This is a genomic window from Tritonibacter scottomollicae, assembly GCF_003003215.1.
GTDB lineage: Bacteria > Pseudomonadota > Alphaproteobacteria > Rhodobacterales > Rhodobacteraceae > Epibacterium > Epibacterium scottomollicae.
The window spans coordinates 1-55754 of record NZ_PVUF01000018.1; the positions used below are offsets into that span (position 1 = coordinate 1).

General features: G+C 60.8%; 53 protein-coding genes, 1 tRNA gene and 2 pseudogenes (1 of these 56 running past the window's edge). 23 read left to right on the forward strand and 33 right to left on the reverse strand.

The genetic code is table 11. The features are described from left to right. The 3 genes and pseudogenes from CLV89_RS19070 to CLV89_RS19080 all read right to left on the reverse strand — a co-directional run. Positions 1-143, reverse strand: a pseudogene (locus CLV89_RS19070) (IS5/IS1182 family transposase); the annotation flags it as partial. Between the two features lie 112 nt (positions 144-255). Further along, positions 256-798 (reverse strand): hypothetical protein, encoded by a 543-nt coding sequence (locus CLV89_RS19075; protein WP_133166755.1) that lies wholly within the window; start codon positions 796-798, stop codon positions 256-258. Further along, positions 764-1006, reverse strand: coding sequence for a hypothetical protein (locus CLV89_RS19080; RefSeq protein ID WP_106165252.1), 243 nt, complete (start codon positions 1004-1006; stop codon positions 764-766). The genes CLV89_RS19075 and CLV89_RS19080 overlap by 35 nt, the downstream gene beginning before the upstream one ends. Before the next feature lies 1 nt (position 1007). Between CLV89_RS19080 and CLV89_RS19085 the strand changes: the two are divergent. Continuing rightward, positions 1008-1163: pseudogene (locus CLV89_RS19085) on the forward strand (integrase core domain-containing protein); the annotation flags it as partial. A 94-nt stretch (positions 1164-1257) separates the two neighbouring features. Here the strand turns inward: CLV89_RS19085 and CLV89_RS22445 are convergent. Both CLV89_RS22445 and CLV89_RS22450 read right to left on the reverse strand, forming a co-directional pair. Beyond that, positions 1258-2307: a hypothetical protein gene (locus CLV89_RS22445; protein ID WP_133166756.1), complete on the reverse strand. Its 1050-nt coding sequence runs from the start codon at positions 2305-2307 to the stop codon at positions 1258-1260. Beyond that, a complete protein-coding gene (locus tag CLV89_RS22450; RefSeq protein WP_133166757.1) occupies positions 2288-2764 on the reverse strand; it encodes a hypothetical protein in 477 nt (158 codons plus the stop codon). The genes CLV89_RS22445 and CLV89_RS22450 overlap by 20 nt, the downstream gene beginning before the upstream one ends. 1236 nt (positions 2765-4000) lie before the next feature. Here CLV89_RS22450 and CLV89_RS19095 point away from each other — a divergent pair. Genes CLV89_RS19095 through CLV89_RS22975 form a run of 3 tightly spaced genes read left to right on the forward strand, consistent with a single transcriptional unit; the run spans position 4001 to position 5229 of the window. Continuing rightward, positions 4001-4207 carry a hypothetical protein gene (locus tag CLV89_RS19095; protein ID WP_106165308.1) on the forward strand — a complete coding sequence of 69 codons (207 nt, stop codon included), beginning with the start codon at positions 4001-4003 and terminating at the stop codon, positions 4205-4207. After that, positions 4204-4854: a site-specific integrase gene (locus CLV89_RS22970; RefSeq protein WP_243395084.1), complete on the forward strand. Its 651-nt coding sequence runs from the start codon at positions 4204-4206 to the stop codon at positions 4852-4854. The genes CLV89_RS19095 and CLV89_RS22970 overlap by 4 nt, the downstream gene beginning before the upstream one ends. A gap of 42 nt (positions 4855-4896) precedes the next feature. Beyond that, a complete protein-coding gene (locus CLV89_RS22975; protein WP_243395085.1) occupies positions 4897-5229 on the forward strand; it encodes a tyrosine-type recombinase/integrase in 333 nt (110 codons plus the stop codon). Positions 5230-5302: 73 nt separating this feature from the next. Here CLV89_RS22975 and CLV89_RS19105 read toward each other — a convergent pair. Beyond that, positions 5303-5386: transfer RNA gene (locus CLV89_RS19105), tRNA-Leu, on the reverse strand. 290 nt (positions 5387-5676) lie between these two features. Beyond that, entirely contained in the window at positions 5677-7290 is a 1614-nt protein-coding gene (locus tag CLV89_RS19110; RefSeq protein ID WP_106165254.1) for an NAD(P)H-hydrate dehydratase, read from the reverse strand. A 169-nt stretch (positions 7291-7459) separates the two neighbouring features. Here CLV89_RS19110 and CLV89_RS19115 point away from each other — a divergent pair, with 169 nt between their 5' ends. Continuing rightward, positions 7460-7798: a P-II family nitrogen regulator gene (locus CLV89_RS19115; protein WP_106165255.1), complete on the forward strand. Its 339-nt coding sequence runs from the start codon at positions 7460-7462 to the stop codon at positions 7796-7798. A 68-nt stretch (positions 7799-7866) separates the two neighbouring features. After that, on the forward strand, positions 7867-9273 hold the full coding sequence (glnA, locus tag CLV89_RS19120) for a type I glutamate--ammonia ligase (protein WP_106165256.1): 1407 nt from the start codon (positions 7867-7869) through the stop codon (positions 9271-9273). A gap of 116 nt (positions 9274-9389) precedes the next feature. On the opposite strand, the gene CLV89_RS22455 is transcribed toward glnA, so the two are convergent. Beyond that, complete coding sequence (locus CLV89_RS22455) at positions 9390-9836, reverse strand: hypothetical protein (protein ID WP_133166758.1); 447 nt, start codon at positions 9834-9836, stop codon at positions 9390-9392. Between the two features lie 166 nt (positions 9837-10002). Between CLV89_RS22455 and CLV89_RS19125 the strand changes: the two genes are divergently transcribed. The 3 genes from CLV89_RS19125 (at position 10003) to CLV89_RS19135 (ending at position 13431) form a co-directional block, all read left to right on the forward strand. Continuing rightward, complete coding sequence (locus CLV89_RS19125) at positions 10003-11265, forward strand: Hsp70 family protein (protein WP_106165257.1); 1263 nt, start codon at positions 10003-10005, stop codon at positions 11263-11265. Between the two features lie 86 nt (positions 11266-11351). Continuing rightward, the gene (locus tag CLV89_RS19130; RefSeq protein ID WP_106165258.1) at positions 11352-12164 is read left to right on the forward strand and encodes a lytic murein transglycosylase; all 813 of its coding nucleotides are present in this window, start codon (positions 11352-11354) and stop codon (positions 12162-12164) included. Between the two features lie 274 nt (positions 12165-12438). Continuing rightward, entirely contained in the window at positions 12439-13431 is a 993-nt protein-coding gene (locus tag CLV89_RS19135; protein ID WP_106165259.1) for a hypothetical protein, read from the forward strand. 49 nt (positions 13432-13480) lie between these two features. Here CLV89_RS19135 and CLV89_RS19140 read toward each other — a convergent pair whose 3' ends face one another. After that, on the reverse strand, positions 13481-14251 hold the full coding sequence (locus tag CLV89_RS19140) for a heme-dependent oxidative N-demethylase family protein (RefSeq protein ID WP_106165260.1): 771 nt from the start codon (positions 14249-14251) through the stop codon (positions 13481-13483). 180 nt (positions 14252-14431) lie between these two features. Here CLV89_RS19140 and dddP point away from each other — a divergent pair, with 180 nt between their 5' ends. Beyond that, complete coding sequence (dddP, locus tag CLV89_RS19145) at positions 14432-15775, forward strand: dimethylsulfonioproprionate lyase DddP (RefSeq protein ID WP_106165261.1); 1344 nt, start codon at positions 14432-14434, stop codon at positions 15773-15775. A gap of 54 nt (positions 15776-15829) precedes the next feature. On the opposite strand, the gene CLV89_RS19150 is transcribed toward dddP, so the two are convergent. Continuing rightward, positions 15830-16738 carry an endonuclease/exonuclease/phosphatase family protein gene (locus CLV89_RS19150; RefSeq protein ID WP_243395086.1) on the reverse strand — a complete coding sequence of 303 codons (909 nt, stop codon included), beginning with the start codon at positions 16736-16738 and terminating at the stop codon, positions 15830-15832. Further along, complete coding sequence (locus CLV89_RS19155) at positions 16735-17295, reverse strand: NUDIX hydrolase (protein WP_106165263.1); 561 nt, start codon at positions 17293-17295, stop codon at positions 16735-16737. Before CLV89_RS19155 ends, CLV89_RS19150 begins: the two co-directional genes overlap by 4 nt. A 114-nt stretch (positions 17296-17409) precedes the next feature. Here CLV89_RS19155 and CLV89_RS19160 point away from each other — a divergent pair, with 114 nt between their 5' ends. The 5 genes from CLV89_RS19160 to CLV89_RS19180 all read left to right on the forward strand — a co-directional run bounded on the left by CLV89_RS19160 (position 17410) and on the right by CLV89_RS19180 (position 23031). Then, the gene (locus CLV89_RS19160; protein WP_106165264.1) at positions 17410-18672 is read left to right on the forward strand and encodes a bifunctional alpha/beta hydrolase/OsmC family protein; all 1263 of its coding nucleotides are present in this window, start codon (positions 17410-17412) and stop codon (positions 18670-18672) included. A gap of 108 nt (positions 18673-18780) precedes the next feature. After that, positions 18781-20085, forward strand: coding sequence for an adenylosuccinate lyase (gene purB / locus CLV89_RS19165; RefSeq protein WP_106165309.1), 1305 nt, complete (start codon positions 18781-18783; stop codon positions 20083-20085). Between the two features lie 139 nt (positions 20086-20224). Then, positions 20225-20770: a tetratricopeptide repeat protein gene (locus tag CLV89_RS19170; RefSeq protein WP_106165265.1), complete on the forward strand. Its 546-nt coding sequence runs from the start codon at positions 20225-20227 to the stop codon at positions 20768-20770. 78 nt (positions 20771-20848) lie between these two features. Beyond that, positions 20849-21955 carry a flagellar motor switch protein FliG gene (locus tag CLV89_RS19175; protein WP_106165266.1) on the forward strand — a complete coding sequence of 369 codons (1107 nt, stop codon included), beginning with the start codon at positions 20849-20851 and terminating at the stop codon, positions 21953-21955. 152 nt (positions 21956-22107) lie between these two features. Beyond that, on the forward strand, positions 22108-23031 hold the full coding sequence (locus CLV89_RS19180; RefSeq protein ID WP_106165267.1) for a lysophospholipid acyltransferase family protein: 924 nt from the start codon (positions 22108-22110) through the stop codon (positions 23029-23031). Between the two features lie 5 nt (positions 23032-23036). Here CLV89_RS19180 and CLV89_RS19185 read toward each other — a convergent pair whose 3' ends face one another. After that, entirely contained in the window at positions 23037-23744 is a 708-nt protein-coding gene (locus tag CLV89_RS19185) for a DUF1223 domain-containing protein (protein WP_106165268.1), read from the reverse strand. Positions 23745-23962: 218 nt separating this feature from the next. Between CLV89_RS19185 and acnA the strand changes: the two genes are divergently transcribed. From acnA to CLV89_RS19200, 3 genes are all read left to right on the forward strand, one after another. Next, positions 23963-26710: an aconitate hydratase AcnA gene (gene acnA / locus CLV89_RS19190; protein WP_106165269.1), complete on the forward strand. Its 2748-nt coding sequence runs from the start codon at positions 23963-23965 to the stop codon at positions 26708-26710. A gap of 138 nt (positions 26711-26848) precedes the next feature. Next, a complete protein-coding gene (locus CLV89_RS19195) occupies positions 26849-27199 on the forward strand; it encodes a hypothetical protein (RefSeq protein WP_106165270.1) in 351 nt (116 codons plus the stop codon). A 118-nt stretch (positions 27200-27317) separates the two neighbouring features. Further along, a complete protein-coding gene (locus tag CLV89_RS19200; RefSeq protein ID WP_106165310.1) occupies positions 27318-28022 on the forward strand; it encodes an SDR family NAD(P)-dependent oxidoreductase in 705 nt (234 codons plus the stop codon). Between the two features lie 6 nt (positions 28023-28028). Here CLV89_RS19200 and CLV89_RS19205 read toward each other — a convergent pair whose 3' ends face one another. Then, entirely contained in the window at positions 28029-28646 is a 618-nt protein-coding gene (locus CLV89_RS19205; protein WP_106165271.1) for an NAD(P)-dependent oxidoreductase, read from the reverse strand. Between the two features lie 105 nt (positions 28647-28751). Between CLV89_RS19205 and CLV89_RS19210 the strand changes: the two genes are divergently transcribed. Then, positions 28752-29123, forward strand: coding sequence for a winged helix-turn-helix transcriptional regulator (locus CLV89_RS19210; RefSeq protein WP_106165272.1), 372 nt, complete (start codon positions 28752-28754; stop codon positions 29121-29123). Positions 29124-29138: 15 nt separating this feature from the next. On the opposite strand, the gene CLV89_RS19215 is transcribed toward CLV89_RS19210, so the two are convergent. The 9 genes from CLV89_RS19215 to yajC form a co-directional block, all read right to left on the reverse strand. Next, positions 29139-29675, reverse strand: coding sequence for a DsbE family thiol:disulfide interchange protein (locus CLV89_RS19215; RefSeq protein WP_106165273.1), 537 nt, complete (start codon positions 29673-29675; stop codon positions 29139-29141). Then, the gene (gene ccmD / locus CLV89_RS19220; protein ID WP_106165274.1) at positions 29668-29823 is read right to left on the reverse strand and encodes a heme exporter protein CcmD; all 156 of its coding nucleotides are present in this window, start codon (positions 29821-29823) and stop codon (positions 29668-29670) included. Before ccmD ends, CLV89_RS19215 begins: the two co-directional genes overlap by 8 nt. Beyond that, positions 29816-30550 carry a heme ABC transporter permease gene (locus tag CLV89_RS19225; RefSeq protein WP_106165275.1) on the reverse strand — a complete coding sequence of 245 codons (735 nt, stop codon included), beginning with the start codon at positions 30548-30550 and terminating at the stop codon, positions 29816-29818. The genes ccmD and CLV89_RS19225 overlap by 8 nt, the downstream gene beginning before the upstream one ends. Positions 30551-30595: 45 nt before the next feature. Then, positions 30596-31252 (reverse strand): heme exporter protein CcmB, encoded by a 657-nt coding sequence (ccmB, locus tag CLV89_RS19230; protein ID WP_106165276.1) that lies wholly within the window; start codon positions 31250-31252, stop codon positions 30596-30598. Continuing rightward, entirely contained in the window at positions 31249-31860 is a 612-nt protein-coding gene (gene ccmA / locus CLV89_RS19235) for a heme ABC exporter ATP-binding protein CcmA (RefSeq protein WP_106165277.1), read from the reverse strand. Before ccmA ends, ccmB begins: the two co-directional genes overlap by 4 nt. 87 nt (positions 31861-31947) lie before the next feature. Next, positions 31948-32301: an Mth938-like domain-containing protein gene (locus CLV89_RS19240; protein WP_106165278.1), complete on the reverse strand. Its 354-nt coding sequence runs from the start codon at positions 32299-32301 to the stop codon at positions 31948-31950. Between the two features lie 237 nt (positions 32302-32538). Next, positions 32539-33507, reverse strand: a complete 969-nt coding sequence (secF, locus tag CLV89_RS19245; RefSeq protein ID WP_106165279.1) for a protein translocase subunit SecF — start codon at positions 33505-33507, stop codon at positions 32539-32541. A 4-nt stretch (positions 33508-33511) separates the two neighbouring features. Continuing rightward, entirely contained in the window at positions 33512-35176 is a 1665-nt protein-coding gene (gene secD / locus CLV89_RS19250) for a protein translocase subunit SecD (RefSeq protein ID WP_106165280.1), read from the reverse strand. A gap of 34 nt (positions 35177-35210) precedes the next feature. After that, entirely contained in the window at positions 35211-35495 is a 285-nt protein-coding gene (yajC, locus tag CLV89_RS19255; RefSeq protein ID WP_106165281.1) for a preprotein translocase subunit YajC, read from the reverse strand. 258 nt (positions 35496-35753) lie between these two features. Here yajC and serS point away from each other — a divergent pair, with 258 nt between their 5' ends. Continuing rightward, positions 35754-37046 (forward strand): serine--tRNA ligase, encoded by a 1293-nt coding sequence (gene serS, locus CLV89_RS19260; protein ID WP_106165282.1) that lies wholly within the window; start codon positions 35754-35756, stop codon positions 37044-37046. Between the two features lie 112 nt (positions 37047-37158). On the opposite strand, the gene CLV89_RS19265 is transcribed toward serS, so the two are convergent. The 6 genes from CLV89_RS19265 to CLV89_RS19290 form a co-directional block, all read right to left on the reverse strand. After that, positions 37159-37839 carry a helix-hairpin-helix domain-containing protein gene (locus tag CLV89_RS19265; protein ID WP_106165283.1) on the reverse strand — a complete coding sequence of 227 codons (681 nt, stop codon included), beginning with the start codon at positions 37837-37839 and terminating at the stop codon, positions 37159-37161. 99 nt (positions 37840-37938) lie between these two features. Next, a complete protein-coding gene (locus CLV89_RS19270) occupies positions 37939-38892 on the reverse strand; it encodes a fatty acid desaturase (protein WP_106165311.1) in 954 nt (317 codons plus the stop codon). 188 nt (positions 38893-39080) lie between these two features. After that, positions 39081-39731, reverse strand: a complete 651-nt coding sequence (locus CLV89_RS19275; RefSeq protein WP_106165284.1) for a MarC family protein — start codon at positions 39729-39731, stop codon at positions 39081-39083. A 42-nt stretch (positions 39732-39773) separates the two neighbouring features. After that, a complete protein-coding gene (der, locus tag CLV89_RS19280; RefSeq protein WP_106165312.1) occupies positions 39774-41252 on the reverse strand; it encodes a ribosome biogenesis GTPase Der in 1479 nt (492 codons plus the stop codon). 224 nt (positions 41253-41476) lie between these two features. Continuing rightward, positions 41477-42799, reverse strand: coding sequence for a PQQ-like beta-propeller repeat protein (locus CLV89_RS19285; RefSeq protein WP_106165285.1), 1323 nt, complete (start codon positions 42797-42799; stop codon positions 41477-41479). Positions 42800-42868: 69 nt separating this feature from the next. Further along, positions 42869-43537 carry a hypothetical protein gene (locus tag CLV89_RS19290; RefSeq protein ID WP_106165286.1) on the reverse strand — a complete coding sequence of 223 codons (669 nt, stop codon included), beginning with the start codon at positions 43535-43537 and terminating at the stop codon, positions 42869-42871. A gap of 359 nt (positions 43538-43896) precedes the next feature. On the opposite strand from CLV89_RS19290, the gene CLV89_RS19295 reads away from it, so the two are divergent. Continuing rightward, on the forward strand, positions 43897-45147 hold the full coding sequence (locus CLV89_RS19295) for an efflux RND transporter periplasmic adaptor subunit (RefSeq protein ID WP_106165287.1): 1251 nt from the start codon (positions 43897-43899) through the stop codon (positions 45145-45147). Next, positions 45144-48974, forward strand: coding sequence for an efflux RND transporter permease subunit (locus CLV89_RS19300; RefSeq protein WP_106165288.1), 3831 nt, complete (start codon positions 45144-45146; stop codon positions 48972-48974). Before CLV89_RS19295 ends, CLV89_RS19300 begins: the two co-directional genes overlap by 4 nt. A gap of 177 nt (positions 48975-49151) precedes the next feature. Here the strand turns inward: CLV89_RS19300 and CLV89_RS19305 are convergent, their stop codons facing one another. The 4 genes from CLV89_RS19305 to CLV89_RS19320 form a co-directional block, all read right to left on the reverse strand. Beyond that, complete coding sequence (locus CLV89_RS19305; protein ID WP_106165289.1) at positions 49152-49394, reverse strand: hypothetical protein; 243 nt, start codon at positions 49392-49394, stop codon at positions 49152-49154. Between the two features lie 570 nt (positions 49395-49964). After that, positions 49965-50213 carry an EF-hand domain-containing protein gene (locus CLV89_RS19310; RefSeq protein ID WP_106165290.1) on the reverse strand — a complete coding sequence of 83 codons (249 nt, stop codon included), beginning with the start codon at positions 50211-50213 and terminating at the stop codon, positions 49965-49967. 454 nt (positions 50214-50667) lie between these two features. Beyond that, a complete protein-coding gene (locus CLV89_RS19315; protein WP_106165291.1) occupies positions 50668-52476 on the reverse strand; it encodes an ABCB family ABC transporter ATP-binding protein/permease in 1809 nt (602 codons plus the stop codon). Between the two features lie 102 nt (positions 52477-52578). Further along, positions 52579-54534, reverse strand: coding sequence for a LysM peptidoglycan-binding domain-containing protein (locus CLV89_RS19320; RefSeq protein ID WP_106165292.1), 1956 nt, complete (start codon positions 54532-54534; stop codon positions 52579-52581). A gap of 151 nt (positions 54535-54685) precedes the next feature. On the opposite strand from CLV89_RS19320, the gene CLV89_RS19325 reads away from it, so the two are divergent. Further along, entirely contained in the window at positions 54686-55225 is a 540-nt protein-coding gene (locus CLV89_RS19325) for an LOG family protein (RefSeq protein ID WP_106165293.1), read from the forward strand. A 158-nt stretch (positions 55226-55383) separates the two neighbouring features. On the opposite strand, the gene CLV89_RS19330 is transcribed toward CLV89_RS19325, so the two are convergent. Then, on the reverse strand, positions 55384-55754 hold the 3' portion of the coding sequence (locus tag CLV89_RS19330; protein ID WP_106165294.1) for a host attachment family protein. The gene runs 85 nt beyond the window's last position; the window shows 371 of its 456 coding nt (coding positions 86-456); its start codon lies off the right edge, out of view; the stop codon is at positions 55384-55386.

Consider the following 55754-nt stretch of genomic DNA (forward strand, 5'->3'; position numbering starts at 1 on the left):
GGCCGTCTCCGCTTGCCGGACTTCTCCGCGTGCCAAACCATATCGGGGTCGAACCAAACCGAAAGGGAGCCACGTTGCCTGAGCGACGCGTTGTAAGTTGACCAGTTCGTCGTGCGGTAGCGGGTGGGTGTGGGCTTCGGCATGCGCCCGAAACAACCGTCAGGATTCGCTAAGTGAATCCTTCCCTTTGATTTGCGCAACAACGCCGTGAGCAACCCCAAATTTTGAGCAGGGGGTCGTCTTCAGATGATAAGATCATTTGGGAGCCGTTCGAAAGCGCCAGTAGACCAGCGCGCTCAGCGCACCCCAGACAAAAAACATCGTAAACCACACGCGGCGCGGATCTTTTAGAAGCGACTCCGTGCAACTGCGGCGCGCCATTTGAGCTCGATCGGGTAACGCGCCGACCCAAGCCAGCGGACCCAAATTGTGAGATACCGTGATCTCGCTTTGAGACGCTTCGATGCGGATCGGCAGAGCGCGGGCCAGCTCGGACAAGGTCGCGCGCAAGTCAGGGCCGTCGTTGCGGGCCTCCATGAGCTTGCGCGGAAGTTCACAGGCGTTCTCTCCTGCCGCAAAAGTGGCCTCTATCAAGGCACGTGTGTCTTGTGGTGGCAGGTCGGTGCAGGTGCCACTGCAATTCGCCACGGTGTAGGGCAGCACGTCTACCCCACGTCCTTCGTCCGATAGGCGCAGAATGTGTACGGCTTCCCCGATCAAAATCCAACCCAGCGCAAAAATGAGGCCTAAACGATTGGCCCAGCTAGTCAACAACGGAGTAATCATCAAATTCGTCATTTATCGGATCCTCAAACGCTTCCCATTCCTGAGCAGTAATTTCCCCTCTATGAATCCGATTGCCCTCCACTTCGAATTCAATGCGCGACATATATCCGGCATAGAGCCTGTTCGCGGCCACTGTTGCGGCCACCGACGCGCCATAAACGGCCCAGCCTACAGGACCTGCCGCACGACTGACGACCGCCGCAGCGCGTGCAACGTTCATCGCCGGCGAGATCTTCTACAGCCTGCGCGAAGCCCAAATACTGATCGAAAAATGGAGGAAACACTACAACACGAAACGACCACACAGCGCCTTGGGCTACCGCCCACCGGCCCCCGAAACCATCGTCCAGATGGACCAAAGGCCGATCATGCACTAACAATCAATTGGACCACTCAGGTGGGGCTGATCAGGCCTATCTGGCCACCGGTTTCATGTGCATTCACCTTTTACAATGGTCAACCAGAAGAGATTCATCCAAAATCCTGCACAAAACAAGGGGCCAACGGTTGGTCGCCTATCTGACAGAACCAGTAATTGAACCGGCCCGCAGGGGTACCTTCGCTTGTTTCATATCCCAAAGGAGCAGACATAAACTGCACGAGGCGACCATCAGGAGAAAACTCGATCTGGGCCGTGGTTGCTGCAATAGCGGGCATCATCGGTAAGAGCTGTCGATTGACATCTCCAGCCAGCGGTTGACGATCATCAATAATTTGCGCCATCTCGGACGCTGACTCGTAACCGAGAACTAAGGCGTTATGAGCCAAAAGTGGTTCTGCTGACAGTGCAAAATTGGCCGGGTTTCCAGATGCCAGTGCTTGATGAACCTGTGTGTAGGCCCGCCATAAGTCTTCACGCAGAGTCGGTGTATCAGATAGTACCCTTGCATTGGTCCAAGGTGGAGTTGACATCTCAATATCAAAGATATCAAACGCCAAGGTGAGTCGCATAGCTTTTCCGCGTGACTGGGCATCTAAATAGGTGATCGTGACTGGCTCGAGTTCGAAGCCTCTACCTGATCGAAGCCCTCCGTCCTCTTGTATTATTGGGCCTTCGCCAAAAACGCTTTCTTCGGTCTGCACAAGTGTCGCTGTTTCCGGATCGTATCGGCCAGAGAACAAAGTAATTTCCTCTTTAATGCGCGTGGATGCCAGAAAATTGCTCGACCGCGACAGTACCACTTGTAGGCGAACGTTTCCATGCGGCGTAAAGCTTTGCTTATTCATGTCGAAGGGTTCGTAGTCGATCTGGATGAGGTTGCGGCCTGGCTGAAGTTCGCGCGTGATATCGGTGGTCAACGTCAGCGGCCTGAACCGACCATGTGTCAATAACGGAGCGCCATTCACGCGCGGGATGGCAAACATGTTTTCGGCATTAATGGATATTGAATAGAAAAGTTGAGGACGGACGTCATCCTGCATGGCAGCGTCCTGCGCCTGGCCAGTCGAGGCCTGAGTAAATATTAAAGCTAGAACCGCTGTAAACGATTTAAGCCAGAATCTAGGCTTCTTGCCAATCATTTGGTCCTCCTTCTGCAACAAAGAATGATTCATCAAACCTACCCGACAATAGAACCGTTCGATTATCGACGGCTGCAGTTGTGATAGTCTGAGCAACAGATGTTGCCGACCCGGTTTCAAAAGAATCTGTGCCGCGATCGGTTTCAACGGCACCAGCCCTAACTGCATAATTGCCCTGCACGCGCAATCCCTCGAACCAGTAAAGCGTCTCGGTGTTTTGGCTGCCCACGTTTTCGGTGATCCGTCCACCGAAGTGCCACCCTGTACCGATGCTACCACTGGCCTCAACCGAGCCGTCGAATAACCACGTGTCGACCCCGACTTTTGCTTCGATCCGGAGACGGCCTGTGATTTTGGCATAGGCCTGAAAGACGGTCGACAAGCGATCAAAAGCTTTCTCCCAGTCTGCACCGCTACCAATTGCAATCGTAGCGGCGTTTTCGACACCAAATTGCACCCCACCTTCACCCGCATATCTCCATTGGCGCGTCCCGGAATAAGCTCTACCTGCCGCGCGGCTCCCGGAAGCTCTCTGCGGAAGGCTGGTCCCTCACCTATGCCGGACCGATCAAAACGGAGTGGGATGCAATCGCCCGGTCCAAGGGCTTCGACCTGCTCCAGCGGATCCGGGATAAGTTTCACATTGTCTTGCGATGCCACACCTGCGGCGCGTTGACTGCGCAGAAGCTCTTTACCCTGCGCACCGCCCAAACTGCTTGCGCGGGGTGCAGGCATCACATCATTCTGGCAATGGCGCATAGGGCAGGCTTGGAATTTCAGGGCTACGACCCAGAATACCACAAGCTTGGCATCTATCTCGCGCCATGTAGTCACACCGTGCGCCGACAGTTCGGACAGATCGAACGGATCGCAGCCGGTCACTGCAAGTTGCGCTGCGAGACCTGTCATTCCGGATAGGAAGCCGAGGAAGCAGCGGATCGGGGATGTCAACTGCTGGGAATCGATCCGAAAGGCAACCCGAAATACCGGATCTATCGGCACGGCTTTGGTCACACGCAGAGGGTCGCCCGCGCGAACATGCAGAGCGGCCGCTTTCAATGCACGGCATGCGGGGAAGGATGGGCCACCGCGCCCAGCCACCTCTATGCCATTCGTCTGGAGCTTCCGAACGGGCTGAAGGTCGTGAAGCTCGGCTTCTCGCGCGACCCGCAGTCGCGACTGCATCACCAGCCCCTGCTTCGACCCGGAATCCAGGCAGAGCTTCTGCGGACCATTCCGCAGCCGAACGGCGACGCCGCGCTGTGTCAGGAGAAGGCCCTCCATCGTGCGCTCAAGAAGTCTCATCCGGACGCGATCATTCCACATGAGCACTTTGAGGACTGGCGCAGTGGTTTGGCGGCACTCCGGCCGAGATCGTGCTTCCTAGGCAGGTGGACATGACAGGGGCTGCTGGGGAGGCCCTGGGTGCTCGTAGACCTCCGGCGCAGCGAGGATCCGTGTAACTATGTAAAATTCTCTTTTAGAAAATCTTTGCCAAACTTGAGCGCCTGAAGGCAGCGGGGGCAAAATCGTCATCTCGCCCCCGTGGAGAAGGAATTCTCCATAATTTCAACGCGTAATCCACATACTTCCAAGCAGTTTCCAGACATGAACTGTCCCGTCAGGCACTAACCCTCAACTATACTTGAAAGACGCCATCACGCAGGACAACCGCCGGAAAGGGAGCGAACACATGTCCAGACGCACGCCCCTCCTGGCTGTCAAGGAAGCAACCGCGGCGCGGATGCTGGATATGCACACGAACGAGTTCAGGAACCTCGTCCAGATCGGCGCGCTGCCGCAGCCAATCGACCTCGCCGGGCAGGTCATGCGGTTGCGGGTGTCTGACTTGGAAGCCATCCTGAGCGGCGCCGTTCCCGACGAAGGTTTCGAGATATGAAGAAGCTAGAGCTTCCCTATCTGGACACCATCTCCGTGAAGGGGCGCACCTACCACTACTTTCGGAAAGGCAAGACAAGGGTCCGGCTCAAGGCGCCGCCCGGCAGCGAAGCCTTCCTTCGGGAGTACTGGCATCTCCGTCGCGGGCAACCTTCTGCCGGCTCCCGGACAACTTGGGACCAGCTGATCGCAAGCTACTATCAAAGCTCAAAGTACAAGCGCCTTAGCAAAGGAACCGCAGCCAACTACAGACGGCACTGCGAAGCGATCCGTGAGAAGAACGGTGCGAGAGACGTCCGCTCTTTCCGTCGCAAGCATGCCATCAAAGCGCGCGATGCACTGCAGGATACCTGGTCAAAGGCCAACGAACGCGTGGCGGTCCTCTCGATCCTCATGCGTCACGCCGTTGACCTCGAGTGGATCGACCGCAACCCGGTCGTGAACGTCGAGAAACTGACGGGCGGCGAATATGAGCCATGGCCCGAGGACAAGCTGAAAGCGTTTGAGGCAGCGTGCGCGGCCTCCAGCGTGGAGCGCATTGTATATGAGCTGGCCATCGGCACGGGCCAGCGGCTTGGAGACTGCATCTCGATGAAATGGGACGACTTTGATGGCAAGTATATGAAAGTCGTTCAGGAGAAGACCTAAGCCAAGATTCAGGTGTACTGCCCCACTCGCCTGCAGCGCTTCTTGGAAACTGTTCCCCGGAGCGGAGCCTATATTCTTGCGAAGAACCGCACGCAGCATATGGGAAAACGTCAGGCGCAGAAGAAGGTTGAGGCCATCCGCGACGCCATCGGCGTCCTGTCCGAGACAAACCGTCTCGTGCCGCATGGGTGGCGGTACACCGCCGCGACACAGATGGCCGAAGCGGGCGTCGATATGCGCGACATCCAGGCCGTGACCGGCCCCAAGACGCTCTCGATTGTTCAGAAAAACACCGCCCAGGCGAACCAGAAAACAGCATCTAGACGAGCGCAAACCGCACGGGAACAGAGCGAAAACGAAACAGGAAAGTGCTAACAAAGTGCCAAACCTGACCGCTCGACCAGGGCCCAGCATCTCCAGTTCGGAAAATCTTCTTTCAAAATCAAAATGGTGCGGGTGAAGGGACTCGAACCCCCACGCCATAGGCGCCAGAACCTAAATCTGGTGCGTCTACCAATTCCGCCACACCCGCACTGCAGCAAGACCAGCCTGCCGCGAGGTCGTTCGATATCAGAGCTTTTTCGGGGATGCGAGAGAAATTCGCCTCGCGACCATCAAAAATCATCCCGGCGTCGAGTGAAAGGCGAGTGCGCACAAAGGCATGACACGGTTGGGCGCAATTCCCATCGCAAAGCATGAGGTTCTCTTGATCGAACCCGGAACCTCGAAACATGACCGTTGCAGGCATTCTGCCATCCCCTGCCCCGACAAGCTGCCAGTGCTCTCGGCCCATCGGTTCAATGAGGAACTGTAGCCACGGCTCTAACTACTGCGACGCGCCAGGACCTTGGGCAGCTCCTCTGGCAGATCCTCCGCAATGAGACCTGCACCAAATGCCAGCGCGCATTCCACATGCAACCAGGCAGCTGTAGCGGCTGCGTCATGAGGACCCAATCCGCGGGCCAGCAACCCGGTGATGAAACCTGCCAGCACATCGCCGGATCCGGCGGTTGCGAGCCACGGCGCCGATCGCGCATAGGCGGCAGCATGAACCGAGCACAGGCCTGTCGGATCAGCGATCACCGTGTCTGCTCCCTTGAACAACACGCTACATCCCGCACGTCTGGCCGCCTCGCGCGTGGCATCAACCTTTGAGAAAGCGGGGCCCTGTGATGCCGGGGCCGCCAAGCGATCCGCAATGTCGGGGAACAACCGGGTAAACTCTCCAGCGTGAGGTGTCAGCACGCATTGCGTGTGCAGCAGGTCGAACAACTGCTGCGGATCATCGGCAAATGCCGAGAGCGCATCGGCATCCAGAATCGTGGCACGCTTCGCCGCCAAGGCAACAGGAACCAGGTCCCGTGCCCGCTGCTGCCCCAATCCGGGGCCAAGGCACAGCGTATTGATCCGCTCATCCTGAAGGATTTCGGCGAGCACATCCGCTCCCGCGACCCGTTGCAGCATGACAGCCGTGATCTGGCAGGCGACCTCCATCTGCGCCGCAGGTGGCACCCCAAGCGTGACCAGCCCCGCCCCGACACGCAGCGCGCCACGCGCTGCCAGCCGTGCTGCCCCAGTGCGCCCTGCGCCACCAGATAAGACCAGTGCATGACCGTAAGTGAATTTATGTGCCCCCTGCCCCTTCGCCAACGAGGCCACCTCGGGGGCCGCCATCAACACCGGAGGCGACATCGACCCAAGATCATCGTGCGAATCCAAACCAATAGACTTGACCGACAGCCTGCCGCATCGCGCAGGCCCGTCCGCCAGAGCATGGCCACGCTTTGGCGCGTGGAATGTCACCGTAAGATCCGCCCAGATCCCCCGACCTTCCTCGCCAAGCCCCTTTCCGCTGTCGCTGCACACCCCCGAAGGCAGATCAATCGCTACCGTCTTATGGGTCTCCCCAAGCGCTGGATCCGCTGTCAGTGCAACCAGCGGCAACTCCACCGGCCGGGTCAGCCCAATGCCGAACAGGGCATCTATCAACAGATCCGCCCGCTGCGAGACCCGCTTCTCTTCAATCGTTGAGGACGCCAAAGGAGAAACAGCCCCCATCGCACTCCAGCGCAAGTAGTTGGTGTGCGCATCTGTCGGCAATTTCGCAGCATCCCCATAAAGGAACACTTCCACCGCCCAGCCGCGCTCTTTTAGCAATCGCGCCACAACAAAACCATCGCCACCATTGTTGCCCGGACCACAAAGAACCACTGCCCGCTTCATCTTTTCAGAAATACCTCGGGGGGCGGCCGCAGGCCGGGGGGCAGAGCCCCCATCTGGCAGCATCCCAGCGCCCAGCTGGGGCCATTCCTCAAAGATCGCCTCGACCACGGCTGCGCCTGCGCGCTCCATCAACTCCAGACCAGTGACCTCGCCGCCGTCGATGGCTGCTTTTTCGATCGCTCGCATCTGTGTCGCCGTCAGTAATTCAGTCATCACAAGCCCTCAGGTTTCACAACTGCACATTTTTTAATCTCTAAGATTAAATTTTCATCGCAACGTCTGATTTCTGCACATTCCTGCAGCAGTTGCGCCCGCTTACACATTGTGGCGCTCAGTTGAAAATGATCTGACCATCTTCGACAAGGTTGCGAGGAGCCCAGACATGAAAAAGATCGAAGCCATCATCAAGCCGTTCAAGCTGGACGAGGTGAAGGAAGCGCTGCAAGACGTCGGCGTGCAAGGTCTCTCTGTCATCGAGGTCAAGGGCTTTGGTCGCCAGAAGGGTCACACCGAACTCTACCGCGGTGCGGAATATGTCGTGGACTTTCTGCCCAAGGTGAAGATCGAAGTGGTGCTGGACGACGATCAGGTCGACGCCGCGATTGAGGCCATCGTTGCCGCAGCAAAGACCGACAAGATCGGCGACGGCAAGATTTTCGTCAGCCCGATCGAGCAGGCCATCCGCATCCGGACCGGCGAAGCCGGGTCCGACGCCCTGTAACGGCACGCGACGCCGACACTACTGAACACCCGAAATACATAAGTTTTCTGACGGAGGAAGTACTTCAAATGAGCAAGGAAGCAGTTCTCAAGCTGATCAAGGATGAAGAGGCGGAATACGTCGACATCCGTTTCACCGACCCGCGCGGCAAGCTGCAGCACGTCACCCTGATGTCGGACCAGATCGACGAAGACTTCCTCGAAGAAGGCTTCATGTTCGACGGCTCCTCCATCGCGGGCTGGAAATCCATCGAAGCCTCCGACATGAAGCTGATCCCGGCGACCGAGTCTGCCTATGTGGATCCCTTCTACGCGGAAAAGACCATCTGCATTCACTGCTCCGTGGTCGAGCCTGACACCGGCGAAGCCTATGATCGCGACCCGCGCGGCACCGCCGAAAAAGCCGAAGCCTATCTGAAGTCCTCCGGCATCGGTGATGTGGCCTATATGGGCCCGGAAGCGGAATTCTTCCTGTTTGATGATGTGCGGTTCTCCAACACCATCAACAAGGTGTCCTACGAGGTTGACGCGACCGATGCCTCCTGGAACTCCGATGCGGAATTCGAGACCGGCAACATGGGCCACCGTCCCGGCGTCAAGGGCGGCTACTTCCCGGTGAACCCGATCGACGAAGCGCAGGACCTGCGTTCCGAGATGCTCTCCACCATGAAGCGTCTGGGCATGAAGGTCGACAAGCACCACCACGAGGTTGCGTCCTGCCAGCACGAGCTGGGTCTGATCTTCGACAGCCTGACCAAACAGGCCGACGAGCTGCAGAAATACAAATACGTGATCCACAATGTGGCCCACGCCTACGGCAAATCCGCAACATTCATGCCCAAGCCGATCGCCGGCGACAACGGCACCGGCATGCATGTGAACATGTCGATCTGGAAAGACGGCAAGCCGCTCTTTGCAGGTGACAAATACGCGGATCTGTCGAGCGAGGCCCTGTGGTTCATCGGCGGCATCCTGAAGCACGCCAAGACCCTCAATGCCTTCACCAACCCGTCCACCAACTCCTACAAGCGTCTGATCCCGGGCTTCGAGGCCCCCGTTCTGCGCGCCTACTCTGCCCGCAACCGCTCCGGCTGCGTGCGGATCCCGTGGACCGAATCCCCGAAGGCAAAGCGCGTCGAGGCTCGTTTCCCCGATCCGGCAGCAAATCCCTACCTGGCGTTTGCAGCGCTCCTGATGGCCGGCCTTGACGGCATCAAGAACAAGATCGATCCGGGCGAAGCCATGGACAAGAACCTCTACGACCTGCCCGCAGAGGAACTGGCCGGCATCCCGACCGTCTGTGGCTCCCTGCGCGAAGCGCTGGAATCGCTGGCATCGGATCACGACTTCCTGCTGCAGGGCGACGTGTTCACCAAAGACCAGATTGAAGGCTACATCGCCCTCAAGATGGAAGAGGTGGAAACCTACGAACACACGCCGCACCCGGTGGAATACCAGATGTACTACAGCTGCTGATCTCTAGAGATTGGGCTGAATTGGAAAGGGCGCCTCATCTGGGCGCCCTTTTTCTATGCTGTCGGACCGGCATGGGGCGCCCGCAAGACGCGCAACGCAGAGGGGCGCAATCCGGGTCAGTCCACGAATGGGGTCGATCCATCCCAGCCGGCACTGTTTCCTGCCGTGGTGACCGGCACAGGTCCGGAGCTCACATTTTGGGCAGGCATATTTTGGACAGGCACTGCACCCGCAGCCCCCGCTTGTCTGGACGCAAGTTGGTTCTGCAGACTATTCGCAGCTGGCACCGCACCTGCGGCGCAGCGCCCTGAAAAAATCATGTAATCGGGCGACGAGCGTGATCTCCTGACTTCGAAGTCCACAATCGCGCCATCGCCACATTCAAGATCGGAAATCTCTGTTTCGATTTCCTGAGGTGTCCAGTCGGAACCTGCGCTGCCACTGAACCGGCCACTCCCATCACTATCGAATTGCAGTTGATTGCTGGCAGGCACCCCGCCGCAGGCCGCAAGCATCACGCAGCATGCGATCGGTAAAAAGCGTTTAGCCGGTTTTGTAGTCATGACATTTCTCCTGTATGGGTGGCATCTTACGTGCGCACTCCCCTAGAGCAAGAGCTTGAACCCTCCGATGCAACCGTACTGAATCCAATTCGTTGTTCTCCTCTTGAAGCCCTATGCCGTCTCCCATAGGAAGGCGCGTTCCAGCGCCCGACAGGAGCCCGCACAAATGACCTCCCCTGCTATGTCCCCCAACACGCTTGGCATCGACTTTGGCACCTCGAATTCCGCTGCGGGTCTGACAGTGGCAGGTCGGCCCTGGCTGGTGGAACTGGAACCGGGCGAGACCACTCTGCCCACGGCCGTCTTCTTTGACAGCGAGAGCAAGAAGATGCGCATCGGACGCAGCGCCACCCGCGCGCTGATCGATGGCGACGAGGGACGGTTCATGCGGGCACTCAAAAGCCTGCTGGGCACGCCGCTCTTGTATGAAAAGCGCCGTCTTGGTGGCCAGATGATGGATTTCACCGATGTCATCGCGCATTTCCTGCGCGAGGTGAAAGCCCGCGCGGAAACCGCCACACGGACGGAGTTCACCCATGCGCTCTCAGGTCGGCCGGTCAAGTTTCACTCCAAGGACGAGGCGCGCAACGCCAAGGCCGAAGAGGACTTGCGGGGCTGCTACAAAAAGGCGGGCTTCGAGGATGTGCAATTCCTCTACGAGCCCGAAGCCGCGCTGCGCTCTGCCCGACCGCACCCCGGCGTCGGGCTCGTGGTCGATATCGGCGGCGGTACTTCGGACTTTACCTGTTTTGAACAGGATGCCGCGGGTGGCACCCGCATTCTGGCCAGCCATGGTCTGCGCCTCGGGGGGACCGACTTTGATCGCCAGATCAGTATTGATCATGTGATGCCCCATCTTGGACGTGGTGCGATGATCCGCAACAGTTTTGGCGGCGGCAGCCTGCCCGCACCCAGCCGGATGTTCAACGATCTTGCCACCTGGCAGATGATCCCCTTTCTCTATGGGCCGGACACCCGTCGCGCCGCGCAGGATCTGGCGCGTAACGCCGAAGACCCCACCGGTCTCAACCGGCTTGTTCAGGTGCTTGAGGATGAACTGGGCCATGACCTGGCCTTTGCCACCGAGGCGGGCAAAATTCGCGCCAACAGCGCAGATGGCGACGCCGCACAGATTGACCTGCGGATCGTGGAGCGCGGCCTGTCTGCCGCCCTGCCCCGCAAGGCGCTGGATCAGACGCTGGCGGAGATGGTGCAGAGCATTCAGGCCGAGGCTGCCGAGACCCTGCGGCTTGCCGGGGTCACGCCGCGCGATGTCACCCGCTGCGTGATGGTTGGCGGCTCTGCGCTGCTGTCATCAGTGCGCGACAGCATGCAAACCCTCTGCCCCAACGCGGAGATAGAGACTGACCGCGCGATGACTGCCGTGGCGGACGGCCTGGCGTTGGCTGCGCGGGATGCCGCCTTCTGAGGTGGTTTCCCCGTAGAAAAAGCGTGAACCCTCGAAGCTGCCCGCGTAAGCTGCGCCAAGACATCTGCACAGTCCTGAGGTTTTCCATGCTTGTTTCCCGCCTTGCCGCCCTTGGCCTTGCTGCCACTCTTTCCGTTGCAATGCCGGTTGCCGGCATGGGCGCGACCTGCGGCAACACGGCAGCCGGGTTTGAGGCCTGGAAGGCCGATTTCGCCCGCACCGCCCAACGCGCCGGGGTCCGGCAGGCGGGGCTGAACGCGCTGGCGCAGTCGCGATATGCAACCGGAACCATCGCCGCCGACCGCAACCAGAAGAGCTTCAAATACAGTCTTGAGAAATTCATGCAGGTTCGCGGCGCAACCACGATCGTTGCGCAAGGCAAGAAGCACAAGGCGCGCAACGCCGAGTTTTTTGCCGCGCTGGAGAAGAAATACGGCGTGCCAGCAGGTCTGCTGATCGCCATCCACGGCATGGAAACCGCATTTGGCAATTACATGGGGAACAGTCAGGTTGTCTCCTCCATCGTGACGCTGACCTATGATTGCCGCCGCTCGGAGTTCTTTGAACCCCACGCCATCGGCGCGTTGAAACTGGTGGATCAGGGCGCAATCAGCACGGCGACACAGGGGGCCAAACATGGGGAGTTGGGCCACACTCAATTCCTGCCCGGAAACGCGCTGGAATACGGTCAGGACTGGAACCGTGATGGTCGCGTGGATTTCTACGACATGGGTGACGCGCTGGCCTCCACCGCTTACTTCCTGCGCAAGAAAGGCTGGAAACCCGGCCGCGGCTATCAGCCGGGCGAGCGCAACTATCGTGTTCTGAAGCAATGGAACGCTGCGACTGTCTACCAGCAATCTCTGGCGATCATGGGCCGTCAAATCGACGGCACCTGAAGCACCAGCGCGATAACACCGGCGCGTTAAGAACAATCAACAGGTCGGTCGCAAGATTGTAATGGCTTGGGCATCAATGTGGCTGTGACCGGTCCAGTTTTTGCCGCATTCCGGCGACATCCCGTGGCAAAAACCCGCGCAACAGCTTGCATTTAAATCAAATTCTTTAGAATGGCGCCGTTTCTCTCCTCGCCTGCATGTCGCGGGGAAAATCTGTGTAATCCGCCCAATTTTCCGCGTTTTCAGATCCTACACTTGTCGGAGAAGACAACCGATGGAGGATTTCACGGTGCTGGATCAAACAACACAGAATATGTCGGCTTCGAACTATCGGGGCAAATTGGGGTTTGCAGAGCGTGATGACGCCGCCCTGTCCAAAGCCTCGGTTCTGGTGGTTCAGACGTTGGAAGAATTTGGGCATGAGGTGGATCGCTTTCACGCCAAACGCGCCCACCGGGTCAATTTGGATTGCGATCACTACATCGTCTCCTTGCGCCACCGCCGCAGCCCAGCCCCGATGCGCCAAAGTGACGGCGCGCCCTGCCGCAGCCATCTCGACATCACCTTCACACCACGGTTCCCAGAGCAAACCGATCAGGAACTGACCGAAATGTTGCTCGCACGGTCAATGCAGGCGCTGCTGACAGAGCTAAACGCCACAACTGTAGAATGGCTGGAGACAGGCGTCATGCTGGATCGGGCGGCGTTCCTGTCCGCGTTCGGCTCATCGTACGCGGAGGGCCCATCCTCGGTTCGCGATATCGTCGCGCAGGATATTCAAGTTCCCGTTGAAGCGGCGGGCGCCGTGCCCGTTGACGCCGCTGTCCCGAAGCAGGCTGAACTGGCTGCGACAATCAAGGCTTTCGACAGCTACGCCGCACGGTCCGGTGGCGCGCAGGTGGAGACGATCACGCGGGTCCCCGCAAAGACACCGCGTTTTGCCTCCGTCGAGGACACCTTTGGCACATTGACGACAGAATGTGATCGCGTCATCGAACGGCGTGCGGGCAAGACACCATCGGAGATCCTCTCCGCGTATCGCAAGGTCACCGGCGCTGTCTCCCTTGGAGGATGCAATGCAGGCACCATGTCGGCCTGGGTCCTGACCGCCATCATGGCCATGCTGTCTCTGCCGCTCGGCATCACCGCTGCGGCGGTAAACCTGGCGCGCGGCGGCGACATGCGGTTCAGTGTCCAGATGCTGGGCGTTCTGGCATTGCTTATGTTCCTGCAATCCTCAGGCCTGGTCTACGCCGCATTGCTCTGATTTGGGAATGGGTCACAAACATCTCGCAACAAGTTGATTTTATTCAGCTCTAAGCCTCAGGACCAGCCTCTGACGCCCATTGCGCAAGCACATCCGCCCGCGTCAGAACCGTCGTGTGGATCGAGAAGATCACGGCCCGCGTTCGGGGCAACCGATAGATCGACTGCAGCTCACTGCGCATGTAGTGCTGCGTCTCCGGTGTCGATGTGGCGCGGGGGTCCTCTTCCCGGCGCGGCTGATGCAGGCTCGGATCCGCATACCAGAGCGCATTGAACCGCCAGAGCGGCCGCCCCGCCTGCACCCCATCAAACAACCGCTGCACACGTCGGGCGATGCCTTCATCATAGTCCGCGACCGGGGTATGGATCGCCAGCAAGGGTTTCATGAACTTCTGCGCCAGAGTCCAGCTTGCAGGAAAGCACAGAATGGCCGCGGTCAATACGTGTTCATCGCTCGCCTCGGGCTTCTCGAGGATGCAGAAATCCTGTTGCGCAATCCGCCCCAACGTCTCCATCGGGACGCTGCGATCAATGGCAACTGTCACACCATCCGGCCGGGTAACGTGGCTGGCGTTCACTTGCGCGCCATAGCGGACCGCCAGCACCTGATCGAGCAGCTCCTGCGCGGCAGGCTCGGCAGCATCATCCATCGCCAACACCGCATCCCGATGATCGCGCAACAACCGCTCCCGCTCGCCGAGCTGCGCCGCAAAACCATCGTCAAAGCGCAGCCAATCCTCGGGCGGCAGTGGCTGGATGCCCGGCAAGGGCCGTGGCGCCAGCGGATTATAGGGGATGGAGGTCTGGAGAATCTCTGTCATGGACTAGCCATAGCACTCCGGTCGAAAGTCTGCACGACTGTACAGTTTCCATCTGCAATCTCGTGATATGCGCTGGGATTCACATCAAATCTCGCAAAACGGACATGTTCTGGGTCGCATTTAGCAAGGCCAAGGCGCGCGCTGGACTTCAGGCTCTGACCATGAGCCAGGGAGGACAAGATGAACGAGCATTTCCGTGACCGCCGAAAGATCGACCCCAGCCGCGGCGCAGCGCTTGGCGACGGCACGCCGAACGACAATGACCGGATCGAAATCGGCCCGACCCAGCTGGCCTTTGGCGAATGGACTTCGGCGGGGCTGGAGCTGCCCAACCTCGAGGCGATGCGCCACTACCGCTGGCAGCGGCTGACGCAAGCCATCGTGGACCGGGGCTACGGCGGTCTGTTGATGTTCGATCCGCTAAACATTCGCTACGCCACCGACAGCACAAACATGCAGCTGTGGAACACCCACAACCCGTTCCGGGCGCTGCTCCTGTGCGCCGATGGTTACATGGTGATCTGGGACTACAAAAACTCGCCGTTTCTTTCGACCTTCAACCCTCTCGTGCGCGAACAGCGCTCGGGCGCGGATCTGTTCTACTTTGACCGCGGCGACAAGGTGGATGTGGCGGCGGATGCGCTGTCGAATGAGGTCCGCCAACTGATCGGGGAACACGGCGGCGGCAATATGCGTCTGGCGGTGGACAAGATCATGCTGCACGGGCTGCGCGCGCTGGAGGCACAAGGCTTCGAGATCATGGAAGGCGAGGAACTCACCGAAAAAGCCCGCGCCATCAAGGGTGTGGACGAGATCCTTGCCATGCGCTGCGCCTCACATGCCTGCGAGACCGCGGTCAAGGCGATGGAGGACTTCGCCCGCCTTAACGTCGGCGATGGCAAAACCTCCGAGGATGACATCTGGGCGGTGCTACACGCGGAGAACATCCGCCGGGGTGGCGAATGGATCGAGACACGGCTGCTGGCCTCCGGTCCGCGCTCCAACCCCTGGTTTCAGGAATGTGGGCCCCGGATCACCCAGCGCAACGAGATCATTTCTTTCGATACCGATCTGGTGGGCAGCTACGGTATTTGCGTCGATATCTCCCGCAGCTGGTGGATTGGCGATCAAAAGCCACGTCCCGACATGATCTATGCCATGCAACACGCCCATGAGCACATCATGACGAATATGGAGATGCTGAAACCCGGAGTGATGATCCCGGAGCTGACGGCGGGGACTCATGTGTTGGACGCGAAGTATCAGGCGCAGAAATATGGCTGCCTGATGCATGGCGTGGGCCTATGTGACGAGTGGCCTCTGGTGGCCTATCCCGATCATGCGGTCGCCGGCGCCTTTGACTACCCGCTGGAGCCAGGCATGGTCTTGTGCGTGGAGGCGCTGGTGGGCGAGGTCGGTGGCGACTTTTCCATCAAGCTGGAGGATCAGGTTCTGATCACCGAGGATGGCTACGAGAACCTGACCACCTACCCGTTTGATCCGGCCTTGATGGGTCAGGCCTAGAACGACGGCGCTGACGAGGGGACGGGGCGGCCTATATCTTGCGTCTTCGGCGGATCAATCCGCCGGGCGTGGCCAAGGCAGGCGCGCCAAAACCCCGTGGTGATCGGAGGCGAGTTTCGGCAACACCTCGATCACACCCTCGCCGCCCGGCGCCAGCACATGGTCGATGCCGATGGGGTAATTGACCAGCGGCAAATCAAACGTCGCCGCATAGGGCCCGACCCGCGCCATGCCGCCAGCCGCGCCGATCTGCGCCACCGCTTCAGACCATCCCACGGCGTTAAAATCTCCGGCGAGGATCACCGGTCCCTCAAGGCTCTCCAGGCGCTTCACCACCCGCTCTACATGATCGGCCTGCTCGTGCGGCCAAGGCCAGGGCAGATGCAGGGCCGCCACCCAGAACCGCCCTGTCGGCCCCTCCACCTCCATCGCGGCCAGCCCAAGATCCTCTGCGCAGGCAAGCCTGTCGGTCGCGGTGACCCCACGCGCCAGAACCGCAACGCCTCCGACCTTGCGGAACGGGCAATACTGCTGCACCGGATAGTCCGGCCGCAAAGTCTTCAGGATCGGCAGATTGAAACGAGAGATTTCTTCGAGCGTGACAATATCTGCGCGCGCGTCACGAATGGCCTGCGTCAGGCTGTCGTTGCCCGCGTTCCGCCAGAGCATGTTTTTCTGATACAGCGTCAAGGGCGGTGGGGTGCCATTTGCCTCGTCTGGCAGATGCCCCAGCCAATTGACCATCATCACAACCGTCGCCGCCGCCCCCATCAACGCCGCGCGTGCATCATGGCGCAGGATAAAGGCGCAGATCATCGCAAGGCCCGCAAAGGGCACACGAAAGACCGACAGGCTATCCCCCAATGGGTGCACCATCCCCAGAAAACTGCCCGCCAAGGCTAGGATGCTGAGGATCAAGAGCGCCCAAACCACGGCGCGGCACAGGTTCAAAACGCGGCTCACAGTCCCAACCGCTCCCGCCAGAGCGGCCATTTGCGCGCCACAACGGCCACGCTGTCCGGCTCTGATGCCAACTGATCCAGCGGTAGCCACGCCAGCGCATGGGATTCTTCGCTGGCGACCGGCTCGCCTGCCTCTGCCACAAACAGATAACGCACGTCATAATGCAGATGCGCAGGCTCCTTGGTGGAGGCCGGGATGTCATGCACATCGACATCAAAGACCTCCGAAGTCAGCAGTCGGATGCGCGACAGGCCACTTTCCTCATAGGCTTCCTTCGTGGCGGTGAAGCACGCGTCTTGAATGCCATCACAATGCCCGCCGAGCTGTAGCCAACGGTCGAGCTTTGCATGATGGGTCAGCAATACCGACGACAGGTCCGGCGACAGCACAAAAGCCGATGCGGTGACATGACTGGTCAGCGGGTCACGCCCGAACGCCCGCGGCTCTTGGCGGCAGAACATCACAAGGCGTGACCACATGTCCGTGTCGCGGGCGTCCAGAGGCGCAAACCGCCCGATGCCGGCAAGCGCGTGGTCTGAATTCTGATGCTCGCCCATGTGACGCTCCTTCACCTTCCCGTGACGGTTGTGACAGCCGCCTTGCCGTACCGCGGGCCTCGGCGCACCTTAGAAAGGCCGACACCCCAAAGCCAAGCCCCGAAAGCACTGCCAATGCCCACTGAACGCATCACATTTTCCGGTCACGCCGGACATGACCTCTCCGCCCGTCTTGACCTGCCCGACGGTCCGGTGCTGGCCACCGCCCTTTTTGCCCATTGCTTCACCTGTTCCAAGGATATCCCCGCCGCCCGGCGGATTGCCGCGCGTCTGGCCGCCATGGGCATCGCGGTGCTCAGGTTCGACTTTACCGGGCTGGGACATTCCGAGGGCGAGTTCGCCAACACCAGTTTCAGCTCCAATGTTGCGGATCTGATTGCAGCCGCGCGCTATCTGGCCGGACGCAATATGGCGCCCGACATGCTGATCGGTCACTCGCTGGGCGGAGCGGCGGTCCTGCGCGCGCGTGCGGGCATCCCATCGGTCAAAAGCGTGGTGACGCTCGGCGCGCCCTTTGATCCCAGCCATGTGGCACATCATTTCGATCATGCGCTGGAGGCGATCCAGCGCGACGGTCAGGCAGAAGTCAGCCTTGGTGGGCGCCCCTTTGTGATCAGCAAGGAGTTTGTAGACGACATTCGCCAGACGGAACTGGGTGAGGCTGTGGCAGATCTGAAGGCCGCCCTGCTGGTGATGCATGCGCCCCGCGATGCCACCGTCAGCATCGACAATGCCGCCGAGATCTTTCAGGCCGCGCGCCATCCCAAGAGCTTTGTCACGCTGGACGATGCCGATCACCTGATCACCGATGCCTGTGACGCGGAATATGCGGCGGATGTGATCGCGACCTGGGCCACACGCTATGTGGATATGAAACCACCCGCCCCGCCGCCCGGCGCGCCGGAGGGGGTCATTCGCGTCACCGAAGCCGATCCGGAGGGCTTCCTGCAGGACGTGCAAAACGGCCCCTATCACCATGTCTATGCCGATGAACCCGAAGCCTATGGCGGCACAAATCGCGGTTTGTCGCCCTACGGGTTCGTTGCTGCGGGTCTAGGGGCCTGCACCTCGATGACCCTGCGCATGTATGCCCGCCGCAAGGGGTGGCTGCTGGACAACATCAGTGTCGAGGTATGCCACGACAAGGTTCACGCGCAGGACGCCATCCCCTCGGGGCCAGCCAAGATTGATCGCTTCATGCGTGTCATCCACCTGAGCGGAGATCTGACCCCGGAGCAGCGCGACAAGCTGTTGGAAATTGCCGACAAATGCCCCGTGCATAGGACGCTGGAGCAAAGCTCACATGTGGAGACCCGACTGGAAAGCGCGCCCTCAGAGGCGCTGTTCCGACCCGACGGTCCCACCACTGCCGACTAGCAGCTCGCCCCGGCAGCAGACACGATGCGGCGCCACGCTTGCCGCCGGGGCATGGCTCGTCTATGAGAGCGGCATCTCATCCACTGACGACAAAAGGTGCCGCCGCCCATGATCCCTCGCTATGCCCGCCCCGACATGGTTGCCATCTGGTCCCCCGAGACCAAATTCCGCATCTGGTACGAGATCGAGGCACATGCCTGCGACGCCATGGCGAACCTTGGTGTGATCCCGCGCGAAAACGCCGAAGCGGTCTGGAAAGCCAAGGACGTGGAATTCGACGTCGACCGCATCGACGAGATCGAAGCCGTCACCAAACATGACGTCATCGCCTTCCTCACCCATCTGGCTGAACATGTGGGCAGCGACGAAGCGCGCTTTGTCCATCAGGGCATGACCTCCTCCGATGTGCTGGACACCTGTTTCAACGTACAGCTGACCCGTGCCGCCGACCTGCTGCTGGTTGGCATGGACAAGCTGCTGGCGGCGCTGAAGAAACGCGCGCTGGAGCATAAGGACACCGTGCGCGTCGGCCGCAGCCATGGCATTCACGCGGAACCCACCACCATGGGCCTGACCTTCGCGCGCTTTTACGCCGAGATGGACCGCAACCGCGCCCGCCTCGTTGCCGCCCGCGAGGAAATCGCCACCGGTGCGATTTCCGGCGCCGTGGGCACATTCGCCAATATCGACCCGTCGGTCGAGGAACATGTCTGCGAGCAGCTTGGCCTGAACCCGGAGCCGATCTCCACCCAGGTGATCCCGCGCGACCGTCATGCAATGTTCTTTGCCACCCTCGGCGTGATTGCCTCGTCGATCGAAAACGTTGCGACCGAGATCCGCCACATGCAGCGCACCGAAGTGCTGGAAGGCGCGGAATTCTTCTCCATGGGGCAAAAGGGCTCCTCGGCGATGCCGCATAAGAAGAACCCGGTGCTGACCGAGAACCTCACTGGTCTGGCGCGTCTGGTGCGCATGTCGGTGATCCCGGCGATGGAGAACGTCGCCCTCTGGCACGAGCGTGACATTTCGCATTCCTCCGTCGAGCGCGGCATCGGCCCCGACGCCACCGTGACGCTTGATTTCGCCCTGCACCGTCTGGCGGGTGTCATCGACAAGATGCTGGTGTTCCCGCAGAACATGCTGGACAACATGAACAAATTCCCGGGTCTGGTGATGTCGCAGCGGGTGCTTCTGGCGCTGACGCAGGCCGGTGTCAGCCGCGAGGATGCCTATTCCATGGTGCAGCGCAACGCGCTGAAGGTCTGGGAAGAGCGCCTCGATTTCCGCGAACTGCTGCTGGCCGACGCCGATGTGGTTGCCGCGCTGGGCGAGGATGGCGTCAACGAGAAATTCGACATGGGCTACCACACCAAACATGTCGACACGATCTTCAAGCGGGTGTTCGGCGAATAAGCACGCCCTCGCGCACACAGATCAAACCCCGCCCTCACCGGCGGGGTTTTTCTTTTCGCCTCACAGCTTCGTGATGACTTGTTTTGGCCGTTCTCCGCGCTTTCAGCGTAGTTTGAGCAACAACAGATAGGAGATCTTCATGCGTTTCACGTCCCTCGCACTTGCCATTGCCCTGCCCTTCACCATGCCAATGGCCGGTTTTGCCGCTGGCGGCGACACGACCACGCCGCCGACCCCATCGGACACCACCAAAAAATGCTGGGGCAAACGCGTCTGGGATGAAGATACGCAGAAATGCGTGAAGCCTGAAGAATCATCCCTGAGCGACGAGCAACTGCTGCAGACCGCGCGCGAGCTGGCCTATCTGGATCGCTTCGAGGATGCGCAGGCCGTGCTTGCCGCCCATCCGGATCAGACGGATAGCCGCGTCCTGACCTATTGGGGGTTCACCCACCGCAAACTTGGTCACTCCTCCGAAGCGAAAGACTATTACACCCATGCGATCGCGCAAGATCCCGACAATATCCTCGCGCGGAGCTATATGGCGCAAGGCTTTGTTGAAACTGGAGAATATGCGCAGGCACTGGCCCAGTGGAAGGAAATCAGGGCGCGCGGCGGTGACGGGACATGGGCCGAAGCCTCGCTGCGTCAGGCAATTCAGACGGGTGTGACCGTTAACTACTAAACTTCAGGCTTTCTTTACTGCTGAAGGCATATCTTGCTTCCTGACAGAAAGAGAATCTTTTCGGGTCAAGGTTCAAGAATGGAACAATCATCAGCTCTAGCGCTTCCTATGGCGCCACTGGGCGACGGACTTGGCGATTTTTCGTCACCGGCGCCCGCACCATCCCTCATGGGGGGGGCTCCCCAGCTTAGTGGGAAAGCCAAAGCGGCTATTGTCGTTCGTCTTCTTTTGAACGAAGGCGCCGATGTCCCCCTTGAAGAGTTGCCAGACGATCTGCAACTCGAACTTACTCAGCAAATGGGTAAGATGCGCCTGGTGGATCGCCAGACGTTGGACGCAGTCGCGGCCGAATTTGCAGAACAGCTCGAAAATATCGGGCTGTCCTTCCCCAATGGCCTCGCAGGTGCGTTGAGCGCTATGGAGGGTAAAATCAGCCGGCACACGCACAGCCGGTTGCGAAAGGAAGCGGGTGTGCGCCAATTCGGCGATCCTTGGGATCGCTTGCGCAAGCTGCCGCCCGAGGAACTGGCCGAACTGGCCAAGGCCGAAAGCACCGAAGTCGCAGCTGTGTTGCTGTCCAAGATCGACACCGCCAAGGCGGCAGAGATGTTGCAGCATTTGCCAGGTCCGATTGCACGTCGCATCACCTATGCGGTGAGCCAGACAAGCAGCGTTACACCGGACACGGTGGATCGCATCGGCCTGTCGCTCGCCTCACAGATCGAAGCGCGCCCGCAGGTCGCGTTTGACAAAACGCCAGGCCAACGTGTCGGGGCAATCCTGACGCAATCCGCCGCAGCGAAACGCGAGGAGGTTCTGACCGCGCTCGATGAGGAGGACCAGGAGTTCGCCACGGATGTGCGCAAGTCGATCTTCACCTTTGCGCTGATCGCGCAGAAACTGGAACCGGTCGATGTGCCGAAACTGGTCCGCGCCTTGGGCCCGCAGGACATTACCACCGCCATCGCCTTTGCCACGGATGAGGACGATGTGGCGTCGGTCACCTTCCTGTTGGACAACATGTCCAGCCGCATGGCCAACAACCTGCGCGAAGAAGCAAACCAGCTTGGTCGTATCAAACGGGCCGATGGTGAGGCTGCCTACGGTATTATCGTCAATATGCTGCGTGAAATGGTGGTCAACGGCGACATCGAGCTGAAGTCTGACGAGGAAGAAGAAGACTAGCCCCGCCGCGCGTCGATTACGCCATCATGACCTGACACGAAACAAACCCGTGCCACACCGGCGCGGGTTTCTTCGTGGCGGTTTCTTGTGCAAGGCAGCGGCGCCCTCTATGATCGGGCGTTGCGGTATCGCAAGCAGGAGCACAATACCCCATGCCCGTCGCCCATTCGGAGCTGACCTTTTCACAGCGCGCAAATTACTTTGTCGGAAATCTGTTCCTGCGTGGGCTGATCGGCGGGTTGAAACTGATCCCATATCGCTGGCGCGTGCCCGCGATGGGCTGGACCCTGCGCAAGGTTGCCCCCCTCGCCGGGTTTCACAAGCGGGTGCGCCGCAACCTTCATTATACACGTCCGGACCTGACCGAGAGCGAGGTCGACGCGCTGTGCCATCAGGTCGCCGACAATGTCGGACGCACGCTTGCAGAACTGTACGCCGGCGCGCCCTTCTGGGCCCGCGCCAAGGCAGCCCCCATCAGTGGCCCCGGCCTGAAGGCGCTGGAGGCCGCGCGCGCAGAGGGGCGTCCGGTGGTGCTCGTCACGGGACATTTCGGCAATTACGACGCCGCACGATCCAAACTGGTCCAGATGGGGTTCAACATGGGGTCGCTCTATCGGCGCATGGCAAACCCCTACTTTAACGACCACTACGTCAAAGCGATATCCGCCACCGGCAAGCCCATGTTCGAGCAGGGAAAACGTGGCATGGTCGAGATGGTGCGCCATCTGAAAGCGGGCGGAAACATCGCTATTGTCGCGGATATGCACGCAATTGGAGGGCAGTATCTGCCGTTCTTCGGGCGCCCGGCTCTCACCTCGACAGTGCCGGCGGAGCTGGCATTGAAATACAACGCCGCCTTCATTCCGATCTACGGCCTGCGCGGCGACAACGGGCTTGATTTCGAGGTAGTGGTCGCCGACGAGATTCCGCACTCCGATCCGGTGACGATGACGCAGGCGGTCTGCGATGATCTGGAGCGTATGGTGCGCGCGAATATGGGACAGTGGTTCTGGGTCCACCGGCGCTGGAAGCCCATGCATGAGACCCCGCACCCCGACCATCCGGACAGTGTGTAGACCCGCTACTCCGCGCGGGCGGCGGCGAGGATAGGTCCGAACGGCCATTGCTGCACCAACACCGCAGCCGGCAGATCATCAGGCAGCTCGACGGACAGATCGAGTGGGTCAGCGCCGTCCCAATCGGCCAGAACCTGCACGCTTTCAACCACATTGGCGTAATCCAGCGTATTGCCCGCAAGTTCCCCGCGTTTGATATCGACGCGGCGCAACGGCATGTACCTTACCAGCTGAACCCGCATAACGTCACCGCGCCGCTCAGGCTGTTTCGGCACTTTGATCGAGATTTGCTCCCCCCGAACCAGAACCGAAAGGTTCACCTTCGGCTTGTGACCAGCATAAGTGCCCAGCACCTCTGACAGCTGCATCGCATCGGCGCCGACCACATCCTCGCGCCCCATGATGATCATCTGGGGGGTATAGATCATGTTGCGCCCACCCACCTGCGCATATCCGCGCTGGCGCACCGTATGGGCCGGATCGGCAAAAGCGTCTGCCCAGCCAATATAGTCCCAATAGTCAACGTGATAGGCCAAGGGCAGCACATCCTCACGGGTGGCAAGCCGCTTCAGCAGTTCATCCGCCGGAGGACATGAGGAACAACCTTGCGAGGTAAAGAGTTCTACCACCACAGGGGAAGGCTCCGCCGTTGCCGGACCAGAGACGGCGCAGATCGCCGAAAAAATCAGAGAGGAAAGCGAAATAAACCGCATGAGTCGCCTGTCAGGTTGTTAGGCTTACGGATGTACGCTCCGCCTGCCTCAATGGCCAATCAATCATTCTTGAGAGGTGTGACAGGAAATAATGCATATTTGTGTACCATTGCATACAATTCTGCGTCATGCGATGTTTCTTCTATTGAACGACAGGTCTGCATGAGGCAGACAATCTGCAGCGAAGTCCCTATTTGTCATTTATGAGGGAGGCCACCATGCCTATCACCGTCGGACAGGACACAGCCAAGACACGCAAGACGCTCAGCGTGAACGGCACGTCGATTGCCTATTACTCGATACCAGCAGCCACCGAAGCCGGGCTTGGGGATTTCACCAAGCTCCCCGCTGCGCTCAAGGTCGTGCTGGAAAACCTGCTGCGGTTCGAGGACGACGGGTTTTCCGTCTCCACGGATGACATCAAGGCTTTTGGCGAATGGGCCAAGAATGGCGGCAAGAACCCGCGTGAGATCGCCTACCGCCCGGCCCGCGTGCTCATGCAGGACTTCACCGGCGTGCCTGCCGTGGTCGACCTTGCCGCCATGCGCGACGGCATCAAGAACCTTGGCGGTGACGCCAACAAGATCAACCCGCTGGTGCCCGTCGATCTGGTGATCGACCACTCCGTGATGATTGATGAGTTCGGCAACCCGCGCGCCTTCCAGATGAACGTGGACCGTGAGTACGAACGCAACATGGAACGCTACAAGTTCCTGAAATGGGGTCAGGGCGCGTTCAACAATTTCCGCGTCGTGCCACCGGGCACCGGCATTTGCCACCAGGTGAACCTGGAATATCTTGCCCAGACCGTCTGGTCCGACGTGGACCAGAACGGCGAGGAAGTCGCCTATCCTGACACGCTGGTGGGCACAGACAGCCACACCACCATGGTCAATGGCGCCTCCGTTCTGGGCTGGGGCGTTGGTGGTATCGAGGCCGAGGCCGCGATGCTCGGCCAGCCAATCTCCATGCTCATCCCCGAAGTTGTGGGCTTTGAGCTGACCGGCGAGATGATGGAAGGCACCACCGGCACCGACCTCGTGCTGAAGGTCGTCGAGATGCTGCGCGCCAAGGGCGTTGTTGGCAAATTTGTCGAATTCTACGGCTCTGGACTGGATCGTTTGCCGCTGGCCGACCGTGCGACCATTGCCAACATGGCGCCGGAGTATGGCGCCACCTGCGGCTTCTTCCCGATCGACGGGGAGACCATCCGCTACCTGCGCAACACCGGCCGCGATGAAGCCCGCCTTGCTCTGGTGGAGGCCTATGCCAAGGAAAACGGGTTCTGGCGCGACGAAAACTACGCGCCGATCTACACCGACACGATGACGCTCGACATGGGCACCATCGTACCGGCGATTTCCGGCCCGAAACGCCCGCAGGATTATCTGGCGCTCGACGTCGCCGCGCCCGCGTTCAAGAAGGTGGTTTCCGACTACCGTGGTGTTGATGCGTCCTCTGATGCTGCCGACATGGCCTCCGAGGGGCCAGCGCCGACGGCCCCTGTCGATCCGCGCAAATCCCACCCGGTGAAGGGCGAGGAGTTTGAGCTGCGCGACGGCTCCGTTGTGATTGCCTCGATCACCTCCTGCACCAACACATCGAACCCCTATGTGATGATCGGTGCCGGCCTAGTGGCGAAAAAGGCGCATGAACTCGGTCTCGACAGTAAACCTTGGGTCAAGACCTCACTCGCGCCCGGCTCTCAGGTGGTGTCGCATTATCTGGAGGCCGCGGGCCTGCAGGAACATCTGGACGCGATCGGGTTCAACCTCGTGGGCTACGGCTGTACCACCTGTATCGGCAACTCCGGCCCGATCCAGCAGGAGTTCTCCGACGCCATTTCCGAGGGCGATCTGGTGGCCGCATCGGTCCTGTCCGGCAACCGCAACTTCGAAGGCCGGATCAGCCCGGACGTGCGCGCCAACTACCTCGCCTCACCGCCCCTCGTGGTGGCCTATGCGCTGGCTGGCGACATGAATGTCGATCTGACCAACGACCCGCTGGGACAGGACAAGGATGGCAATGACGTCTACCTGAAGGACATCTGGCCGACCCAGAAAGAAATCGCCGATCTGGTCGAGGCCACCGTCACCCGCGAGGCGTTCCAGTCCAAATATGCCGACGTCTTCAAGGGCGACGAAAAATGGCAGGGCGTGGAAACCACCGAAGCGGAAACCTACGACTGGCCCGCAGCCTCGACCTATATCCAGAACCCGCCCTATTTCCAGAACATGGGCGCAGAGCCGGGCACCATTCAGGACGTTGTGGGCGCAAAGACGCTCCTGATCCTTGGCGATATGGTCACCACCGACCACATCTCTCCGGCGGGGTCCTTCGCGACCACCACACCGGCGGGTAAATACCTGCTCGACCGTCAGGTGCAGCCGCGGGAGTTCAACTCCTACGGGTCGCGTCGTGGTAACCACGAGATCATGATGCGCGGCACGTTCGCCAATATCCGCATCAAGAACGAGATGCTGGACGGCGTTGAAGGCGGCTATACCAAAGGCCCCGATGGCCAGCAGACCTCGGTCTATGAGGCGTCCATGGCGCATCAGGAGGCGGGCACCCCGCTGGTTGTCTTCGGTGGCGAGCAATACGGCGCCGGGTCTTCGCGCGACTGGGCGGCCAAGGGCACGGCGCTCCTGGGCGTGAAGGCGGTGATTGCCGAGAGCTTCGAGCGCATCCACCGCTCCAACCTCGTGGGGATGGGCGTCATCCCGTTTGAGTTCACTGGCGGCGACACCCGCAAGTCACTGAAACTCACCGGCGATGAGATCGTGGAAATCAAGGGTCTTGAGAGCGTCACGCCGCTGCAGGAGGTCGACTGCGCCATCACCTATCCCGATGGCAGCAGCAAGACCATCACCCTGAAATGTCGCATCGATACGGCCCCGGAGATCGAGTACATCGAAAACGGTGGCGTGCTGCATTATGTGCTGCGCAAGCTCGCGAAAAGCTGATCGTGACCTGTTCGACAATGGCGCGGGCGGCACAGTGTGCCGCCCTTTTTTATTGCGAGTACAAGATGGTAACACAAGCATAACACCCCGTGTGATACGCATGATCCATCTGCCGTAAGGACCTAACGAGGCGTCAGAATGATTGCTGTTATCACCAAGTATTATCCGCTCCATGCCCGATTTGAAGAAGTTCTGAACCTTGCCACCGCCCTGTCGAAGGATAACAAGGGTCTCCGTAAGGGCTGCTATGAAACCCGCCTTTATGCTTCGCCGGAGCATGGCGAAATCAAATCCGTAAGCTTGTGGGAAAATCGGGAAATCTTTGAGGCATATCTCGATCACGTGATTTCAGGGGACGAGCTTCTGGAGTTTCAGTCCACCTACATGCGGCGCGAAATTGATACGCGCATCTATGAGACCATCGACACAGGTGTGATCGGACAGTTTCCGATTGAGACAGAGCTGGAACGCCGACAGATCAGCTGCTGACCGGCCGCGTCAGCCCCTGACGACCTCCGTCGCGGCGGGTGGTCTTGTCATTTCTGCCTGCCCGCGCTTGAGTGGCATCATGGTGCAGACCCTGCATCTTTCAGCGTGGGAGACCCTGATGACCAAGACCGTCCTAGTTACCGGAGGCACTTATGGCCTCGGCCGTGCCATTTCGGCGCAATTCTCCAACGATCACAATGTCCTGCGCTCGTATTTGAATACACCGCCATCAGATGATCTGGAGGCACAGACCAATGTGGTTTCCATCCCATGTGACCTGCTGCAGGACGAAAGCGCCGCGGATCTGGTCGCGCAGGTGATCGAAAAATTTGGCCGGTTGGATGTGATCGTCAACAACGCCGGACTGGTGCAATCGACCCCGAAAGAGACATTCGACGCCGCTGCCCATCGCCGGGTGTTCGAGCTGAATACCATCGCGCCACAGGCCATCCTCGCCGCCGCCCTGCCCCATCTGAGGCCCGGCGCCAGCATCGTCAACATCTCGTCGATGAACGCCGATCTGCCGCCCCGGGATGCGGCCAGCTATGGTGCCAGCAAAGCGGCGCTGAACCTCTGGACCCGCGCGATGGCCAAGGAACTGGGACCAGAGGGCATTCGCGTGAACGCGGTGGCGCCTGGCGCGATCAACGTGCCCGAAGCGCCCCGCCCTGACGAACTGACCGAGATCTTCGTGAAGGACACCGCCCTGGGTCGCCCCGGAACCCCGGAGGACATCGCCAAGGCGGTGTATTTTCTGGCCTCTGACAATGCCAGCTTCATCACCGGCGCAGTGCTGCCGGTGACCGGAGGCTACCGGCTCTGAACCGGATCAATAGGCCGCGTGAAAGATCTCGCGGTTATGGGTCGGGGTCTCCACCTCATCCATCAGCGCCACGGCATAGTCTTCGGCAGAGATCCGGCTGTTGCCCGCCTCATCCGTCATCAATTCCCGGCCGCCAAGACGGAACTTACCTGTCCGCTCACCGGGTTCGATCAATCCAGCTGGTGCCACCACGGTGAAATCGAGGTCACTTGCGGCGATCTTCTCGAACGCCTGCCGCATGCCCTGTGCCTCCGCGCGGTAGGCCTCTGGCACGACATCCGCCACCGGGCTTCCATCCGGCAGGTTCAGCGACCCCGCGCCGCCCACGATGACCACCCGGTTCCCGCCCAGTCCAGCGATCAGGGCTTCGGCATAGGCGTTGGATTCGGCGATCGCGTCGCCGGTGCTGCGCGGGCTGACCGCGGTGATGGTGACATCCGCCGCTTCGGCCTGCGCTGCGAGTGCCGCCGTATCGCTGACGTCCAGCTTAACGGACTGCACCCCGTCGAGCACTGCGACCTCGGGGCTGCGGCTGCCGATGGTCAGCTCATGACCACGCGACAGGGCCTCTGCTACGATCCGGCTGCCGATCATGCCGGTGCCGCCCAGAACAAATAGCTTCATTTGATGTCTCCAATTTGATAGTTACTGATAGGAACTACCTAAGGGCTGAGAACCGTGCCCGGAATACGCATGTTTTGAGCACATAGTTACCTGAAAGGAACCGCCATGGGACGCCGACGCGCCTTGGAATACGACTGCGCCATCCGGGATGTTCTGGATCGCATTGGCGATGCCTGGTCGGTGCTGGTGATCATGGAGCTGTCAAAAGGCCCCTGCCGCTTCAATGCCTTGCGCCGCGTCATTGAAGCAATCTCTCAGCGCATGCTCTCGGTGACCCTGCGCAATCTCGAACGTGATGGGCTGGTGTCTCGTCAGGTGCTGGACACTTCGCCACCGCAGGTGGAATACAGCCTGACCCAACGGGGGGCCTCACTACACGGCGCAATCAGCCATCTGGCGCATTGGGCGGAGACACATCAGCCGGGTATTCGCACCTCCCGCGCCGCCTACGACGCGAAAGAACCCATCGCCTCCTGACGGGATCAGCGGCGCCTACTCCGCCGCTTTTTCCATCGCCGGTCGGATGGTCTGTTCCAGCACTTTCGCCGTAATCGGTCCGGCAAAGCGCAGCACAATGGTGCCCTCGCCATCAATCACATAGGTTTCCGGCACGCCGTAGAGCCCCCAGTCGAGCGCCATGCGCCCGTTCTCGTCCCGTCCGACGCCCGCATAGGGATCACCAAGCTCCTCGAGGAAGCTTTGCGCATTGCCCAGCTGGTCCTTGTAATTCACCCCGTAGATGGCCACGCCCTCCTCAGAGAGCGCCGTGAGGCTCGGGTGTTCCGCGCGACATGGGCCGCACCAGCTGGCCCAGTAGTTGACCAGCTTAACCTCGCCGTCGCGCAGGGTCTCATTGTCAAAGCTCTCCTTGCCGGGAAAGTCGCTCAGCGCCACTGCCGGGGCGGCCTTGCCCTCCCGCGCGGACGGCAGGTTCTCCGGGTCCTCGCGGCCCATGCCAACAAACGCCAGCCCGACAAAACCCGCAAAGACAACCACCGGAAGCGCCATCATCGGCGAGATCTTAGCCATTGCCACGTATCCTCTTTTCGACAGACTTCAGCTCTGAACGGACCCAGGCACCGCGCCACAGGGTCACGACGAGCAACAGCGCCAGCAGCAGCAGCGATGCGGCGTAAGCGGACAACACCGTGTCAGCGTATTTTCCAAGATCAGGCATCTGACATCCTTTCCCGCGCGATCAGCGCCTTCATCCGGCGGGCTCGGATTTCCGTACCGGTCCGGTAAAGCACCAATGCGATGAAAAACAGGATGAACCCCGCCATGCATGTGTAGAGCGGAAAGGCAAAGACATCCGCGACATTCTCTTCCTTGTCGAGCGATAGAGACGCGCCCTGATGCAGCCCCTGGTTCCAGAAATTCACCGCATAGCGCGACAGCACCGCAAAAACAGAGCCCACGAGGCAAAGGATCGAGGTCAGGTCAGCCGCAGTGTCCGGATTGTCGATCGCTTCCCAGAGCGCAATGTAGCCGAGGTAGAACAGGAACAGCACCAGAAAGGAGGTCAGCCGCGGGTCCCAGGCCCACCAGGTGCCCCACATCGGTTGCCCCCAGATCGCGCCGGTGATCAGCGCGATCAAGGTCATGATGATCCCTACAGGGGCGGCTGCCTTGGCGGCCAGCGCGCTGACATGGTGACGACGGATGACCCAGATCAACGAGGCCAGCAGCATCATGAACCAGGCATTGATCGCCATCAGCGCGGCCGGCACATGCAGGTAGATGATCTTGACGGTGGAGCCCTGTCGGTAATCATCCGGCGTGAAGAAGAACCCCCAGATCAGCCCGCCGAGGATCAATACGGCAGAGACCACCCAAAGGGACGGCAGCACACGCTCGCTGGTGTGCAGGAATTTCTTCGGATTGGCGTATTCCCAGATCGACATGCTGGCCTTCTAGCTCTTGTTTCGGGTCATCACAATCTCCTGCTGCTAGCGCAAATTGACGCGCAGCACAGCAGCGGAGGCAAAGGGTAAAAGCGCGATCGCACCAAGCGTGATCCCGCCCAGCATCAGGAGCGGTGTCTCCACCGCCATCCCTGCCGCGCCGCGTCGGGCCGCCTCAGCGCCAAAAATCAGTGTCGGCACGTAAAGCGGCATCACCAGCAGCGACAACAGGAGGCCACCGCGCTTCAGCCCCACGGTCAAAGCAGCACCAAAGGTGCCAATCACCGACAGCGCAGGCGTCCCGATCAACAGCGAAAGCGTGATCCAGAGATAGCCGCCGGCGGGCAGGTTCAACAGCACCCCCAGCACCGGCGCCGCCAGCACCAGCGGCAATCCGGTGGTGAGCCAATGCGCCAGCGATTTCACGCTCAAGACAGCCTCAAGAGGCAAGGGCGCGGTGGCCAGCAGGTCGAGAGATCCATCCTCCCAGTCCAGTGCCAGCAGCCGGTCCAGCGACAGGAGGCACGCCAACAGCGCACCCAGCCACAACACGCCGGGCGCGATCACCGCAAGCGTGGCGGAGTTCGGACCCACCGAGAACGGCACCATCACGGTCACGATCAGAAAGAACGCAAGCCCCAGCCCGAAGCCGCCCCCGGCGCGAAACGCCAGCCGCAGGTCCCGCAGCAACAGCGCGCTCACAGGAAGCCCCCGTCATCCGCATCCAGCGCCGGCAGCTTTGCCTTGAACGGTGTCAGGTCCAAAACCCGCCCCTCGATGCCGAGGTCGATATGGGTCGCCATGATCGCCGCACCATCGGCATTGAGATGCGCACGGATGGTGGCGGCGAACAGCTGCACCGAGGCGGCATCAAGGCTCACTGTCGGCTCATCGAGGATCCAGAGCCGCCGCCCGGTGACCATCAACCGCGCCAGCGACAGACGACGTTTCTGCCCGGCGGACAGGCTACCGGCGGCTCGTGTCCGGAGCGCCGCCAGATTAAAGGCCTTGATCGCCGGCTCAATGTCGTGGGCGCCGAACACCCGCGCCCAGAATGTCAGGTTTTCCTCCACCGTCAGTGTCAGTTTCAGACCATCCGCATGGGCCGCATAGGCAATATCGTCCGGGTCGCCGAGGATCTCTCCGGCAAGCGGGGGCTGAAGTCCGGCCAACGTGCGCAACAAGGTCGTCTTGCCGATCCCGTTGGGGCCGCGCAGCACAAGCGCCGTTGCTGCAGGCAGCGCAAACTGCACGCCTTCAAGTACCGGAAAACCTGCCCGGCTCACGCTCAGATCCCTGACCTCAATCATATGCGCCCCGCAGCATAGCACCCATAGCCTAATCTATTGCTATCATGCATGAAAAGCAGATCTGCACATGGTTTGCCTTGCGCCATATCAAACTGGCAGTGCGGCCAGCGCGATGCGGCGGCCTTCGGACAGGAGCACATTGTAGGTGCGGCAGGCGGCCGGCGAATTCATCACCTCGACGCCCAGCCCGGCCTGCTCCAGCTCCGCGCGCAGATCAGCCGGAATATGGGCGATCTCAGCCCCGGTTCCCACAAACAGCACATCGACATCACCAGCCAGCGCCAACAGGGGCGCGGTGTCGGCATAGCCGCCCCATGTGCGGGTGCCCGTCGCACCGGTGAGAATGGCCCCTTCGTGGAGGTTACCACCGACACGAAAGAAGCCCGGCCCATAGCCGTCGACCGGAACGGCATCGGAATAAACCACTTCGTTGAGGCGCATGACAGTCTCCTTCCTGACGATTGCACTGGTGAATACCACGCAAGTTGAAATGCTGAAACCGGCAAGTGGACATGCGAGGCTCTGCCTCGCGCTCCGAGATATTTTTGAAAAGATGAAGCCAGTCTGGTCGCGCTGTAGGTCACCCGCATCGAGTATGAGGGCCTGATGTAGCCCCCCTGAACGCAAAACAGCCGCGGCATGTTACCGCGGCTGCTTCAAGTCTGTTATCGCCGAAAATCAGGCGTCGATTTTGGCAAACTGATTGCCCGTTGTGTTGTCGGGCTTGGACCAATCCCGTTTGACACCCAGCCAAAGCAGGATGGTGGAGGCCACGAAGATCGACGAATAGGTGCCGATCACAACGCCCCAGATCATCGCAAAGACAAAGCCCCGGATCACATCGCCACCCAGCACGTAAAGCGAAATCAGTGCCAGCAGCGTGGTGACCGAGGTCATCACCGTCCGGCTCAGCGTCTCGTTGATGGAGATGTTGAGAACTTCCGACAGCGGCTTTTGCTTGTACCGGCGCAGGTTTTCCCGCACCCGGTCAAACACCACCACGGTGTCGTTCAGCGAGTAGCCAACGATCGTCAGCAACGCCGCGATGATGGCGAGGTCGAACTTGATCTGCAGTTCGGAGAACACCCCGATGGTCAGAATGACATCATGCACCAGCGCCGCCACGGCACCGAGTGCAAACTGCCACTCAAAGCGCAGCCAGATGTAGATCAGCACGGCCCCGATCGCCAGCGCAACCGCCAGAAACGCTGTCTGCACCAGCTCACCGGACACCTTCGGGCCGACGCTTTCCACGGAGATGAATTTGATCCCTGGCGCCACCTCATCCAGCACAGCCTGGACATCGGCGATCACCTGGCTCGACAGGGCTTCACCATCCTGCTGGGCCTCGATCCGAATCATCGCAACGTGCTGATCGTCTTCGAAGGTCGGATCGAACACCTCGGTGATTGTGATGTCCCCGAGCCCAAGCGGCGCAATGGCATCACGATAGGTGCCGATATCCAGATCCTGCTCCGCCTCCGTGCGGATGGTGGTGCCGCCCCGGAAGTCGATGCCGAAGTTCAGCCCCTGCAGCGCAAAGGACGCAAAGCCGATGACGACCATCAGCGCCGATATCCCCAGCCAGAGCTTCCAGCGTTTGAAGAAATCGAAGGAGGTTCCTTCAGGTACGAGTTTCAACCGCATCTCATTACACCTCGATGGTTTTGGGGCGGCGACGTTCGAACCACATCACGATAATCAGTCGGGTGACGAAAATCGCGGTGAAGACCGAGGTCATGATACCGAGCCCAAGGGTGATGGCAAAGCCGCGCACCGGGCCTGAGCCCATGGCAAAGAGGATCACGGCGGTGATGAAGGTGGTGATATTGGCGTCCACGATCGCCGAGAGTGCCTTGGAGTAGCCCTCGTCGATGGCTTTGGCCGGACCACGCCCGGCTTTCAGCTCCTCGCGGATGCGCTCAAAAATCAGCACGTTGGCGTCTACTGCCATGCCGACCGTCAAGACGATGCCCGCGATGCCCGGCAGGGTCAGTGTGCCACCAATGAGGCTGAGCGCGCCAAAGATCAGGGCGATGTTCAGGATCAATGCGATATTGGCGAAGAAACCAAACATCCCATAGCTCAACACCATGAAGACCAGCACCCCGACAAAGGCGACGACCGTGGCCACCTTGCCTGCGTCGATGCTGTCCTGACCCAACTCGGGACCGATGGTGCGCTCTTCCAGGAACTGAAGCTCCGCAGGCAAGGCGCCCGCACGCAGAAGAACGGCGAGATTGGTGCTTTCCTCGACGCTGAAATTGCCGGTGATGATACCGGAGCCGCCGGGGATGTGAGAGCGGATCACCGGAGCGGAAATCACCTCGTCATCCAGCACGATGGCAAAGGGCGCGCCGATGTTCTGGGCGGTATAATCGCCGAACTTGCGCGCACCGGCCGTGTTGAACCGGAAATTCACCGCAGGCTGACCGTTCTGGTCAAAGGCCGGCTGCGCGTCCACCAGCTCTTCGCCGGTGACGACAGGCGCGGATTCCACGGTGTAGAATGTGCCCGGCTCATCCAGAGACGGAATGAGCTTGTTGCCAATGCCGGGGTTTTCCTCCGCATCCGAGCCGCGGCTGACCACCGGGTTGAAGGTCAACTGAGCCGTGGTGCCGATGATCTCTTTGAGTTCTGCCGCAGAGCCGATCCCCGGCACCTGGATCAGAATACGGTCACTGCCCTGACGCTGGATCGTTGGCTCGCGGGTGCCAACCTCGTCAATCCGGCGGCGGATGATTTCCAGCGACTGACGCACGGTGCGATCATCAGAGGCCAGCTTTTCTTCATCCGACAGCGCAATGGTGATCATGTCACCCTGCCCGCTGACCGTGATATCCGTGGCACCGGCACCGGTGAGCGAGGTCACCGGGTTGGCCAGCCCCCGCACCAGTTCCAGCGCGCGGGTCATGCCGCTTTCATCCGACAGGCGCAGGCGAATCTGATCCGCTGGCGCCTCCGGAACCCGACGGAAGGTCCCGACACTGCCGCGCTCCTCCCGCAAGGTGTTGCGCACCTCTGGCCAGAGACCGTCCATGCGCGCAGCATAGACGTCCGAGACCCGCACTTCGGCAAGCAGATGCGCACCGCCGCGAAGGTCGAGACCGAGGTTCACCAGACCGGAGGGCATCCACTCTGGCCATTGTTCTGCCACTGCCAGACGCTCGGGCGTTTCCCCCTGAACGGCTATCTCGGCATAGGCATCGTTTGACTGTTCCACACGGGTGTAGAACGCGTTGGGCAGGGCGAGCAAAAGGCCGGCAACGCAAACCAGCCAGATGAGCACCCTCTTCCAGGTATCAATTTGCAGCATTACCCTGCCTTTTCAGAAACGTAAGAGGCGAGGCTCAGGATGCGGGCTCGGTCTTGTTCAGAACCTGAGCGATGGTGGACTTCACCACGCGCACTTTGACGCCTTCGGCGATCTCGACTTCAACTTCGCCGTCTTCCTTGACCTTGGCGACCTTGCCGATCATGCCACCCTGGGTCACGACCTGGTCACCACGGCGCAGGGCCTCGACCATGCTCTGATGTTGCTTCATTTTCTTCTGCTGCGGACGGATGAGCAGGAAGTACATGATCGCAAAAATCAGGATCAGCGGGATAAATTGGGCGATTGCGCCACCTTCCATGGGGTGTTCCTTCTGTCTGTAAGGGGGCCCTGTGTTAGCGCCCGGATTTTGCGGGGAACCTATGCGGTGCATTAAGGCTTTGCAAGGCGCGGCAGACGCGATCCACACCGGTTTCACGAGGCCAGGGCGCCGTTCCGACCCGATTGCCACAATCCGCGCGGGAACATCCCCGGATGACGGCCCTGCCCTCTTCCCCTTCGCCCGCCGCTCGGGCATAGCTGTCAGCATTGATTCAATCCGCATGACAGGAGCAGACCCATGCATGACATCCGTGCAATCCGCGAGAACCCGGCCGCCTTCGACGCCGCCCTGGCGCGTCGTGGAGAGTCTGCCCTGTCGTCTCAGGTGCTGGAGCTGGACGAGGCCCGCCGCGCCAAGATCCTGGCGGCTGAAACCGCACAGGCCGACCAGAACAAGGCCGCCAAAGCCATCGGTGCCGCCAAGGCCAAGGGCGATGAGGCCGAGTTTGAACGCCTGCGTGCGGAAGTTGCCGACAAGAAAGCAGAAGTCGCCACCGTTCAGGCCGAGGCCAAGGAGCTGGACGCCAAGCTGACCGACATGCTGGCGCGCATTCCCAACAGCCCGGCCGCGGATGTGCCCGACGGCGCGGATGAGGATGACAACGTCGAAGTGAAAAAATGGGGTGATTTGCCGCAGTTCGATTTCGCGCCCAAAGAGCATTTCGAGATCGCGGGCGTCGCCAAGGCGATGGATTTCGAGACGGCTGCCAAAATCTCCGGTTCGCGTTTCGTGGTGCTGAAAGGCGCCGTGGCGCGCATTCACCGGGCGCTGGCGCAATTCATGATCGACACCCATGTGGATGAGAACGGTCTCACCGAGATCAACTCGCCGGTATTGGTCCGTGATGAGGCCATGTATGGCACTGATAAGCTGCCGAAATTTGGCGAAGACAGCTACCAGACCACCAATGGCTGGTGGCTGGTGCCCACCTCCGAAGTGCCGCTGACCTATTCGGTGGCCGGTGATGTGATTGAGGAAGGCGCGCTGCCAATTCGCTACACCTCCCACACGCTGTGCTTCCGCTCCGAAGCAGGCTCGGCGGGCAAGGACACTTCCGGCATGCTGCGCCAGCACCAGTTCGAGAAGGTCGAGATGGTGTCGATCGTGCATCCGGAAAAATCCGACGACGAACAAAAGCGTATGCTGGGCTGCGCCGAGGGCATTCTGGAAAAACTCGGCATCCCTTATCGCACCGTGGTGCTCTGCACCGGCGACATCGGGTTTGGCGCTCGCCGCACCTTTGACATCGAGGCCTGGGTGCCGGGTCAGGAAACCTATCGCGAGATCTCTTCGGTCTCCACCACAGGTGATTTCCAGGCTCGGCGCATGAACGCCCGCTTCAAACCCGCCGATGGTGGCAAGCCGGAGTTTGTGCACACGCTGAACGGCTCTGGCCTCGCTGTGGGTCGCTGCCTGATCGCGGTGCTGGAGAACGGTCAACAGGCGGATGGCTCCGTCAAACTGCCCGATGCGCTTGCGCCCTATCTGAACGGCAAGCTGACCCTCACCGCCGATGGTGTTCTGAGCTGACACCAGCGCTGCTGCCCCTCCACCATGCGGGGGCCGAACATTATCGGACAAACGAAAACCGGCGCCACATGAGCGCCGGTTTTTTTATCGACAAAGGTTTGGAAACGGACGCCTATTTGTCCTTCTTCTTTTTCTTGCCCTTGTCTTTGTCCTTCTTCTTCTTCTTGTCACCGGATTTTTCCGAAAGGATCTTCTTCGCTTTGGCTTTTTCCTTGGTGATCTCGGACTTGGCCTTGCCCTTTTCCTTCTTGGCCTTGGACTTCGCCTTTTCCTTGGCTGCCGCGAATTCGGCCATCAGCGCCTTGGCCTTCTTGGCGGCCTTCTCAGCCTTGGCCTCGGCCTTGGCGGCCTTCTCCTCGGCGGCCAGGCGTGCGGCTTCGGCAGCGGCAACCGCACGGTCAACGCCCTCGCGCGACTGGGCGTCAACGGTATCCGCACCGGATTTCACCGCCTCGGCCGCACGTGTCGCGGCACCTTTGGCCGCTTCGATCGTCGCTGGCTTGGTCTTGGCGGGGCTGACCTGACGCGGCTTGCGCACCGCTGGCGCAGCCTTCCCGGCAGGTTTGGCTGTGCGTCGCGCGGCAGGTTGTGTTGCAGGTGTCGCGCCACCGCTCCCCGCCAACTCCGTCGCGGCAGATTTCAGACGCGCCACGCGACTAACCCCTAATCCTGGCACCTGCGCCAACTCCGCCTCAGGTTTCGCTGCAAGATCTTCGACCGAGCGAACGCCGTGGTCCTGCAGCGCTTTCGCCAGCGCGGGCCCCACACCGGGGAGCTTTAAAATCGGGGTCATGCGTCTGTTCTACCTCCAAAAAATCTAAATCCTGTCGTGCAGGAAGGTTAGCATCTGTTTTTGATCTATGTCCAACCTCTCGCACGCTGCAACCATGGCTCACGCGGGAAAAGGCACCAAACGCTTTTGGTCTTCGTCCCATAGTTTCAGGCCAAGTGCGCGGATTGCCTCGCCAAACTTGACCCGGTGCGGCGCCATGTCGTCTGGCAGGTTGTAGTGACACGCCCGCAGCCGATAGCTGGGAATGCGGGCGTTGAAATGGTGGATGTCGTGCAGGGTGATATTCGCCACGGCAAAATCGAAAAACCAGCCGAAATCCAGACAGGAGGACCCCTGCAAGGCCGCGTCCCGAGGGTCAAGATCCGGGCGACGGTCCCAGTAGGTGTCCTCAAAGTTATGCTGCAGATAGACCAGAAACACACCAATCATCCCGCCCAGAAACGAAAAGCCGAACCAGATCAAAACACCTTCACTGCCCGCGATCAGGTAGAGCGCATAGAGCAGGAGAATGATCGACAGATTGTGCAGAACCACCGGGACAACGCCGAATTCCAACGTGTTTTTCGGCCAGCGATAGCGGATGAAATATGTGAAGGCGGCACCAAGCGGCACCAGCACAAACGGGTTGCGATAAAGCCGATATTGCAGCCGCGTCCAAAACCCGGCGTCACGCCATTCCGAAACCGTCATGGTGTGAATTTCGCCGGTCTCGCGATGCTCCAGGTTGCCGACATTGGCGTGATGCAGATTGTGGTTCTGCTTCATCACCTCAAACGGCGCAAAGGTGAATGGCGACAACCCGTGGCCAGCCCATTCGTTCTGGGCGCGTGTTTCAAACAGGGAGTGGTGGCCAGTGTCGTGCTGCAGCACATAAAGCCGCACGGCGCTGAAGGCGAAGACAACCCCCGCTGGCCACACGACAAACCACTGATGGGAAAAATGAATAGCCAGATACAAGGCCGTGAAATAAACGGCAAAAGTTCCAAAATAGCTCAACGCGGCAAGCCGGTTGTCTTTGTCTGTATACTGGCGTGTGTATGCTCTCAGATCCATATCTGACCCCATAAATACGCTGCGTAACGCGCATATGACGGCGCGCGGTGCGGATAATATTGCACTCTCTGTCAGTTAATATGCGTACCTCCTATGACAAGAGGCAAGCGAAAAGGAAACATGTCAAAGCGCGGGGCACCGAGCAGGCGTTTGCCGGTCAGCTGACGCATCCCGGGATCCAGGGGTGATCAGATCGGCGCGTTGGACAGCGCCAGAACCCCCATCTGCTCCAGCCCCTGCAGCACACTGTCCACCGCAACGGTCGCCAGAATAAGCCCCATGACCCGGCTGATAACGCTGACCCCGGTCTGGCCGATCAGCTTCTGGATCTTGCTGGCCAGCAACAGCAGCAAAAATGTAATCACAAGCACGAAAAGCAGGACCACGGCGGTCATCGTCTGCTCCACGATCCCGGTGGAGTGATTGTCGGTCAGGATCACCACCGCCAAGATCGCTCCGGGCGACGCGATCGACGGGATCGCCAGCGGGAAGACCGCCCCGGAGAGATCTTCGGTTTCGGCTTCCTTGATCTCGCTTGCGGCCTTGGTTTCGCCAAAGATCATGCTGAGGGCAAAGAGGAACAAGATGATCCCGCCGGCGATCTGGAACGCGCCAAGACGCAGACCAATGCCTTCCAGAATGATCTGCCCGAGCACCAGAAACAGCCCAAGCACCAGCGCCGAGACCAATACCGCCCGCAGAGCAAAGGACCGATGCAAGCGTTGCGGCACTGCTGCCGTGGCAAACAGAAACACCGGGATGGTCCCGACCGGGTCGATCACCACAAAGAGCGTGATGAATTCACGGAGCAGGTCCTGAAACGCAAAAGGCCAGCTCATGAGGTGCGATCTCCGGTCAGCAGTGGACCGCGCCAGCCGGGATCAGCTTTTGCGACCGTCGAGGTGTTTGCGCAAGCGCGATGGCGTCGACTTTTTCTTGCCCTTGTAGGGGTTCTTGTCGCCCTGCCCGCGCAGCGTCAAGCGGATCGGCGTGCCAGGCATGTCGAAATCTTCGCGCAGCCCGTTGACCAGATAGCGGTTGTAGCTTGCTGGCATCTTGTCGGGATGCGAGCACATCACCACAAAGCCCGGTGGCCGGGTCTTGGCCTGGGTCATGTAGCGCAGCTTGATGCGCTTGCCCTGCGGTGCGGGCGGCGGGTGCTGCTCCAGCATGCCCGAAAGCCAGCGGTTCAGCGCCGCCGTGGGAATACGCCGGTTCCAGACGTCATGGGCCTTCATGATGGCGTCGTGCAGCCGGTCAAGGCCCCGGCCCGTCTTGGCAGACACGGTAATCAGCGGCGCGCCGCGCAGCTGCGGCAGCAGGCGATCGAAGGCTTCCTTGAGCGCCTTCAGCTTTTCCTGCTTCTCGTCCTCGATGTCCCATTTGTTCACCGCGACAACCACGGCGCGGCCTTCGCGCTCGGCCAGATCGGCGATGCGCAGATCCTGCTGTTCAAACGGGATCGCCGCGTCGAGCAAGACAACGACGACCTCGGCAAATTTCACCGCCCGCAGCCCGTCGGAGACGGAAAGCTTTTCCAGCTTTTCCTGCACCTTGGCCTTCTTGCGCATACCGGCGGTGTCAAAGATCCGCATCGGTGTGCCGGCCCAGTCGATCTTGAGGCTGATGGCATCGCGGGTGATCCCGGCCTCGGGGCCGGTCAGCAGACGATCCTCACCGAGGATCTTGTTGATCAGGGTGGACTTGCCCGCATTGGGGCGACCGACAACGGCCACTTGCAGCGGTTTTTCCATTGTAGGAACGGGCGTTGCGGCGATTTCCTCGCCCGCGTTGAACTCGGAATCCTCGTCCTCGTCGAGCACCACATCGGTGATCGGAGCGGTCTCAGCGGCCAATTCCTCGAACTTGTCGGAGACCGGACGCAGCTCGGAGTAAAGATCGTTCAGCCCCTCGCCATGTTCACCCGACAGGCGGATCGGCTCGCCCAGTCCAAGTCCGTAAGCCTCAATCACACCGGCGTCGGCGGCAGAGCCTTCGGATTTGTTGGCCGCCAGGATCACATGCGCGGATTTCTTGCGCAGGATTTCGGCAAACAGCTCATCCGTCGGGGTCACCCCGGTGCGCGCGTCGATCATGAAGAGGCAGACATCGGCCATCTCGACAGCGCGCTCGGTCAGGCGACGCATGCGCCCCTCAAGGCTGTTGTCGGTGGCGTCCTCAAGCCCGGCGCTGTCGATCACTGTGAACCGCAGATCGCCCAGCCGCGCTGCGCCCTCGCGCAGGTCGCGCGTGACACCGGGCTGGTCGTCGACCAGCGCCAGTTTCTTGCCGACGAGACGGTTGAACAATGTGGATTTGCCCACATTGGGGCGCCCCACGATGGCGAGCGTAAAGGACATGGAACCGAACTTTCCGAGATTGTGAACCGCGCGCATACCGTATCCTTGATGCGCGCGCCAGTAAATAATAACGCGAGGCGCCCGACATCACGGCAATGCCAGCCCGTCTGACAACGGACCACATCAGCGCGTCTCCAGCCTCACGTGTCGTGCCGCGATATACCTCTGGCCTAAACTGAGACAGTCAGCAGCGACGATCTGAGATCAGCACAGCTCGCGGCCTGTCAGCGAAACGCTGCGAGGTTTCCGTCGCGGGTCACCACATAAAGCGTGCCGTTTGCCACCACCGGTTCTGTCGTCGCACCGCCCTTGACCTCGACCGTTCGCACGAGGCTGCCATCAACGGGATTGAAGAACCGCAACAGCCCGTCGTTGGACGCGACCACCAGCTGCCCACCGGCAAGGATGGGGCCATGGTGGGCCACGATCTCGGCCCGTTTGCGCGGTTTGTCCTTGAGATAGCCCGGCAGATCCACCGACCAGATGGTTTTGCCGTCATTTGCGCCAAGGCGCATCAGGCGGCTGCGGTCATTGACCAGGAACACGCTGCCACCGGCAACCCAGACCGGACCAAAGGTTCCCTCAAACGCGGTCCACAGACGCTCGCCCGACTTAACGTCAAACGCGGCCGTCCGGCCAGAGTGATTGCCCACATAGACCCGATTGCCGTCCATGAACGGTGCGCCGGTCACGTCACTGATCTGCGAAATGGCACTGCCCGTGCGCGCACCGGAAACCGAGGCGATCCAGCGCTGGAACCCGCCGCGGCGGAAGCTTCCAACCAGATCACCGGACCCGAAGGCAAAGACCGAGATCTCAGAGCCGACTACCGGCGCAGGGGCGCCCAGGATATTCGAGGCACTAGGGCTCGCCCGCAGCTGCCACGCGATCCGGCCATCTTTGGTATCCACCACCCAGCCGGTGTCATCCCCGGCCACCAGATACAGCAGACCATCACGAATCGTCGGGTTACCAGAGCCGGTTGCCTCCAGCTCCTGGCGCCAGACCTGGTTCCCGGTCTTGGCATCCAGCGCCGTCAATACCCCGAACCCGGAGGAGATATAGACTACCCCGTTCGCATAGGCGATGCCACCGCCAGTGGCGTCGCCATCGTCATCCGCGCCCGGCAGGATGGAGGTCTGCCACAGGACCGCACCAGCGGGCGAAACCGCCGAGACCTGGGATGATGCATCAAGCGTATAAATGCGCCCGCCCCCAACAACAGGCGCAGCGGTGATACGCTGCTTGCGGCTGTCGCCTTCACCGATATTGGTGGACCAGATCGGCGCGGGTGCCGCTGACAGGGCTGCATGCGTGGTTCGCGTGGTCGGCTGGCCCGGACTTTGCGTCCAGGCGCCATTGGTCACCGCACGGGGCAACGAAATGGCGACCGCGCGGTTCTGGACGTCACCGCCCTGACCGCCGTGAATGTCCTCCCGCGCACCGCGCAGAATTTCCTCCGGCTCGGAGCACCCCAAAAGCAGGGCCGCAATCGCCGTTGCCATCACACTTGCACGGAGGCCGAAACCGCCTGGACTTGCCGTCATTACCCTGCCCCTGTCGTTATTCATGGGTCATACCACTGGCCTTCTTCGCGGATCTGCTTGTCGCAGATCTCAGCCTTCCTGTGCGTCCGCCTCAGGCGATCCACCAAGGGCCACAATCACTTGAGAGACGCGCTCTTGCAAGTCCCGGGACACACCGGCCGACGCAGCAATCTCGTTGAGACGCGCAAGGGCAGCATCGGTATCGCCCGCTTCAATATCCAAAAGCGCCAATTGCTCGGCCGCCAGATACTGCAGGGAGCCGCCAGCGGCAGCAAGGGTGTCGAGACGCAGACGGCGCTCTTCAGCGGGTAGCGTATCCGCTTGCAGGGTGACCGACTTAAAGGCGGCAATATCGCGGTAGACCTGCGGCAGGTCCGCCGTGGTCGCGATGCCATCGAGAATAGTCGCAGCCCCTGCGACATCTCCGGCATCGGCCAAAGCGGCGGCTTCAGCCATGTCCACCACCGCCTGCGCGCCGAGGCTGTCGGATGTGATCGCTGCCAGCTCTTCGGCCCGGGTGGACGAGTCGTCGGCGGCCAGCGCCGTCGTCATTGCGTCCCCCACGGCCTGCGCTTCACTGCGCGCCTGGGCCTGGCTGTACTCGCGCCAGGCGGCACCGCCAACGATCAGGACAACCACTACGGCACCGATCCAGCCATAGCGCTTGAGCATCAGGAACAGGCGATCACGGCGGACCTCTTCTGTCACCTCGTTGATGAAACTGTCGGTATCGCTCATGAAACGGCCCTTGTCCCTCGTGTCCGCGCACCCACGACGGGGCGGCATTATCTCTTGCCGATGTGTCATAGCCTGCCCGTTCAGACAAGCCAAGTCCCGTCCACTTCGGCACAAAATGCTCCGATTCCGCGCAAAGCGGCCCCCAAACGATGAGAATCTTTACCTCTGCGACGCATTTTGCGTGACAAGAGCAATCTGAGGCATTTTGTTACGCGCGAGAAAACCTACGTTCCTTGGCGGCCTATTTCTTCGCCACCGGTACCGGATAAATTTTGCCGCCTGTGACCTGCATCACAGTGTGACGCGACGGAACAAGGTAGTATCAACAAAAAGTGTTCAATTTGGAGTCGACTTTTACAATGCGCATCATCCCCCCTCTGACCGCCCTGGTCGTGACTGCTGGCCTTTATGCCGTGGTCATGGAGCGCGACAGCCTGCTGGCTTTCGCCCGCGGCGAGGACACCACGGAGATCGAAGCCGACGCGGCAGAGGCCTCGGACGATCAGTCGCAACTGGCAGAGGCCGAGGATGCCGGCGTGCGCGTGGCCGTGGTGGCTGTGCACAGCCAGGCCCGCGCCATTGACAATGCGGTCGTGCTGCGCGGCCAGACTCGGGCCATACGCGAAGTCAACGTCATGGCGGAGACCACCTCTACCGTGATCTCCGAGCCCCTGCGCAAAGGCGCGTCGATCAAGAAGGATGAGGTGCTCTGCGAGCTGGACCCGGGAACCCGACCGGCGTCGCTGCTTGAAGCCCGCGCGAGATTGCTGGAAGCGCGCGCCAAGATGCCAGAGGCCGAGGCCCGGCTGAAGGAAGCCCATGCTGTGCTGGAAGAAGCGCGCATCAACCTGACTGCGGCTCAGAAACTCTCCGAAGGGGGATACGCCTCCGAGACCCGGCTGGCATCGGCCAAGGCCGCCGAGAGCACCGCGCAGGCAGCCATCGCCTCCGCCGAAGGTGGGCTTGAATCGACCCGGGCAGGCATTGAATCTGCGGTCGCCGCTGTGGCCTCTGCAGAAAAGGAAATGGACCGTTTGGTACTGCATGCGCCGTTCAATGGTATCCTTGAATCCGACACCGCAGAGATCGGCAGCCTGCTGCAACCGGGCAGCCTCTGCGCGACAGTGATACAGCTGGATACGATCAAACTGGTTGGCTACGTGCCGGAGAATGCCATCGACCACGTTACGCTTGGCTCAAAGGCCGGTGCACGCCTTGCCGCTGGGCAAGAGGTGACGGGCACGGTATCCTTCATCAGCCGGTCGGCTGATGAGGCCACCCGCACCTTCGAAGTGGAAATCACCGTTCCGAACCCGGACCTGAAAATCCGCGATGGTCAGACCGCCGAGATCGTCATCGCAGCCGAAGGCACAAAGGCGCACCGCCTGCCGCAGTCTGCACTGACGCTGAACAACGAGGGACAATTGGGCGTGCGCGTGGTACGTGCCGACAGCACCGCCGGGTTTGTACCTGTCCGCCTGCTGCGGGACGAAGCGGCGGGTGTCTGGCTTGATGGCCTGCCCGAAGAGGCGGATGTCATCATCGTGGGACAGGATTTTGTCACCGAAGGGGTTGCCCTGAAACCCAGCTATCGGGAGATGAGTGAATGATCGGCCTCGTTAATTGGGCTGCAGACCGCGCACGGATGGTGATGGCCTTCATCGCCATTTCGCTGCTGGTGGGTGGCTTTGCCTATGTCAGCCTGCCCAAGGAGGGTGAGCCAGACATCGAAATCCCCGCCCTGTTCATCTCAGTCTCCTTCCCCGGCATCTCTGCCGAGGATTCCGAGACCCTGCTGGTCAAGGTGATGGAAACCGAGCTGGGGGATCTTGACGGGCTCGACAAGATGTCGGCGACCGCCGCCGAAGGCTATGCCGGTGTGGCGCTGGAATTCGATTTCGGCTGGGACAAGACCGCCGTTATGGCCGACGTGCGCGATGCCATGGATTCCGCCGAAGCTGCCTTTCCCGAAGGAGCAGAGAAATACGCGATCCATGAGATCAACTTTTCCGAGTTTCCGATCGTCATCGTGAACATGTCCGGCCCGGTGCCGGAACGCACAATGGCGCGGCTTGCCAAGGACTTGCAGGACGACATCGAAGCTCTTGATTCCGTGCTCGAAGCAGGCATCGCCGGCAACCGCGATGAGATGGTCGAGGTGCTGATCGACCCGCTGCGGCTGGAATCGTACAATGTCACCGCTGTTGAGCTGATCAATGTGGTCCAGAACAACAACCAGCTGATTGCCGCCGGCGAAGTCGAAAGCAATCAGGGCACCTTCTCGGTCAAGATCCCGTCCTCCTTTGACAGCGTTGAGGATATCTACGGCCTGCCGGTCAAAACCAACGGCGACCGCGTCGTGACGCTGGGCGAACTGGCCGAAATCAACTTCACCTTCGAGGACCGTCAGGGCACCGCCCGGTTCAACGGCAGCGACACGTTTGCCCTGCAGGTGGTAAAGCGCAAGGGCTTCAACCTCATCGATACGGTCGAGCAGGTCAAAGCCACGCTTGCAGAGTCCCAGAAAAAATGGCCGCCGGAGCTGCAGACCGCGGTGACACTCGGGACCTCCAACGACCAGAGCCGTGTTGTCGGATCTATGGTGAGCCAGCTCGAAGGCTCGGTATTGACCGCGGTGGCGCTGGTCATGATCGTGGTGCTCGCCGCGCTTGGCAGCCGCGCTGCTCTGCTGGTGGGGTTCGCGATCCCGACCTCCTTCCTGCTGTGCTTTGCCTTTCTCGCCCTGATGGGGATTTCGGTCTCCAACATCGTGATGTTCGGCCTCATCCTTGCGGTGGGCATGCTGGTGGATGGCGCGATCGTGGTGGTCGAATACGCTGACAAGCGGATCTCCGAAGGCACCGGCCCGATGCACGCCTACGTCGAGGCCGCACAGCGCATGTTCTGGCCGGTGGTCTCCTCCACTGCGACGACGCTCTGTGCCTTCCTGCCAATGCTGTTCTGGCCCGGCGTTCCAGGTGAATTCATGGGCATGCTGCCAGTGACGCTGATCTTCGTTCTGTCCGCATCCCTGGTTGTGGCGCTGATCTACCTGCCCGTCATGGGCGGCGTGACCGGCCGGATGAGCCGGACCTTCGGCAATGCCTCCGACGCTCTGCGTCGCACCCTGCCATGGGTGATGCGCGCCGCGCTGGTGCCGGTGGCAATCTGGGGCATGTTTGCAGGTGCCATGCAACTGCTGAACCCCGGTTATCTGATCCCAGGCGGAACGGGCACCGCTGCCACCCTGCTGGGTGTGGTGATCTTTCTGGCCTCTGCCGTCGCCGCCTCTGTGACCCTCGGCGCCGCAGAGCTGCAGCATCGCCAGCGCCGCGTGGTCGCGGGCCATCGCCTCGGTGGTTTTGGCTGGGTGATCAAGCTGATCGTCGGCAACCCGGTGATGCCGGTGGTCACGCTGGCGGTTGTCGGCTTTGGCATCATGACCGTCTTTGGCCTGTTCCAGACCAACAACCATGGCGTGGAATTCTTTGTCGAAAGCGAACCGGAGCAGGCCACCGCCTATGTTCGGGCCCGCGGTAATATTTCGCTGAGTGAAAAAGACGCGATGGTGCGCGACACCGAACAGATGATCATGCAGCATCCTGCGGTGATCAACGTCTTCTCCTTTGCCGGCGAAGGGGGGCTGAATACAGATGCCTCCGGCGCCAGTACCCCGCCTGATACCATCGGTCAGGTTCAGTTCGAAATCATCCCATGGGAAGATCGCCCAACCAAAAGCGAGCCAGTGTTCGGCGGCTTGTTCGAGCGCGAGGTCACAGCCGACGCCTTTGACGGCAAAACCGTGCTGGACGAGCTGTCAGGCATGGTCGCGACGCTCCCCGGATTTGAAGTGGAGATCAAGGCGCTTGAAGGGGGCCCCGCCTCCGGCAAGCCGCTGCATCTGCGCATCAAGGGCGATGAGTGGGAGCCGCTGCGTGCCGCCACCAACATGGCCCGCACCCGTTTCGAGGACACGCCGGGCCTGACCCTGATCGAGGACAGCCTGCCCCTGCCGGGGATCGATTGGGAAATCGACGTGGATGTGGCAAAGGCCGGTCGCTATGGCGCCGATGTGGCCACGGTGGGCGCAATGGTACAGCTGGTGACGCGGGGCATTCTGCTCGACACCATGCGGGTGGACAGCTCGGATGAGGAAATCGACATCCGCCTGCGCCTGCCCGAACAGCAGCGCGTGCTGTCCACTCTCGATACGCTGAAGCTGCGCACCGATGAAGGTCTGGTGCCCCTGTCGAACTTCGTCACGCGCAAACCTGTGCCGAAGCTCGCCACCATCTCCCGCATTGAGCAGCAGCGCTATTACGACGTGAAGGCGGATGTGGAACCGGGCCTGAGCCAGATCCTCATGCCGCAGGATAGCGGCGAGGCGCGATCGCTTGCCATCGTGAAGCAGCTGACCGAAGGGCAGACCGCCTCGGATCAGGCCATCACCCTGCCCGGCGGCGCCGTCGCGGAGATCAAGACCCTCACCGGAGCCACCTCGGAAAATGAGCTGCGCGCAGCGCTCGCCACCGGCGAAACCGAGACCGTATTGATCAATGCAAACGAGCGTATTGCCGAGCTAACCAAATGGCTGGAAACCTCACCTTTTGACTCCTCCATCGACTGGGAGTGGACGGGCGATCAGGAAGAACAGGCAGAATCCGGTGCCTTTCTGATGAAAGCCTTTGCCGGGGCGCTGGGGTTGATGTTCGTGATCCTGCTGGCGCAGTTTAACAGCTTTTACAATTCCGTGCTGGTGCTGCTGGCGGTGGTTCTCTCCACCACCGGGGTGCTGATCGGTATGATGGTGATGCAGCAGCCCTTCTCGATCATCATGACCGGCACAGGGATCGTGGCACTGGCGGGGATCGTGGTGAACAACAACATTGTTCTCATTGATACCTATCAGGAATTCAGCCAGCACATGCCTCGGCTTGAGGCGATCATCCGGACCGCGGAGGCGCGCATCCGGCCCGTGTTGCTGACCACCATCACCACGATGGCGGGTCTGGCGCCGATGATGTTCGGCATCAGCCTCGACTTCATCGACGGCGGGTATTCCATCAACAGCCCGACTGCGCTGTGGTGGAAACAGCTGGCAACAGCGGTGGTCTTTGGCCTGGGTGTGGCCACCGTGCTGACACTGGTTGTCACCCCATCTCTGCTGGCGCTCCGGGTCTGGCTCTCCACCTATATGAGCTGGATGAAACGGATCACGGCACGGATCACCGGTGGCAGCACCAGTCAGGTGGCACAGGACAGCGAGCTGGCCCGCAAGGCCCGTCGGCTGCCCTCGACCGAAATCGACTGGACGGCGGAGGCACATCCCGCAGCCCCGCAGGACGACAGTCCGAGACAAGACGCCGAGGATGAGACCGACAGCACAGCAGGCTCGCAACCCTCGACCGGGCCGTCCCCTCTGAGGGCCGCGGAATAACCCCCCTTCCCTTGGGCCACTGCAGCCCATCAGAACATAGGAAAGCCCCCTCCCGAATACTCAGGAGGGGGCTTTTTTCGGCGTGATGACAAAGTCCTGACGCGTCCGTATTCTGACGCGCTGGCTGACTGGCTGGCATCGGGATCATGACTGATCCCGACACCTCCGGACTTCAGATCAGCTCTTGTCCATCATGCTCTGTGCTTCCAGAACATCGGATTGCTCTGCCTGGTCGATCTCTTCCATATCGGCGACACCGTCCTTATTCACATCAACCATCTCAAAGGTCTTCTTGGTCAGAGTGGGATACTCCTGCTTCAGCTCCTTGTAGGTCAGCGCGCCCGCCTGCTCTACTTCGGCGACGGCAGGTGCTGCGAACAGGGCGGCAACGGCGGCGGTTGTCAATACGATGGATTTCATAATGTCCTCCTTTAGAGGTCTTACTCGTGAATTTGAGGGGATGCCCCCTCGTGACACCACAGAACGTAAGAAGGCCGCTGCCGATCCCCAGCCCTCGCGACCTGATCCACAACCTCTCAGCGCCTCCCTGCTGGTCAGGCATTTTACGGACAGCAAGACTCCGCACAGATCTGACAGATGGGCCGCCCTCACGAGGGCGTGATGGAACATCACCGCAAGTTGGCTCGACATCCACATGAAAAACATAGGTTTTTCGCATTCAGACCTGGACCATTTCAGGGCCCGGAACCTCTGTCCCACCCATCCGTGGAGCCCTCGAACAAAAAAGACCCCGCCGCAAGGACGAGGTCTCTTCTGATTGTGCGCGTCGTCTCGGGGGTGGCCAGCCACATCTTTGGGGAAAGATGTGGACATCGGATCCAGGGAAGAGCCCGTAGGCCAGATCACGACCATGACGGCACAATAAACAGCGGGTGGCCCGCACCAAAACACATGCAGACCCGTCGCACGACGCACCACCCGAAACCGGGGCAGACCACCAAAGATGGCCCGCCCCATCATGAGGCTGGATCAGCCGTTCTTGAGAAGAAGCCCTGCGTCCTGAGCGGCGGCGATCTCCTCCATGTCGGCCTCACCACTTGCATCCACATCGATCTGCGCGAATGTGTCTTCGGTCAGTGCCGGGTAGGCGACTTGCAGCTCTTCCAGCGACAGGGCGCCACTGCCATCTGCATCGACTTCTGCGGCAAAGTTGCTGGCCATAGCTGGTGCAGCGGCCAGAGTTGCGATAGCGGCGGCGGTCAGGGCAAAAGTCTTCATCGTTATACTCCACTCGTTTGTTTGTATGTGTCGCTCGGCACATCTGCGCCTCGTGACAAGAATGAAGGTAGAGAGCCGATCTGCCCGCTGCCAGTGGGCCGCGACAAGGGGGTGAATTCGGGCGATGATCGGCCTGATTTTCTCTTTCACACCGGCGACTTAATGCGCGCTCCAACCACGTGGACATTTCCCCGCCGCCGCAGACAGGGCGTTCTGGCGGAGCCCCGCGCAAAACGGGTGCCGAATTGGGATCTGCATCTTTTGCGGGAACAAAGCGCTGTTTCGCAGTTTGCCTTGGCCTGCCCCAACCCGAGCTGCAGGCAGTAAAGAATACGCGCGATGCACCGGTTGTCTTCGATGCATCGCGCGTTGGGGTGTTGTGATTCTTCCAGCCTCCGGCGGTCAGGGCGCAAGCCACCGACGTCCAGAGCTGTTCAACAAGCGCCGCCGGGGATCAGGCGACGTCCTGATCGGCCTGCTGTCGCTGCCAGAGATAGGCATAGCGCCCGCCCTGCGACACCAGCTCGTCATGGGTGCCGGTCTCGGCAATCTCGCCCTGTTCCAGCACCACGATCCGGTCGGCCTCGGCGATGGTGGACAGGCGATGGGCGATGGTGATCACCGTGCGTCCCTGCCCGGCCCGCGCCAAGGCGCCCTTGATCTCCTGCTCGGTGTCGGAATCCAGCGCCGATGTGGCCTCGTCCAACAGCAGGATCGGCGGGTTTTTCAGCAATGTGCGCGCAATGCCCACCCGCTGTTTTTCACCGCCCGAGAGCTTCAGCCCGCGTTCGCCAACCTGGGTGTCATACCCCTCGGGCAATTGCGCGATGAAATCATGGATCTGCGCATCCCGCGCGGCGGCGATGATCTCTTCCTCCGTCGCGCCCTCACGGCCATAGGCAATATTGTAGCGAATGCTGTCGTTGAACAGCACCGTGTCCTGCGGCACCACGCCGATGGCACTGTGCAGGCTCTTCTGGGTCACGTTGCGCACATCCTGCCCGTCGATGGTCAGCGCGCCGCCGGTGACATCATAAAAGCGGAACAGCAACCGCCCGATGGTGGATTTTCCCGATCCGGTGGAGCCGACAATGGCCACCGTCTGCCCTGCCCCAACCGAAAGCGACACGCCCTTCAGGATCTCGCGCTCGCTGTCATAGCCGAAGCGCACGTCCTTCAGGCGGATCTCACCACCGGTGATCTGCAGATCGCGCGCGTCCGTGGCATCCTGCACATCCGGCGGCTGCTCCAGCAGGTCGAACATCTCGCCCATGTCCACCAGGCTTTGACGGATCTCGCGGTAAACCGTGCCGAGAAAGCCCAGCGGCCCGGTGATCTGGATCATATAGGCGTTGACCATGACAAAATCGCCAACGGTCATCTGGCCGCTCTCAACCCCGATTGCCGCCATCACCATCACGGTGATCAGCCCGGTGGTGATGATCACCGTCTGGCCGAAGTTCAGCGCCGCCAGCGAATAGGCGGTCTTGAGCGCCGCCGCCGCATAGCCCTTCATGGCAACGTCATAGCGCGCCGCCTCACGGTCCTCGGCTCCGAAGTATTTCACCGTCTCGTAGTTCAGCAGGCTGTCGATCGCCTTCTGGTTGGCGTCCGTGTCCTGCCGGTTCATCTCCCGGCGCAGCTTCACGCGCCATTCGGTCACCGCAAAAGTGAACCAGACATAAAGCCCCACGGTCACCGCAACCGCCACCAGATACCAGACGTCGAACCACAAGGCGAGCACGACCGCGACCAGCGTCAGCTCCAGCATCAGCGGCCCGATCGACAGCACCAAAAAGCGCAACAGGAACTCTACGCCCTTCACACCGCGCTCGATAATGCGGCTCAGGCCGCCGGTCTTGCGGGTGATGTGATAGCGCATGGACATGGCGTGAATATGCCGGAAGGTCGACAGCGCCAGCCGTCGCAGCGCCCGCTGCGTCACCGGCGCAAAGATCACGTCGCGCAACTGTTGAAAGCCCGCATTCATCACCCGCGCCATGCCATAGGCCACCGTCAGCCCCACGGCCCCCAGCGCCAAGAGCGGCACGCCTTCATCGGCCAGCGCATCCACCGCACCCTTGTAGAACACCGGAGTGAGCACGGCGATACCCTTGGCGCCGACCAAGACCAGCAGCGCCAGCACGACGCGCACCCGGATCGCCCGCTCGGTCTTCGGCCAGACATAGGGCCAGACCTTGCGCAGGGTACGCAGGCCGGAGCGGCGTTCGTCGGCGGCGGTGGGATCGTCCATCGGGGGCATCGGGCTTCCTTGTTCTTGGCTCTGTCGATCCGGGGTCGAATCCAGACATGACAAACGCGCCCCCATTTGGGAGCGCGCCCACATTCAAGTCTATGTAAGCTGTTACTTCGGCAGAGTGAAGATCTGCCCGGGATAGATCAGGTCCGGATCGCGAATATCGGACTTGTTGGCCTCGAACACCCGCACATAGAGAAAACCGCTGCCGTAGCGTTCCTGCGAGATCGCCCAGAGGCTGTCCCCTTCCTGCACGGTCACCACCTGGATGGCCGGAGCTGACGCATCCGGGCTCGATTCCGCCTCAAGCGCGGGCTGCAAGACCTCAGGTGCCTCGCGCTTGAACGGTGTTTCGAGGCGACTGCTGACACTGCCGTCGGCCAGGCTGATCTCGTCAAGGCGCAACGTGTAGATCCCCGGTGCCACCGAGGTCAGCGCCGTGGACCAGCGGCCGTCACTTGCGGTTGCGATATCCGTCACCGGGCTGTTGTCGAGATAGACCCGCACCAGCGCCTCGGGTTGTGCCCGTCCGGCCAATTGCACATCGCCCGTCTCGGTATAGCTGATGGTGTCCAATGCCACCTTGTTCACCAGCTCTGGCGTAACGGGCGTTGCGGGCTGCACCAAGGATACGCCGTCCTTGCCTGCGCGCAGTACCGTTACGGCCACGTCAGGTTGAGGCGCTGTCGCCCCGTCGGCCTCAACAGTGGTGTCTTCGGGTGTGGCCTGAGGCTCGGAAACGCCGGCCTGTTCACGCGGCGGCTGCGAGCCTGCATCATCGGTCGCGACGACAGGAGGCCGTGCTGGCTCCGCCGATCCCACGGCCTCTGCAGGCCCATCGCTCGCAGCCTCTGCTGCAGGAGGCGTCGCGAGCTGCGCACGGGTATCAGCTGCTGCGGGGCGCTGGGTCTCATCGGAAACCACCTCCGGTGCTGCGGCAGGATCAGACGCTGTTTCCGTCTCTACCCGAACCGATTGCGCGGCCTCTGCGCTGTCGCTCTCCGGCGCCGCTGCTTCAGCACTCTGCGACACGGTCGCGGTGTCCGCATCTGAACCGGTCTCGGCAACGGACACCTCCGAAGGTTCGTCCTGCAGTTCGTCCTGAGCACGCGCAACCACATCGGCCACCACCTCTTCGGGTGCGACGGGGTCAGCGGCGACCGCATCGGGCGCAACCGCTTCTGGGGCAACACTGTCAGGCGCTGCGGCATCAGCCACAACCACGTCGGGCGCATCCATTTGGGGCGTGGTCGCTTCAGACGCCGCAAACTCGGTCCCTGTGTCTTCAGACGCAACCACACCGCTTTCATCAGATGCCACCTGACTTGCATCATCAGGGACCATCGGCGCCGCATCGTCAGATGCTGCCGGGCCGGGTGATGTCGCATCCCGCGCAACATCCTGCGGCGCAGATGTATCAGAGGCCACCTCCTCCGGTCCTGCGTCTTCGGGCGCTGCGACCTCGGACCGGGAGCTGCTGTCGCGCTCCAGCGGCAACCACGCCTCATCCGCCTCAGCCGTGCGCAATTGAACAGGCGCAAGAATAAAGTTGTCCTCTGACGCTATCTCTTGCCCCTCGAACCGGGCCAGCAGCGACAAGACGCGCGGCTCGCTGCTGGAGGTGATGGTGACGAATGACACGAACTCCCCCGCCGCGGGCACGGTCTGGCTGTCCAGCACCTGCCCGTCAAGCAGCACCTGCACCTCGACCCCTGCCTGCGCGGAGGCCGCGACGATGCCGGATCCGTCCATGTCAAACCGGGCCACTTCCAGCTTCGGCGGGGCCAGAACAAAGCCGGGGTCACTTTCGTCCGGCACGGCGGTTTCAGGCGCCACCGAGGAGCCCTGCGCCGGATCCGTCTCCTGCGCAGAAGGCGCCGGCATCATCGGCGCAGGTGGCACCGCGAGGCCCAGCGATACAAGTTGACGCGCGACAAAGCTCTGCGCCCCGTCGCCCAACATACCGCCCCGCGCCAGAAAAAACCCACCGCCCACTACGACGACTGTCGCCACCGTGCCGATGGCCACCCCGGCGCCTGCGCCTATCCCGCTTGATTTCGTCATGTTGCGATGTATTCCCTTGCATCCCTTTGCACCGGTGGCCTTGTTGCCGACCACTCGGTTGAGCAAACCTAGCAATACCGCTATGACGGGTCAAAGCACGATGTTTCTCTGCACTCGTCCGAAATTCCGTTGAAAATGAAAAAGGTGCGCCATGGCTGTCACATCCGTCTGCGTCTATTGCGGCTCCCGCATGGGAAAAAATCCAAGCTATGAAGCCGCGGCACAGACATTGGGCATGGGGTTGGCCAATGCTGGCCTGCGACTGGTCTACGGGGCCGGTGACGTCGGGCTGATGGGCACCGTTGCGCGCGCAGCGCAGGCTGCAGGTGGCGAGACCTTCGGCGTGATCCCCGAGCATCTGGTCAAACGCGAGGTCGGCAAGCGCGATCTCACCACTTATGTGGTGACGGAAACCATGCATGAACGCAAAAAGGTCATGCTCTACAACGCGGACGCCGTGCTGCTTTTGCCCGGCGGCATGGGGTCGCTGGATGAGTTGTTCGAGGCCATCACCTGGCGCCAGCTGGGTCTGCACAACAAGCCCATCGTGATCCTCAACACCGACGGCTACTGGGATCCGTTGCGTGCGTTGATGGATCATGTGGTGCAACAGGACTTTGCGGGGGCAGATCACGCAAGTTGCATTCTCTGGGCGCAGACCCCCGAAGAGGCGATTGCCGCCCTGACCTGAGGCGGCGCAAGCCAGCGAGCCTCGGACAAAGCAAACAACGCGGCCACGCGACAGTCCGCCGGATTTGGCCTGCGCCGATCGCAGAAAACGGAAAAAGACGCGGCACGGAAATGCGCCACGTCTTCTCTTTTATATCCTGATTTAGACCGGAGAGGCGCTCATGACGCGGCCAACTCCCGCTTCACGATCTGCTCGATCTCATCCAGCGGGTGATTGGTCAGGGTTTTTGGTATCTCGCCGGCAATCAGCGCGTTGACTTCCTTGTGCAGCTTCGGACGCAGATCGCCGAGCACTTGCGGGGATGCCACCAGAACCACCGGCCCCAGCTTGCCCTTGTGGGCACGGGCATAAAGCAGCTCTGCGATGTCATCGGCAAAGCGTTCCTTTGCCAGTTCGTGCCAATCCGTGTCATCCAGCGCTGAGCGTTGGCCGACGCCGGTGTCCTGCATGCGACCTGGACGATTGGCGGATTGCGCCTGATCGGAGGGGTTATCCTGCTCCTCCTTCTTGCGCACCTCGAAATGCGGAT

What these genes read in the sequence shown, in the direction of transcription:
- secF (WP_106165279.1), bottom strand. Translation starts at nt 33,507, where the DNA reads ATGCGGTTGAAACTCGTACCTGAAGGAACCTCCTTCGATTTCTTCAAA.
- CLV89_RS19200 (WP_106165310.1), top strand. Translation starts at nt 27,318, where the DNA reads ATGACCAAGACCGTCCTAGTTACCGGAGGCACTTATGGCCTCGGCCGT.
- acnA (WP_106165269.1), top strand. Translation starts at nt 23,963, where the DNA reads ATGCCTATCACCGTCGGACAGGACACAGCCAAGACACGCAAGACGCTC.
- CLV89_RS19325 (WP_106165293.1), top strand. Translation starts at nt 54,686, where the DNA reads ATGGCTGTCACATCCGTCTGCGTCTATTGCGGCTCCCGCATGGGAAAA.
- CLV89_RS19160 (WP_106165264.1), top strand. Translation starts at nt 17,410, where the DNA reads ATGCCCACTGAACGCATCACATTTTCCGGTCACGCCGGACATGACCTC.
- CLV89_RS19180 (WP_106165267.1), top strand. Translation starts at nt 22,108, where the DNA reads ATGCCCGTCGCCCATTCGGAGCTGACCTTTTCACAGCGCGCAAATTAC.
- CLV89_RS19080 (WP_106165252.1), bottom strand. Translation starts at nt 1,006, where the DNA reads ATGAACGTTGCACGCGCTGCGGCGGTCGTCAGTCGTGCGGCAGGTCCT.
- CLV89_RS19175 (WP_106165266.1), top strand. Translation starts at nt 20,849, where the DNA reads ATGGAACAATCATCAGCTCTAGCGCTTCCTATGGCGCCACTGGGCGAC.
- CLV89_RS19205 (WP_106165271.1), bottom strand. Translation starts at nt 28,646, where the DNA reads ATGAAGCTATTTGTTCTGGGCGGCACCGGCATGATCGGCAGCCGGATC.
- CLV89_RS19130 (WP_106165258.1), top strand. Translation starts at nt 11,352, where the DNA reads ATGCTTGTTTCCCGCCTTGCCGCCCTTGGCCTTGCTGCCACTCTTTCC.
- CLV89_RS19315 (WP_106165291.1), bottom strand. Translation starts at nt 52,476, where the DNA reads ATGCCCCCGATGGACGATCCCACCGCCGCCGACGAACGCCGCTCCGGC.
- dddP (WP_106165261.1), top strand. Translation starts at nt 14,432, where the DNA reads ATGAACGAGCATTTCCGTGACCGCCGAAAGATCGACCCCAGCCGCGGC.
- CLV89_RS19195 (WP_106165270.1), top strand. Translation starts at nt 26,849, where the DNA reads ATGATTGCTGTTATCACCAAGTATTATCCGCTCCATGCCCGATTTGAA.
- CLV89_RS19140 (WP_106165260.1), bottom strand. Translation starts at nt 14,251, where the DNA reads ATGACAGAGATTCTCCAGACCTCCATCCCCTATAATCCGCTGGCGCCA.
- ccmA (WP_106165277.1), bottom strand. Translation starts at nt 31,860, where the DNA reads ATGATTGAGGTCAGGGATCTGAGCGTGAGCCGGGCAGGTTTTCCGGTA.
- CLV89_RS19240 (WP_106165278.1), bottom strand. Translation starts at nt 32,301, where the DNA reads ATGCGCCTCAACGAAGTGGTTTATTCCGATGCCGTTCCGGTCGACGGC.
- CLV89_RS19285 (WP_106165285.1), bottom strand. Translation starts at nt 42,799, where the DNA reads ATGACGGCAAGTCCAGGCGGTTTCGGCCTCCGTGCAAGTGTGATGGCA.
- CLV89_RS19290 (WP_106165286.1), bottom strand. Translation starts at nt 43,537, where the DNA reads ATGAGCGATACCGACAGTTTCATCAACGAGGTGACAGAAGAGGTCCGC.
- CLV89_RS19305 (WP_106165289.1), bottom strand. Translation starts at nt 49,394, where the DNA reads ATGAAATCCATCGTATTGACAACCGCCGCCGTTGCCGCCCTGTTCGCA.
- CLV89_RS19135 (WP_106165259.1), top strand. Translation starts at nt 12,439, where the DNA reads ATGGAGGATTTCACGGTGCTGGATCAAACAACACAGAATATGTCGGCT.
- purB (WP_106165309.1), top strand. Translation starts at nt 18,781, where the DNA reads ATGATCCCTCGCTATGCCCGCCCCGACATGGTTGCCATCTGGTCCCCC.
- CLV89_RS19295 (WP_106165287.1), top strand. Translation starts at nt 43,897, where the DNA reads ATGCGCATCATCCCCCCTCTGACCGCCCTGGTCGTGACTGCTGGCCTT.
- CLV89_RS19270 (WP_106165311.1), bottom strand. Translation starts at nt 38,892, where the DNA reads ATGGATCTGAGAGCATACACACGCCAGTATACAGACAAAGACAACCGG.
- der (WP_106165312.1), bottom strand. Translation starts at nt 41,252, where the DNA reads ATGTCCTTTACGCTCGCCATCGTGGGGCGCCCCAATGTGGGCAAATCC.
- serS (WP_106165282.1), top strand. Translation starts at nt 35,754, where the DNA reads ATGCATGACATCCGTGCAATCCGCGAGAACCCGGCCGCCTTCGACGCC.
- CLV89_RS19110 (WP_106165254.1), bottom strand. Translation starts at nt 7,290, where the DNA reads ATGACTGAATTACTGACGGCGACACAGATGCGAGCGATCGAAAAAGCA.
- CLV89_RS19320 (WP_106165292.1), bottom strand. Translation starts at nt 54,534, where the DNA reads ATGACGAAATCAAGCGGGATAGGCGCAGGCGCCGGGGTGGCCATCGGC.
- CLV89_RS19265 (WP_106165283.1), bottom strand. Translation starts at nt 37,839, where the DNA reads ATGACCCCGATTTTAAAGCTCCCCGGTGTGGGGCCCGCGCTGGCGAAA.
- secD (WP_106165280.1), bottom strand. Translation starts at nt 35,176, where the DNA reads ATGCTGCAAATTGATACCTGGAAGAGGGTGCTCATCTGGCTGGTTTGC.
- CLV89_RS19125 (WP_106165257.1), top strand. Translation starts at nt 10,003, where the DNA reads ATGACCTCCCCTGCTATGTCCCCCAACACGCTTGGCATCGACTTTGGC.
- glnA (WP_106165256.1), top strand. Translation starts at nt 7,867, where the DNA reads ATGAGCAAGGAAGCAGTTCTCAAGCTGATCAAGGATGAAGAGGCGGAA.
- CLV89_RS19115 (WP_106165255.1), top strand. Translation starts at nt 7,460, where the DNA reads ATGAAAAAGATCGAAGCCATCATCAAGCCGTTCAAGCTGGACGAGGTG.
- CLV89_RS19310 (WP_106165290.1), bottom strand. Translation starts at nt 50,213, where the DNA reads ATGAAGACTTTTGCCCTGACCGCCGCCGCTATCGCAACTCTGGCCGCT.
- CLV89_RS19095 (WP_106165308.1), top strand. Translation starts at nt 4,001, where the DNA reads ATGTCCAGACGCACGCCCCTCCTGGCTGTCAAGGAAGCAACCGCGGCG.
- CLV89_RS19225 (WP_106165275.1), bottom strand. Translation starts at nt 30,550, where the DNA reads ATGTCGATCTGGGAATACGCCAATCCGAAGAAATTCCTGCACACCAGC.
- CLV89_RS19275 (WP_106165284.1), bottom strand. Translation starts at nt 39,731, where the DNA reads ATGAGCTGGCCTTTTGCGTTTCAGGACCTGCTCCGTGAATTCATCACG.
- CLV89_RS22455 (WP_133166758.1), bottom strand. Translation starts at nt 9,836, where the DNA reads ATGACTACAAAACCGGCTAAACGCTTTTTACCGATCGCATGCTGCGTG.
- yajC (WP_106165281.1), bottom strand. Translation starts at nt 35,495, where the DNA reads ATGGAAGGTGGCGCAATCGCCCAATTTATCCCGCTGATCCTGATTTTT.
- CLV89_RS19210 (WP_106165272.1), top strand. Translation starts at nt 28,752, where the DNA reads ATGGGACGCCGACGCGCCTTGGAATACGACTGCGCCATCCGGGATGTT.
- CLV89_RS19185 (WP_106165268.1), bottom strand. Translation starts at nt 23,744, where the DNA reads ATGCGGTTTATTTCGCTTTCCTCTCTGATTTTTTCGGCGATCTGCGCC.
- ccmD (WP_106165274.1), bottom strand. Translation starts at nt 29,823, where the DNA reads ATGCCTGATCTTGGAAAATACGCTGACACGGTGTTGTCCGCTTACGCC.
- CLV89_RS19300 (WP_106165288.1), top strand. Translation starts at nt 45,144, where the DNA reads ATGATCGGCCTCGTTAATTGGGCTGCAGACCGCGCACGGATGGTGATG.
- CLV89_RS19075 (WP_133166755.1), bottom strand. Translation starts at nt 798, where the DNA reads ATGACGAATTTGATGATTACTCCGTTGTTGACTAGCTGGGCCAATCGT.
- CLV89_RS19215 (WP_106165273.1), bottom strand. Translation starts at nt 29,675, where the DNA reads ATGGCTAAGATCTCGCCGATGATGGCGCTTCCGGTGGTTGTCTTTGCG.
- CLV89_RS19170 (WP_106165265.1), top strand. Translation starts at nt 20,225, where the DNA reads ATGCGTTTCACGTCCCTCGCACTTGCCATTGCCCTGCCCTTCACCATG.
- CLV89_RS22970 (WP_243395084.1), top strand. Translation starts at nt 4,204, where the DNA reads ATGAAGAAGCTAGAGCTTCCCTATCTGGACACCATCTCCGTGAAGGGG.
- CLV89_RS22445 (WP_133166756.1), bottom strand. Translation starts at nt 2,307, where the DNA reads ATGATTGGCAAGAAGCCTAGATTCTGGCTTAAATCGTTTACAGCGGTT.
- CLV89_RS19155 (WP_106165263.1), bottom strand. Translation starts at nt 17,295, where the DNA reads ATGGGCGAGCATCAGAATTCAGACCACGCGCTTGCCGGCATCGGGCGG.